Origin of the sequence: Stutzerimonas stutzeri, from assembly GCF_024448935.1 — a bacterium.
Lineage (GTDB): Bacteria > Pseudomonadota > Gammaproteobacteria > Pseudomonadales > Pseudomonadaceae > Stutzerimonas > Stutzerimonas stutzeri_AO.
In genome coordinates, this window is the sequence record NZ_JAMOIE010000022.1 from 1 (window position 1) to 57,404 (window position 57,404).

Sequence of the window (57,404 nt, forward strand, 5' to 3'; positions counted from 1 at the left end):
GGCGCGCGTGCACGAAGCGCTGGTGCGCCGTCAACTGGGCGACGCCTTGATCGGGCATGTGGCGCGCGATTCCACCGCCATCGAGGCGCGCGAAAAGCCGGTCAAGGCCGAACCGACCCCCGCGGCGGCACCCCGCAAGCGCGGTCGTCCGCGCAAGGGTGAAGTCCGTCCGCCCAAGACCACCCGCCTTGAACGCCAGGCACTCGGCATGAGCCTGGAGGCGCTCACCGCCGAGCAACTCTTGCGATGGGTCAATTGAACCGCAGCGACCCCCCCCGACACCACCCCACGCACAAGATCGCGCAGGATCCCTGTGCCTGCAGATCAGAAACCTGGATACTTCCTGACCACGTCCAGCCCCACAGGCAGGTTCCCAGCCTCCGGAATGGCAAGCATTGACCAGCGAGGCTGGCGGGACCTATCAGCACGATTGTCAGTTGGAATTTCGCAAGAGCCTCATTCGACCGAGCAAAGGGCCAACTCCAGAGCTGCAGCGGCAAAAGCGTAAACTTTCTGACCGGACTGGCATTGCTGGACAGTCGAACCGGGGCCACCCAGATTGACTGCATCGCTTTTACCGTTCACTTCCGGACGCTTGGTGATCAGCAGATCGAACGCTACCTGCGGGCCGAACAACCCTACGATTGCGCCGGCAGCTTCAAGGCAGAGGGCTTGGGAATCAGCCTGTTCCGCAGCACCGAAGGAGCAGACGTCACCAGCCTGATTGGGTTACCCATGATCCGACTGGTGGACATGCTCATAATGCCGGGATCGAAGTACCCTGACACTGCACTAACGCAGCTGGGGCCCCTGGAAACCCATCCACAGGGCAAGTTGCGAACCAATACTGACACCGAGCTGCTTGGCAAACCGCTCCAAAGGCGAATCCTTGACGGTGAAATCCACCAGTTCAGCTTCCCCAATCACCTCGCGTGCGACATAGCTGGCATTGCCAAGGCCATCAATCAAACCGAGTTCAAGCGCCTGCTCGCCAGCCCAGATGAGCCCGGAAAAAAGCTCAGGATGCCCTGCGACTTGCAATCGATCGCCCCGCCCCCGCTTCACGCTGTCGATGAACTGCCGGTGAGTGGTGGCAAGCACACTGCGCCAGAACTCGGTTTCCTCTGGCTTTTCCGGCTGAAAGGGGTCTAGAAACGCCTTGTGCTCCCCGGAGGTATAGACACGGCGCTCGACGCCCAGCTTGTCCATTGTCTCGACAAAGCCAAAGGTCGCAGCGGTGACCCCGATAGAGCCAACCAGGCTCGACTTGTCGGCATAAATTTCATCCGCAGCGCTTGCGATGTAATAAGCGCCAGACGCCCCTAGATCGGCAATCACTGCATAAACCTTGATGGCCGGGTACTCCCCACGCAACCGGCGAATCTCATCATAGATATAGCCGGACTGCACCGGACTGCCACCCGGACTGTTGATCCGCAACACCACACCCTTGGTATTTGAATCCTCAAAGGCCGCACGCAGCGCACCGACAATGTTGTCTGCACTCGCCGCCTCTTCGTCGGCAATCATCCCGCGGACATTGATGATCGCAGTATGGGTATCACCCCCAGCTTTCCCTTCCCCCCTGTGCAACAGAGGCGAAAATATCAGCAGCGCCCCAAAGAGATAGACGAATGTCAACAGCTTGAAAAAGATCCCCCAACGCCGAGCTCGCCGCTGCTCCTGCACGCCGGCTAGCAGCGTTTTCTCCAACAGCTTCAAGCTCGTACGGTCTTCCTTGGACTCATTCACGGGCTTCCCCCATTCATCCGACATATGCAACCACCTCAGCGTGACTCCCAGCAGAGCACAGCCAGTCACTGAGCTCCGAAAAATGATTAATAGCCATGCACGGCGAACACGACAACAGCACCTCAAGGGGTTGTGCGCCGTAGGAAACCGCAACACTGTCTACGCCTGCGCGCCTTGCCATCTCCAAATCGAACACCGAATCCCCGATCATCAGAGCCCGCTCAGGCCTGACCCCGCAGTGGGCGAGGATTTCGTGAATCATCAGCGGGTCAGGCTTGCTCGCAGCCTCATCAGCACACCGGGTCACATCGAAAAAATCAGTCCAACCCTGCCCTGCCAGGACCCCATCCAGCCCGCGCCGCCCCTTGCCAGTCGCCACAGCAAGCTGATGCCCCTGATCACGAAACTGTTGTAGCCCCTGCGCCACCCCCGGATACAGCGACGACGGCTCAGCCTCCAGCGACAAATAATGGTCGGCGTACGCACGACGGAACGCCTCAACCAACCTTCTGTCGGTGACGTTTGGATACAGCGCGGCTATCGCCTCGGGCAGACCCAGCCCAATGATCCCCTTGATGCTGTCCTCATCCAGCCGCGGCAGGTCACACCGGGCCGCAGCAACCAAAATGGATTCCACGATACGCCCGATGGAATCCACCAACGTCCCATCCCAATCGAAGATCAGCAGCTCGTACTTATTCACCAAGCCTCTCCAGCGTCCGGGCCCAGACATCATCGACCGGCGCCTCCAGACTCAGTTCGCCACCGTCAGGCAAAGGAACCTTCAGCGCGTAGGCATGCAGGAACAGGCGCTTACCACCCAGATCACGAATGAGTGTGGAAAATTCTTCATCACCGTATTTATTGTCGCCAGCAATGCTGTGACCGGCATGGCGGGCATGCACACGAATCTGATGCGTACGTCCGGTTACCGGCTTGGCCTCGACCAGCGTAGCGAAGTCGCCAAAACGGCGCAGCACGCGAAAAAGCGTCAGTGCGTCTTTGCCCTCGTCGGTGACCTCCACCATCCGCTCACCCGAACGCAGGGTATTTTTCAAAAGCGGCGCATTGATTTGCTTCTTGCCAGCGTCCCAGCGCCCCCGCACGAGCGCCATGTAGCGTTTGTCGACCCCATCGCCGCGCAATTGCAGGTGCAAATGACGCAGCATGCTGCGTTTCTTTGCGACCATCAGCAACCCGGAGGTGTCCCGATCCAGGCGATGCACCAGCTCCAACTCCTTTGCATCCGGACGCAACTGACGCAACGCCTCGATAACCCCGAAGCTGAGCCCGCTGCCACCATGCACCGCGATCCCTGCAGGCTTGTTCAACACGATCAACGCCTTGTCTTCGAAAACGATTGCCGCCTCGAGCCGCTGGAGAAGCCCTTGCGCGAGCGGGACTGGCTCGTCCCGCTCAGGCAACCGAAGCGGTGGAACCCGCACGATATCACCCGCCTGAAGCTTGTACTCGGGTTTGATACGGCCTTTGTTTACCCGCACCTCGCCTTTGCGCAATATGCGGTATATCAATGTCTTGGGTACGCCCTTGAGCTGGGTACGAAGAAAGTTGTCGATGCGCTGGCCGGCAAGCTCCGGCGCGACTTCGAGCATTTGCACGCCGGAGGTCTGAGAGGGGGTATTGGTCATCGGCGGATCATATCAATTTTCATGGATTTGAAGCACTTAAACATTGCTGTTATAGTCCCGAACGCCGCCAAAAGCGGCCAGGTCAACGAATGCCAGCGAAACCGCCATTCCTGACCCAGTAATGCTCGAGGACGTGAGGCCGTCCGACGGAGCTTCCCTCAAGCAGCGGTGAAGCCTCGAAACAAGCCTTGAAGACATGATGCGTGACCCCGCAGGGGAATCGCGACAATCGATAACCCGCCCGGATTCTGCGAGCGGCACCCGATTTTCAAAGTATGAGTGTTGGGTGGAGATGTACAGCCCTCGGATTGCGTAGCAAAGGCTTTCATAGACGCTTCATTCCGTCCGCTACCGCTGGCTGATTCCTCCTCCCGAACCATTGCTGCTGTTCCGACAGCAAGCAGGAGACGTCGTCGCGACGCCGGCCCAACTGGCCTTACATCGCTGGACACTGGAGTGCCTTACAACCATTCCTGACTCACCTGACACCGACCGCGAGAGTCGTGTGTGCCGAAACGCCGTTTCCGCTGCTTTGGAAACCGACGGTACTACATGAAAAGAATGCTAATTAACGCAACTCAGCCTGAAGAGTTGCGTGTCGCACTGGTCGACGGCCAGCGCCTGTTCGATCTCGATATCGAATCCGGCGCCCGCGAACAGAAGAAAGCGAATATCTACAAAGGCAAGATCACCCGCGTCGAGCCCAGCCTCGAAGCCGCGTTCGTGGACTTCGGCGCCGACCGCCACGGATTCCTCCCGCTCAAGGAAATCTCCCGCGAGTACTTCAAGAAGGCGCCCGAAGGCCGCGTCAACATCAAGGAAGTATTGAGCGAAGGCCAGGAGGTTATCGTCCAGGTCGAAAAAGAAGAGCGTGGCAACAAGGGTGCAGCCCTGACCACCTTCATCAGTCTCGCCGGCCGCTATCTGGTTCTGATGCCCAACAACCCACGCGCCGGCGGCATCTCCCGCCGCATCGAGGGTGAAGAGCGCAACGAACTACGCGAAGCATTGAACGGCCTCAACGTTCCCGCCGATATGGGCCTGATCGTCCGCACAGCCGGCCTCGGTCGCTCCAGCGAAGAAATGCAGTGGGATCTGGATTACCTGCTGCAGCTCTGGTCTGCCGTCAAGGAAGCCTCCCAGGATCGCGCCGCACCCTTCCTGATCTATCAGGAATCCAACGTCATCATCCGCGCCATTCGCGACTACCTGCGCCAGGACATCGGCGAAGTACTGATCGACAGCGTCGAGGCCCAGGACGAAGCGCTTTCCTTCATTCAGCAGGTCATGCCGCAGTACGCCAGCAAGATCAAGCTGTACGAGGACAGCGTGCCGCTGTTCAACCGCTTTCAGATCGAAAGCCAGATCGAGACGGCTTTCCAGCGTGAAGTGAAGCTGCCGTCGGGCGGCTCCATCGTCATCGACCCTACCGAAGCGCTGGTATCCATCGACATCAACTCGGCGCGTGCTACCAGGGGCGGGGACATCGAAGAAACCGCCCTGCAGACCAACCTGGAGGCGGCCGAGGAAATCGCCCGCCAGCTGCGCCTGCGCGATATCGGCGGCCTGATCGTCATCGACTTCATCGATATGACACCCGCAAAGCACCAGCGCGCCGTGGAAGAGAAGGTCCGCGAAGCACTCGAGGCCGATCGTGCACGCATCCAGGTCGGCCGCATTTCGCGCTTCGGCCTACTGGAAATGTCCCGCCAACGCCTGCGTCCATCGCTCGGCGAGACCAGCGGTATCGTCTGCCCGCGCTGTAATGGCCAAGGCATCATTCGCGATGTCGAATCATTGTCGCTGGCCATCTTGCGTCTGATCGAAGAAGAAGCGCTTAAGGATCGTACCGCCGAGGTCCGCGCCCGCGTTCCCTTCCAGGTTGCCGCCTTCCTGCTCAACGAGAAGCGCAACGCGATCACCAAGATCGAACTGCGCAGCCGCGCGCGCATCTTCATCCTGCCGGACGACCACCTGGAGACGCCGCAATTCGAAGTGCAGCGTCTGCGCGACGACAGTCCGGAAATTGTCGCCGGTCAGGCCAGCTATGAAATGAGCCCAACCGAGATCGAGGACGTTCAGCCGGTCAGCTCGACGCGCACCCTGGTTCGTCAGGAAGCAGCCGTCAAAACCGCACCACAGCGTACCGCGCCCGCGCCCGCGCCAGCCCCGATCGCTGCGCCCGCTGAGCTGCCTGCGCCCGCCATTCAGGAGCCAAGCCTGTTCAAGGGGTTGGTCAAGTCCCTGGTCGGCCTCTTCGCCGGCAAGCAGGAAGCGCCAGCCGCCGAAGTCGAGAAGAAACCCGCCGCTAGCAGCCGCCCACAACGCAACGATGAACGCCGTAGTGGGCGCCAGCAGAACCGTCGGCGTGATTCGCGCAGCAACCGCGACGAAGAGCGCAAGCCTCGTGAAGAACGCGCCCCTCGTGAAGACCGCCAGCCTCGCGAAGAGCGTCAGCCGCGCCCTCCACGCGAAGAGCGCAAGCCACGTGAAACCCGCGAACCGCGTGAGTCTCGTGAGCCAGTCGAAGCCAGCGAGAGCGCAGCACAGCCGCAACAGCAACCCCGTCGTGAGCGCACCCCGCGCGAAGATCGTCAGCCGCGAGAAGAGCGCAAGCGCGAACTGCGCGCACCGCTCGATGATGCCGCGCAGACCGAGCCAGTCACGGCGAACGGCGAAGAAAGTCCTGAGCGCAAGCCGCGCCCACCCCGCGAAGAGCGTAAACCTCGCGCGGAACAAGCCGAGAGTGCAGAGGAACAGCAGAACGAAACCGCGGAGACCGCTCAGCAAGAGCAGGACTCGGCAGAAGGTAGCGATGATCGCCCACGCCGCCGTTCTCGTGGTCAGCGTCGCCGCAGCAACCGTCGTGACCGTCAACGCGACGCCAATGGAAACGAGATCGACGACGAGGCCCAAAGCACCAACGCCGAGGTAAGCGAAAGCAATGCACCGGTGAAATCTGAGCAGGTCGCCATTGCCGCGACTGCCGCCGCTCTCGCGGCGAACACCGCGGACACCGACAGCGCACCCGCTGAGCAGATTAAAACAAGGGAAGCGGAAGCCTCAGCTCCAGCCGTGGCCGTTAATAAAACGGCTGAAGCACCCGAAATTGACGAGCTGGCCAATATTCCCGCCGCGCAGGATAGCGAAGCCGTGACAGCGGTTGTCGCAGAAGCGGAGCCAGCTCCGGCGGTGCAGAAAGCCAGCGAGCCCGAAGCGTCAGCAATGGAGTCCGAGACTTCGCAGCCTGTGGCCACACCTGCTGTCGAGGAGCCGGCCCAGACCGCGACCGAGACTACCGAGACTGAAGCGCCGGTTGTGACGGCTAGCGGTCGTGCACCTAACGACCCACGTGAGGTCCGTCGCCGCCGCCTGGAGCAAGAGCGTCTGGCCAAAGAAGCCGCCGAGGCCAGAGCGAAAGCGGCAACCGAAACCCAAGCTCCGGCAGAACCGGCCAGCCCTGAAATCGTTGTCAGCGAAGCGGACAGCGACGCAACAAATGAGCAGCCAGCCAGCACGCCGGATGACACTACAGAGCCAAGCGTCGCCCGGAAGCCGGCAACGCCAGCCGCCGAACCTGAAGCCGAACAGGCCGTGACCGAGCTACTCCAACCCGAAGCGGAGACGATCAGGCCCACCACTGAAGCTGACGCGGATGTGCCGGAGGAAGCCAAGCCGCAGGGCCTCGACAAGCGTCAAGACTGACAGGGCCAGCGATGTAAAAAGGGGATGCTTCGGCATCCCTTTTTTAGCAGTTGGCGGACAATCATTGAATGATCGCTGCGCCGCGCTTTGGGGAGCGCTCAGATGAGCAGAGGACGTGCCGGCTCGACCCTTGCTGTTTCCGGCTGTAGCCGCGGAGATCAGGGAGATCCGTCACCCTTATTAAAAGCTCAGAACGGGCACGGCAGAGCCGAAAGGGGCAGAGTCAGACGACGTTCGGCTCGATCTCCAACTGCACACCGAAACGCTCCAGGATATCAGCTTGGATCTTTTCGGACAGTTGCAGGATTTGCTGGCCGGTTGCCTGGCCGTAGTTGACGAGCACCAACGCTTGCAGCCTGTGGACGCCCACATCCCCCTGTCGATAACCCTTCCAGCCCGCACGCTCGATCAACCACCCAGCGGCAAGCTTGACCTGCCCGCCACCTTGCGCAAACGCCACCAGATCGGGGTATTGCTCAAGCAAGGCGTCCGCTGTCGACTGAGGAACCAAGGGGTTCTTGAAAAAACTGCCTGCATTGCCCAGCACTCGAGGGTCTGGCAGCTTCTCGCTGCGGATCGCACAGACCGCACGACTGACATCCATCGGCGTGGGGGACGGGACATTATGCTGCTGCAGCCACTGACGGATCGGGCCGTATTCAAGACTTAGCCCCGCAGTCCGGTGAAGCATGAAACGCACCCGCAGAATCACATAGCGTCCCGCCTGACGTTTGAACAGGCTGTCGCGGTAGGCAAATTCACAGGCCGCCAAATCGAACTCGACCAAATTGCCGGTTTGACGGTCCAGTGCAGTCAGCCCAGCGAAGACATCCTTTATCTCGACCCCGTACGCCCCGACATTCTGGATGGGTGCCGCGCCGACCGTACCGGGGATCAGGCTGAGGTTTTCCAACCCAGCCAAACCAAGCTCAAGGCTCCGCAATACGAATGGATGCCAGGGCTCGCCGGCCTCCGCTTCTATCACAACCTGCTGGCCGTTATCCTCGAGAACACGAATGCCCCGGCTGGCCATGTGCAGCACCAGTGCTTGTACATCGCCGGTCAGAACCAAATTACTGCCGCCGCCGAGGATCCATAGCGGAACGTCGAGACGGCAGGCCTCACTGACCGCTTCGGTTACTGCCTGATCGTCCCGGGCTTCAGCGAAATAGGCGGCGCGGGCTTCGACCGCAAAGGTGTTGAGCGCCTTGAGTGAATAACCCGGCTCGATGAGAAGGCTCATTGACGCCCTCTGATCTCATCGAGCAATCCAGCAGCACCACGCTCGATCAGGTCGAGCACCTGCTCGAAGCCGTCCTCCCCGCCGTAATACGGATCGGGTACAGCGCCCGTGCCCAATTGGTATCGGCGCAGAAATAGATCGAGCTCACCGTGTGCACCGGCTGGACGCCGGGCCTGTAGGCGCTTCAGGTTGTCGTGATCCATCGCCAGGATGAGATCGAAGCGCTGGAAATCGTCGGCGGTCACCTGACGCGCCCTAAGAGCGCTGAGGTCATAGCCTCGTCTGGCTGCAGCCTGGCAAGCGCGCTGATCGGGCCTCTTCCCGGCATGCCAGTCATCGGTTCCAGCCGAATCGATGGCGATTCGGCTGTCCAGCTGAGCATCCTGTACGTATTTGCGCAGTACAGCTTCGGCAGTGGGTGATCGGCAGATGTTGCCCATGCAAACGAACAGAACCTTCACGCTCAAGCTCCGAGCAGCTTGCGGACACGGTCAAGATCTTCGGCGGTGTCGACGCCAGCCGGAGGCGCCTCGAGCGCATCGGCGACATGAATGCGCTTGCCGTGCCAGAGCGCACGTAATTGCTCCAGGCATTCGGCATTCTCCAGCCAGCATGGGCCCCAGGCCACGAAGTCAGCCAGGAACCCGGCCCGATAGGCATAGATGCCGATATGCCGACGGTACGGAACATCACTCGGAAGCGCATCGGGATTACGCGCGAATTCGTCCCGCGCCCACGGCAGCGTCGCGCGACTGAACGTCAGCGCCAGGCCATTGATATCGCTCAGCACCTTTACCACGTTCGGGTTAAAGAGCGCGTGCGAATCGCTGATTGGCTCGGCAAGCGTGGCGATCGCGGCTTCGGGGTGAGCAGCCAGATTGAGTGCCACCTGGTCGATCACCGAAGGCGGAATCAAGGGTTCATCGCCCTGTACGTTGACGACTATCGCGTCAGCCGTTAAGCCCAGCCGGTCCGCCACCTCGGCAAGCCGATCGGTGCCGGAGTTGTGGTCGACCCGGGTTAGCAATACCTGTGCACCGAAGCCTTCGCAGGCTTGCAGGATGCGCTGATCGTCCGTGGCGATCACCACCCGCTGCGCCCTGCTCTTGCAGGCCTGCTCCCAGACATGGCGAATCATCGGCTTGCCGGCAATGTCCTGCAGAGGCTTGCCCGGAAGGCGCGTGGATGCGTAACGCGCCGGGATCACCACGGTATAAGCGTTAGTCATTTGTCCAGACGCTCATCCACGTCGAGGGTGCGGGCTTCGCTTTCGAGCATCACCGGGATGCCGTCCCGGACCGGAAAGGCCATGCCGTCGGCCTTGCAGATCAGTTCGGACTTGTCATCGGTCAGCTTCAGCGGCCCCTTACAGAGCGGGCAGGCAAGAATATCGAGCAGTTTGGTATCCATGGCGCAGTCCTTGGATGCAGCCGACCGCACCTGGCAGATCGAGCGGCTTAGGGATGAACGGGCAGCAAACGGTCCAGCTGGGAATCAAACCAGGTGACGAAAGCTGCGGAAGGCTCGGCCTGGACCTGGAGATAACACCAGCCCGGCAGCGCAAAAGCCCGGCATTTGACCGCATCCTTCTCGGTCATCACCAAGGGTAGCTCTGGACTGAAACACAGCTGCTCCAGGCTATACCGGGCGTGATCGGCGAAGGCATGCGGAATCGGCCGCCAGTGTAGCGCCTCGAGCGTGGTGAAGAAACGCTGTGGATGGCCGATTCCAGCGACTGCATGCATCCGTTGGCCTGCGGGAAAATGGTCAAGTGGCCAGACCTGCCCAGTGCTCAGCTCGATCAATTTCGATGGCTGCAGGGCGAACGCAAAACCCGAGGGACTGTCTGCTTGCGCGCCATTTATCAGCACCGCATCGACCGACTCCAGTCGCTCCAGTGGCTCACGTAGCGGGCCAGCGGGCAAACAGCGCTGATTGCCCAGTCCACGAGCAGCATCAATGAGGACCAGCTCCAGATCGCGCCCCAACCGGTAATGCTGCAGCCCATCGTCGGAAAGAATCAGGTCCAGCAGCTCGAGTTCGAGCAATTTACGAACCGCGCGGGAACGATCAGGATCAATCATCACCGGTACGTTTGTCCGTTGCACGATCAGCAACGGCTCATCGCCAACCTCGGCTGCAGAATGCTCGGGCTCCACCCGCCACGGGTATACGGGTGGTCTGGCACCGTAACCACGGCTGACTACACCTACTTTCAGGCCGCGTCGCTGACAGTGCTCGATGAGCCAGAGAATCAGGGGGGTCTTGCCGGTGCCGCCAACGGTGATATTCCCGACCACCACCACAGGCACTGGCGCCCGATAGCAATCGATCACGCCGCTGATGAACCGCTTTCGCCTAGCGGTCACCACGCGGCGGTAGAGCATTTCCAACGGCGCAAGCAGCGCCAAGGCAGGATGCCCTTCATACCAGGCCCGCTGGAGACGATCAGCAAAGGACATTAGGGCTCCGGCTGGGCCTCGATGGTGGTGATGCGCAGGTGCGCGAAGCCCAGTTTCCCGGCTGCGTCCATGGCGGTAATGACCGCCTGGTGCGGCGTTTTGCCGTCGGCACTGATGATCAGCGGCAGACTTGTATCGCCGCCAGACTCCTTGCTGAGCGCCGCCATCAATGTGTTCAGGTCATGCTTGATCAACGACTTGCCATTGAGACTGAAATGACCACTGACGTCGATCACAACCTCCAGCCGCCTCTGCTCACTTTCCTGCGGTGGCGACCCGCTCGCCGCCTCCGGCAGATCAACCTGCAGCTGGGTTTCGCGAGTAAAAGTGGTGGTCACCACGAAGAACAACAACAGGATGAACACCACGTCGATCAGCGGAGCCAAGCCGATGTCGACGTTTTCCCGCGCCTTGCGCCGAAACTTCACGCCCTGCCCTCACCCAGGTCGACGTCACGGTCCCCCTGCACAACTTCAACCAGCTTGATCGCCTCCTGCTCCATACCGACCACGAGCTCTTCGACTCGGCGCAGGAGGAAGCGATGGAAGAACAGTGCCGGTATGCCGACCATCAGACCCGCCGCGGTGGTTATCAGCGCTTTGGAAATACCCGCTGCGAGCAACGGCGCGTTGGCCATGCCGGAACCCATGAAGGCACTGAAAATTTCGATCATGCCCAGCACAGTACCGAGAAGCCCGAGCAAGGGAGCGATACCAGCAATCGTACCCAACGCATTGAGGTAGCGCTCGAGGTCATGGACGACGCGGGCAGCCGCTTCCTCGATGCATTCCTTCATGATCTCTCGACCATGCTTGGAGTTGACCAGACCAGCAGCCAGTATCTCCCCCAGCGGCGAATCCGCGCGCAGCTCCTTGAGCTTCTGGTTACTGAGCTTCTTGTCCTTGATCCATTTCCACACCTGGCCAAGCAGGTGTGGCGGGGTCACTCGACTGGGCCGAAGCGTCCATAGCCTTTCGGCAACGATACCGGCGGCCGCGATGGAACACAGGATGATTGGCAGCATTATCCAGCCGCCCGCTTTGACCAGCTCCCACACGAGATGAATCCCCCTCGAAAAAGTGGCGCCACTCTAGCATAGGGCCGCCAGCCAGCCGACGGCCCCGGTTCTCATTTTTCCCGCCAGAATCGACGCTCGGCACGTAATCCTCGAACAGGCTCGAAACGGCCGAGGCGAATCCGCAGCGCTCCCTGTTCTGCCGTGTCATGAAGCTGAGCACCGGCCGCTTGAAGCCGCCGCACCACTTCCGGATGAGGGTGACCGAATGCGTTATGCAAGCTGCGCGAGATGAGCGCACCTCCGGCGCCTGTTGCCCCGATGAATGCGGTTGACGACGAGCTGCGACTGCCATGATGTGGCACCAACAACCATTCGACCTCAAGCGGCATGTCGCTGGTCAGGAGCACTTGCTCGGTATCCACGTCGATGTCGCCGGTGAGCAGCAGCCGTTCGCCATTCGCCTCGATCAGCAGCACGCAGGAGGACTGGTTTCCATCTCTGGCCTGCGGTGATTGCCACAGCGTAAAGCGGACTCGATTCCATTCCCAGGCGTCTCCGGAGCGGCACATCTCGGCGCCCAGGGAAGCGGGCAGTCTTGCCGGCTCACCACTGACCACTCGCCCAGCGCGCATCTGTCGCTGGACCGCCGAAGCGCCACCCGCATGGTCGCTATCGGCATGGCTGAGAATCAGCAGATCGAGACCGTCCACCCCCAGCGTGCGCAACGACGGCAATACAACCCGCTCGCCGATATCGAAGTCACCATATCGCGGCCCTGTGTCATACAACAGCGCATGGTCATGCGTGCGGGCCAGCACAGCGAGTCCCTGACCGACGTCGAGCAGCCAGATTTCCGCCTGTCCTGCTGCCGGCTTGTCGGTGGGTGGAAACAGCAGCGGTAACAGAAACACCAGACCCAACGCCCGAAACGGTATTCCGGGCGGCAGCAGGATCAGCAGCGTTCCAAGCGCAACCAACAGCCAACTCCAAAGCGGCAATGACGCTGGTAGCCACGCCGGTTGCCAGCCGGCAAGCCATTGCAGCGCATCAAAGAGAATGGTCAATAACCCACCGGCCACCCATAGCACCGGCTCGCCAACGCCTGGCAACCACAACAAGGTCGTGCCTAACAAGGACAGCGGAACGATTACTGCGCTGACCAGCGGGACTGCAAAGAGGTTGGCGATCGGCCCGCTCAGGCTAACCGGCAAGCCCAGCGCCAGCAGAATCGGTAACAGCCCCAGGGCCATGCTCCACTGTGCACGACCCAATGCGCGCCACCAACTCCAGCTACCAAGCCGGCCGCGGAACACCAGAGCAAGAAGCGCCACCGCCAGAAAAGACAACCAGAAGCCCGACTGCAGCCCTACTAGCGGATCCAACAACAGGACAGCATCGAGGGCGATCAGCAGTGGCAGCCAAACACCCAGATGCCGATACCGCAAACGCCACAGGAGCACCAGAGCGACCATCACCAGCGCTCGCTGGACCGGGACTTCAAAACCCGCCAGCCAGCCGTACGCAAGCGCTCCAGCCAAGGCCAGGCTACAAGCACAGGGCAACCAGGCGACGCGCCGCGGCCAGATTCCCCAACGCGCCAACAACGCCACCAGGCCGTAAAGCAAGCCGGCCAGCATGCCCACGTGCTGCCCCGAGATAACCATCAAATGAACGGTTCCGGTGTCCTGGAGCGTGCGCCAATCAGCGGTGGACAGACCGCTGTCATCGCCCACTACCAGCGCCGCAATGGCGCCGGAGCGGCCCTGAGCATCGACCGCCAACAGGCGTTGCCGCAACTGATCGCGCCATCCCGGCCCTCCCTCCGCCAGCGACACGCGCTCTCCGGCTTTGATCGTGCCACTGGCACCGATCCGTCGGGCCAGGAGCCAGGCCTCGTAATCGAAAGCGTGCGGATTGACCAAGCCCCGTGGCTTTTTCAATTTGGCAGCGAGCCGCCATCGCTCACCCGCCTGCATCATGGGGCCGCCATACCATGCCAGGCGAAGCCTGGACGGGAGGTCGCTATGCCTGGAGGTTATATCGACCAGTTCGAAGCGCACTACACCACCGCGAACATCCGGCAGGCCGCTCACAGTGCCTTCGAGCCAGAACGTACGGCCATCGAGTTCTATTGGCAGGCGGTCGTCCAGCGCTTCATGGGCGCTGAGACACGCCCAGGCAAACCCGCAGATGAAGCAGCCGATCGCTCGCCAGCGGAACGGCAGCAAGACCAGGCCAGCCGTGAATATGAATGGCAACACCGAGACAGGCGGCAATTGCGGTAAAAAACGCAGCAGTAGAAGGCCTGCTGCCAGCGCCAGCATTGCAGTACGCATCGGATCTCCCGGATTCCTTTCCAGTGATAGGCCACTCCGGATAGGCTCAGCCGCCGAGTCACATAGCCTGACCGACGTCCTGTCGGCGCTCACAGTGTAGACTTTATGTCACAAACTCCTCTCAGCGCCGGGTCTCGTTTCAGGCATAATCGCACGCGCTTCGCCCCGCCAGAGAATCTTCATGCCGCGTCGTTTTTTTAAACGCTACATGCCTCACCCCGACCGCCTAAAGGCACACAAGTCTTTGCGGTTTCTCGGCACGCTGACTCACGACCCCAACCTGCTCCATCTCAACCGGCATTCAGTTTCCAGAGCGATGGCCATCGGCTTATTCTGGGCCATGATCCCGATGCCTTTGCAGATGCTGGCGGCCGCGCTATGCGCCGTGCCGGCACGGGCAAACCTGCCGATCGCCGTGGGCCTGGTCTGGCTGACTAACCCGTTGACGATGCCGCCCGTGTTCTATTGCAATTACAAGGTAGGCGCCTGGCTGCTGGACACGCCGGTTTCGCCGATGCCGATGGAGCTCAGCCTTGCCTGGGTGCGCCAGATGCTAGACAGCCACTGGCAGCCGCTTTTCCTAGGCTCATTGGTTGTCGGCGTTGTGGCGGCGATATTAGGCTATATCGCCACTCAGAGCTATTGGCGCTGGTGGGTCGGACGCAGTTGGCGCAAGCGGCAGAAGGACCGCCGCTAAGACTGTTCCTTACTCGTAGCGCAGCGCTTCAGCCGGCTGCGTCTGTGCGGCCCGCCAAGCGGGATAGACCGTCGCCAGGAAACTGAGCAGTAGCGCCGCCAGCGTCACCAGCAAGACATCTTGCAGCCGCAGTTCAGATGGCAGGGTGCTGATGAAGTACACATCCGAACTGAAGATCTGCTGTCCCGATACCTTTTCCAGCCAGGCCACCAGGGCACTGACGTTCAGCGCACCAAGCACGCCCAGCAGCGTCCCTATCAGGGTGCCCGTCAATCCGATGATGCTTCCCTGAACCATGAAAATCGCCATGATTTGCCCTGGCGTTGCGCCAAGGGTACGCAGGATCGCGATATCCGCTCGCTTGTCGGCGACTACCATGATCAGAGTGGCAATGATATTGAACGCCGCCACCGCCACGATCAGCAGAAGCAACAGGCCAATCATGGTCTTTTCCATCTTCATCGCACTGAACAAACTCCCCTGGGTAAGCGACCAGTCCTCACTGCGATAACCCTTGCCGAGCTCGGCGACAAGCTCGGTCGCGAGCTGCGGAGCCCGATAAAGATCAGCCAGCCTGACCCTCACGCCTTCGACCTGATCTGGTTGCCAACGAAGTATCTGGGCTGCATCGGCTCGGTGAATCATAGCCAAGCTACCGTCCAGCTCAGCCCCCACCTTGAACACCCCGACGACGTTCAGACGCTGCATCCGCGGTGTAATACCACCAGGCGCATCGCTGAGCTCAGGCACGATCAGCGTGAGCTTGTCACCCAGCTTCAGGCCAAATCGACGCGCAGTCATCAGCCCGACGATTACGCCGGATTCCCCGGCCTCGAGGTCGTCGAGACTGCCTGCGACCATCTTCGAGCCGAGGATAGACACTTCGCTTTCGGCCTTCGGATCGATGCCCTTGATTTCGATCGGCTGCATCGACCCCCTGTAGGAAAGCATGCCTTCAAGCTGGGTGATCGGTGCCGTGCCGAGCACCCCTGGATGCGCACGTAGCTGCTCGGCCAGCGATTGCCAGTCGTCCACCGGCCTTCCGTCACCGGCAATCACGGCGTGCGGCACCATGCCCAGGATGCGGTTGCTCATCTCGCGCTGAAAGCCATTCATGACGGACAGCACAATGATCATCGCCAGCACGCCCAGCGACAGCCCGATCATGGACGTCAGCGAGATGAATGAAATGAAATGATTGCGACGCTTGGCCCGCGTGTAACGGCTGCCAATGAAGATGCTGAGCGGCCTGAACATTAGCCAGCCACCAACCGGCCATCTTCCAGGCGCAAGATGTGATCCATCTGGCCGGCCAGTTGCGGATCATGGGTGACGACGAGGAAGGCCGTACGCAATGAACTGCTCAGTTCCAGCATCAGGTCTTGGATCCCCTGCGCAGTATGGTGGTCGAGGTTGCCGGTGGGCTCATCGAGCAACACCAGCGCCGGACGGTTCGCCAGCGCACGGGCGATCGCCACGCGCTGACGCTCTCCCCCGGACAGCTCCGAGGGTTTATGAGCGAGTCGGTGGCCAAGCCCCACCCGCTGCAACAGTTCGGTCGCCCGCGTACGTGCTTCCGCTATCGGCGTGCTGCCTATCAGCAGCGGCATGCAAACGTTTTCCAGGGCGCTGAATTCAGGCAGCAGATGATGGAACTGGTAGACGAAGCCCAGTGCGCGGTTACGCAACAGGCCGCGGTCCTTCTCGCTGAGCGTGGAAAGCGCTTCTCCAGCCAGCCAGACGCTCCCTTCGCTAGGGGTATCCAGCCCGCCGAGCAGATTGAGCAGTGTGCTCTTGCCAGAGCCGGAAGTACCGACAATGGCGACCCGCTGCCCGGGAAACAACTCCAACTGAAGCCCGGACAGCACACTGACCGACTCCGGACCCTGTTCGTAGCGCTTGCCAAGGTTGCGGCAGCTCAGTACCGCAGCCTCGTTCGCAGACCGTTCATGCATAAACAACTCACTCATATCGTAACGCCTCGGCCGGTTGTGTCCGGGCCGCACGCCACGCCGGATACAGGGTGGCGAAAAAGCTGAGAATCAGTGCCGCCACGCAGACCTGGACCACATCGGCGGTCATCAGTCGAGACGGCAGATAGTCGATGAAATACACCTCTGCACTGAGAAATTTATGCCCGATCAACCGCTCCAGCGCCGCAACCCAACTGCTTACATTGAGCGCCGCGAAGATACCGAGTAATGCTCCGACCAGCGTGCCGACGACCCCGATCACCGTCCCCTGGACCATAAAGATCGCCATGATCTGTCGTGGTGTCGCGCCAAGCGTTCGCAGAATTGCGATATCGCCACGCTTGTCAGTCACGACCATGACCAGCGTGGAGATGATATTGAAGGCAGCCACGGCGACGATCAGCAGCAACAGCAGCCCGATCATGGCCTTTTCCATGCGGATGGCCTGGTACAGATTGCCGTGGGTGCGGGTCCAGTCCCGGGAGTAGAACTCATCACCCAGCTGACCCGCCAGTTCCCAGGCAATACGCGGGGCCTGAAACAGATCGACGAACCGCAAGCGCAGCCCTTGGACCTGATTCGGCTGCCAGCGATGCAAGCGTGCCAGATCGGAGATGTTGGCCATCGCCACATAACCATCGATTTCACCGGCCCCCACGTGAAAAATACCGCGCACGGTGAACCGCTTCATGCGGGGAAATACACCGGCTGGCGTGACGGTAACCTCAGGGGCGACGAAGGTAACCTTGTCGCCGACCCCTACGCCCAAGGTGTTGGCCGCCTTGTCGCCGATCACAATGCCGAACTCGCCGGGGGCCAGATCGGCCAGCGTGCCTTCGCGGAAAAACTGCCCCACGATGGAGACTTCCGGCTCGATAACCGGGTCCACGGCGTTAATCAGAATTTTGCTGACCTGCCCGCGATGGGTGAGTAAACCCTGCATCTGTATGAAGGGCGCTACCGCAGCGACCTGAGGATGCTGCGCGAGCCGCTCTGCTAATGTCGGCCAGTCGTCGATGGGGGTCGAGCTTTCGATCGTAGCGTGCGGCACCATACCCAACACACGGCTGCGCATTTCGTGATCGAACCCATTCATCACAGACAACACGACGATCATTACCAGCACACCGAGCGCCAGCCCGATCATGGAGGTAAAGGAGATGAAGGAGACGAAGAGGCTGCGACGTCTGGCGCGTGTGTAGCGCGCCCCGATATACACGGACAGCGGTCTGAACATAAATCGTTGGGTTCACTTTCGCTGGCGGGAAATAACAAGCTGAATGACGATGCCAAGCGGCCTGATACACTCAGGTCATCACCGCAGCTCAGGGATCGACATGCCCACTGAAGACACCGAAGATCGCCGCGAATACTATCGTATCGAGGATATGATCGCACTTGAAATCCTGCCGCCGGAACACGCCGCAACAGTCTCAGGTAACGGTTCGACGCAACGGTTCGAACTGCTCGGGGAACTCCATCAGCTCGACTTCGAAGCGCAGCATCTGCTGCGTCAGATAGCCGAGGGCAACCGCACGCTGGCCAACTACCTGAAAGTGCAAAACAAGCGCATCGACCTGATTGGTCAGGCGCTCGCCCAGGACCTGTTGCAAGACCTCGGACCAGCTCGGGCGACCGTGCTGTCGGAAGGTGGTATCAGTTTCACCAATGACCAGCCGCTTGACGAAGGCTCAACCTGGACGCTCAAGCTGGCATTGATGCCGCAAGGCCTGGGCATGTGGCTGACTGCACGCGTGGCGAGCTGCCAGCCGCTGGAGAGCGGGCAGTTTGCAATCGGTACATCCTTTGAAGCGCTGACTGATGCACAACGGCAACTGCTCGCGCGGCATATCCTGCAGAAACAGGCAACGGAACGACGCCTGGCTCGTGAAAGCCCGCAAGGAACCTGATGGATGCGCCCTTTTCTGCTCTTACTGCTGATGTTCAGCCTGAACACGTCGGCTCGCGCCGAAGACATCAAAATTCCGGTCGGCGAGCAAGGCCCGGCCGACCTCCCTATGCCCAGCCGCGGCAATGCGAAGATCGACGTACTTGATCGTTTTGGCTTAGCCGATGAGGAGCACGCCGCCGTCGGTCGGCCCCCTATCACTCGCTGGGATTACCGTGATTTTTCCGTCTATTTCGAGGGGAACCGGGTCATCAACAGCGTTATTCATCACCGACGCTCCATATCCTTGCAATCAGAGAGACAACCGTGACGCTTATCTATGGCCACCGCGGCGCAAAGGGCGAAGCGCCTGAAAACACCCTGGCCGGCTTCAAGCAGTGCCTCGCCCATGGCGTGCGCCGCTGCGAACTCGACCTGCATCTGTCCAAAGATGGCGAGCTGATGGTCATCCATGACCCGACGCTCAAACGCACCACGGGGCGACGCGGCAAGGTGGTCGAGCGTGATGCAGACGAGTTGATCCAGTACGACGCGCGCCACGGCGGCCCCCACTGGAAACACCCCTGCCCCATCCCCCGCCTGGCGGAGCTATTTGAGCAGTGCGACTTCGAGCATTGGCAATTGGAGGTGAAAAGCGCTTCGAGGGTGCGCGCCGCACGGACTGTCCTGGCGATCAAGGCACTGGCTGAGCACCATGGACTGGCCGAGCGGATTACCGTCACATCCGGCTCGAGGGAGGTGCTCAGGGCCTTGAAAAGGCTGACACCGGAATTGTCGTGCGGCCTGGTGGCCGAGTACGCCTGGCTCGACCCGCTGAAAGTAGCCAAGCAGTACGACTGCTCGCTACTGGCATTGAAATGGACCCTATGCACGCCCGAACGGATCGCCAAAGCCCGCCAGCAAGGCCTGCACGTATCGGTCTGGACGGTAAACGAACCGGCATTGATGCGCCGGCTCGCGGATTTCGGCGTCGACAGCCTGATCACTGATTATCCCGGTCTTGCCGTCACCACGCTGCGCAACGCATAAGGTAACGCGTGACCGCCGTGCCTGGCGGCCGCATTTCGCTTGCCCTCAAAAGCTCTCCCGATTAGGCCAGCGCCAGCCTCGGGTATCTTCTCCGACCGGCTCAGGCCACCGGTCGGAGCCGCTCAAAAAAGCCGGTTTAGCCCGTCGAAAGCGGCCACGCGGTAGGCTTCGGCCATGGTCGGGTAGTTGAAGGTGGTATTGATGAAATACTTGATCGTGTTCGCCTCGCCCGGCTGGTTCATGATTGCCTGACCGATGTGCACGATTTCCGATGCCTGATAGCCGAAGCAATGCACGCCTAGTACCGCCAGCGTCTCGCGATGGAAGAGGATCTTCAGCATGCCGACCGGCTCGGCTGAAATCTGCGCGCGCGCCATGCCTTTGAAGAACGCCTTGCCCACTTCGTATGGCACCTTTGCCTCGGTCAGTTCACGCTCGTTCTTACCGATCGAACTGATCTCCGGAATGGTGTAAATGCCGGTAGGCACATCATCGACAAAACGCCAGCTGTCGTTCTCCACGATGCTACCTGCCGCCGACCGCCCTTGATCGTAAGCGGCGCTCGCCAGCGATGGCCAACCGATTACATCGCCCGCCGCGTATATATTTCCGACGTCGGTGCGATAGTGCTCGTCGACCTTGATCTGGCCGCGGCTGTTGACCTTGAGACTGATGTTTTCCAGGGCGAGCTTGTCGGTATTGCCGGTTCGGCCATTACACCAGAGGAAGGCATCGGCCTTGATCTTCTTGCCCGATTTAAGGTGCAGGATCACGCCGTTATCCACACCTTCCACACGCTCGTACTCCTCGTTATGACGGATGAGTACGTTGTTGTTACGCAGGTGATAGCTCAGCGCGTCGGAGATTTCGTCGTCAAGGAAGCTGAGTAGCTGGTCGCGGTTGTCGATCAAGTCAACCAAGACGCCGAGACCGCTAAAGATCGACGCGTACTCTGAGCCGATCACACCGGCTCCGTAGATGATCAGACGACGCGGTGTATGACTCAGGGTAAGAATGGTGTCACTGTCATAGACACGGGGATGGGTAAAGTCGACATCATCGGGGCGATAGGGCCGTGAGCCCGTCGCGATGATGAACTGGTTGGCCACCAGGGTTTCAACCATGCCATTGGCACTGACCACTTCCACGGTCTGCTCGTCGGCAAAACTAGCGGTACCGAAGAAGATATCGATGCGGTTACGCGCGTAATACCCCGTGCGGGAAGTCACCTGCTTGCCGATGACGCTTTCGGCACTTTTCAGGACGTCGGGAAACGAAAACCAACGGGGCTCCCCGATCTGACGGAACAATGGATTGGTGTTGTACTGCATGATCTGCCGCACCGAGTGGCGCAGCGCTTTTGACGGGATAGTCCCCAGATGGGTCGAGTTGCCACCCACATGTGGCCTGCTGTCAACCACGGCGACCTTGCGCCCGGCTTTGACCGCGTTCATCGCCGCGCCTTCGCCGGCAGGGCCCGAGCCCAGTATCACCACATCGTAATTGTAGACAGCCATATTCACCCCAGACCACGCAGCAGGCAGCCCTGCCGCTGTTAACGAATTCGGTAAAACCGGGTGGCGGAAGTTGCCATCGACGCACCGCCGCCTGGATCGTCGCGCCGATGCAGGGTCGCGCCGGCACTGCATGCAAAGACCAACGCCCGGAGCGCCAGCTATCCCCGGCCTTTCGATCAAAACGGCTATCAGCGTCTGGTCGCGTCGTATGCGAGATCTGCTTTGTCGCCGTGGCTCGCCTCTTGATTCACCTCGTCACACTTCTCACGGCTGCCGCCGCAAATCGAGCATTCCTTCTCGATGCCAAGATTGGCGATGCCCCCGCAGGAGCCTGCAATGGGCTTGCGGCCCATGATTACGCCGATGGACATACCGAAGACCACCAGCAACATGACCAGAAACACGATCAACCAAGTCATTTGCTTACTCCCGCACCGAACAGCTCATCAAAGGCCTCAGTGCTCTTGCTAATGAATTCCTGCCCTTCACGAATCACGAAGAACGCTGCAATGTTTCGTTCCCCCGCGTATGCCAAACCCCGTTCGGGCCCAAGCACCATCAACACAGTAGACAATCCATCTGCCCTCAATGTCGAGGGATCGATAACCGTCACGGCGGCCAAGTGATGATCGATCGGCGCACCGGTCAGTGGATCGAGCGTGTGCGAATATCGCTTGCCGTCACGCTCGAAATAGTTGCGATAGTCACCTGACGTGGAGACACCAAATCCGTCGAGTTCGACAATCCGCTGCGCTACCCGCTCGTTGTCGTGCGGTGCCTCGATTGCGATACGCCAGGGCTCCCCGTCGGGTTTACGGCCGCGAGCCTTGAGCTCGCCGGTGATTTCCACAAGGTAACGGCGGACGCCGGAAGCCTCCAGATGTGCGCTCACCCGGTCCACCGCATAACCCGCAGCGATACTGTTGAAATCAACCTGTACGGCTGCGTCTTTACAGAGCTGCTCGCCATCAATCCGAAGATGCTCATGCCCCATGTCGCTGCGGGCCGTGGCTATCTCTTCGACGGAGGGCACACGCTCGCCGGTTCCGTGAGGACCGAAGCCCCAGAGATTGAGCAACGGCTCAACCGTCAGATCGAAAGCCCCGTCGCTCTCCTCCGCCAGTTGCTGACCGGCCCGAAGGAGCTCGAGGATCCCCTCGGGCATGGCCATGCAGGCGCCGGCAGGAAGCGCGTTGAAAGTCTCGATATCCGAATCGGCACGGTAGGTAGACATCTGGCTGTCGATCTCGGCCAGAATTGCATCCGTCTCGTTTCGCAGCTGCTCTTTGGAGACAGGGGCATCACCGGCCACGTACTTCACCGAGTAGGTGCTGCCCATGGTGGGACCGCCGAAACCTTCTACCTTGTCCTGAAACAGACAGCCCGTCAGGGCTGCCGCCAGGGCGGCAACGATGACGGGCTGAAGTAACGCATGGGTCATACTAGCCGCCGAAGTCGTCGAGCAGGATGTTCTCCGGTTCGACGCCCAGGTCGGTGAGCATCTTGATCACCGAGGCGTTCATCATGGGCGGACCGCACATGTAGAACTCGCAATCCTCGGGCGCCGGATGGTCCTTCAGGTAGTTCTCGTACAGCACGTTGTGAATGAAGCCGGTAGGGCCGTTCCAGTTGTCTTCCGGCTGCGGATCAGACAGTGCCAAATGCCATTGGAAGTTGTCGTTCTCGGCCTGCAGCTGATCGTACTCCTCAACGTAGAAGGCCTCACGCATGGAGCGGGCGCCGTACCAGAAGCTCATCTTGCGCTTGGACTTCAAACGCTTGAGCTGATCGAAGATGTGCGACCGCATTGGCGCCATGCCGGCACCACCACCGATGAAAACCATTTCCGCATCGGTGTCCTTGGCGAAGAACTCACCGAAGGGTCCGTAGACGGTGATCTTGTCGCCTGGTTTCAGGCTGAACACGTAGGACGACATCTTGCCCGGCGGCACATCGTCACGACCCGGCGGCGGCGAGGCGATGCGGATGTTGAACTTCACCAGACCGCGCTCTTCCGGATAGTTGGCCATGGAGTAGGCGCGAATCACGGTCTCGTCGCACTTCGACACGTACTTCCACAGGTCAAACTTGTCCCAGTCGCCGCGATACTCTTCCTGAATGTCGAAGTCGCGGTAACGCACTTCATGCGGCGGGCACTCGAGTTGCACATAACCACCGGCGCGGAAGTCGACGTTCTCGCCTTCCGGCAGCTTCAGCGTCAGCTCCTTGATGAAGGTCGCCACGTTCGGGTTGGACAGCACGGTGCATTCCCACTTCTTCACACCGAACACTTCTTCGGGCACTTTGATCTTCATGTCCGCCTTGACCGGGGTCTGGCAGGACAGCCGCCAGCCTTCGCCTGCCTCACGACGGGTGAAATGCGACTCTTCGGTGGGCAGCATCTCACCACCACCGCTCTCGACGATGCACTTGCACTGAGCGCAGGTACCGCCGCCGCCACAGGCGGACGAGAGGAAGATATTGTTCGCGGCCAGGGTTTGCAGCAGCTTGCCACCTGCCGGAACGGTAATGGTGCGTTCGCCGTTGATCTCGATACTCACGTCGCCGCTGGAAACCAGCTTGGCACGGGCCGCGAGAATGATCACCACCAGCGCGAGCACGATGGCGGTGAACATGCCGATGGCGAGGAAAATTTCGTAACTCATCAGTTCATCCCGTCCTTACAGCTGTACGCCAGAGAAAGACATGAAGCCCAGCGACATCAGTCCGATGGTGATGAAGGTGATACCCAGGCCCTGCAAGCCGTCTGGCACGTCGCTGTACTTGAGCTTCTCGCGAATACCAGCCAACAGCATGATCGCCAGCGCCCAGGACGCACCGGAACCAAAGCCGTAAACGGTACTTTCCGCCAGGTTGTAGTCTCGCTCGACCATGAACAGGGTGCCGCCCAGGATGGCGCAGTTCACCGTGATCAGCGGCAAGAACACACCCAGCGCGTTGTAGAGGCTGGGCACGTACTTGTCGAGGGTCATCTCGAGAATCTGAACGATCGCCGCGATCACGCCGATGTAGCTGAGCAGCCCCAGAAAGCTGAGATCCACTTCCGGCAAACCGGCCCAGGACAACGCACCTGCCTTGAGCAGGTAGGTGTAGATCAGGTTGTTGGCCGGCACCGTAATGGCCTGCACCACGATCACCGCGATGCCGAGACCAATAGCGGTTTCCACCTTCTTCGAGATCGCGATGAAGGTACACATGCCAAGGAAGAACGCCAGCGCCATGTTCTCGATGAATACGGCACGGACGAACAGGCTGAGGTAATGCTCCATTAATAAGCCTCCTTGTTCGAGACTTGCGGCGCCATTTTAAACGACGGCTTCTCGACCTGCTCTTTCTTCCAGCTGCGGATACCCCAGATGAACAGGCCGATCAGGAAGAACGCCGAGGGGGGAAGCAGCAGCAGCCCGTTCGGCTGGTACCAGCCGCCATCGTTGACCGCCGGAAGGATGGTGTAGCCCATCAGCTTGCCGGCGCCGAACAGCTCGCGAACGATGCCGAGCGCGATCAGCATGGCGCTGTAGCCGAGCCCATTACCGAGCCCATCGAAGAACGACAGCATCGGTGGGTTCTGCATGGCGAACGCTTCGGCCCGGCCCATCACGATGCAGTTGGTGATGATCAGACCGACGAACACCGACAGCTGTTTGGACAGCGAGAAGGCGTAGGCCTTGAGCACCTGATCAACCACGATCACCAGCGACGCAATGATCACCATCTGCACGATCATGCGAATCGAGCCTGGAATCTGGCTGCGGATCATCGAGATGAACAGGTTCGAAAACGCCACCACCAACGTCAGCGCGACGGACATGACCAGCGCCGTCTTGAGGTTGGAGGTAACCGCCAGCGCCGAACAGATTCCGAGGATCTGCAGACCGATGGGGTTGTTGTTGAAGACCGGATTGAACAGGACTTCCTTGATGGTAGGTTGCGACATGATCAAGCCTCCCTAGCGCGCAGGTTAGCGATAAATGGACCGAAGCCGTCTTCGCCCAGCCAGAAGTGCAACAGGTTATTCACCCCGTTACTGGTCAGGGTTGCACCGGCCAGCGCATCGACCTGATGGTCGGCTCGCGGGCTTTGCGGATCGACGCCACCCTTGACCACCTGGACGGCCAATTCGCCGTTTTCGTTGAATAATTCTTTACCTTGCCACTGGCTGCGCCACTTCGGGTTGTCGACTTCGCCACCGAGACCCGGGGTCTCGCCGTGCTGATAGAAGCCCAGCCCCTCGACCGTGTTGAGATCGCCCTTGACGGCGATGAAGCCGTACAGCGTCGACCACAGCCCGTAGCCACGGACCGGCATGATCAGCGTAGCGACCTCACCATTTTCCTCGACGGTATAGACGACGCTGTAGCGCTCGCGACGTTTGATCGAAGCGATATCCTCATCACCCGACAGCGCTTGCGAAAGCTCCGGGTCCTTGGCTGCAACCAGCGGATCGAAAGTGTTCGGATCGAATTCATCGCTGTACTCGCCCGTTTCCAGGTTGACCAGCTTGGCGACGATACGCTCGTTATAGAGCGCCTTCACCTGGCTGCCGGACATGCCTGGCTCACCCAGACCGGCAATCGCCAGGATGCTGCGTTGCTTGTCCAGCTGACGGTTTTCCAGCTGCGTCGGGCGAAGCGCCACGGCCGCACCCGCAACGAACACCGAGCACACCAGGCAGACCAGCAAGGCCACGACCAGCGTGCGAACGGTGGATTCTTTTTGACTAGACATTACGTGCCAGCCTCCGCTTGATGTTGGCCCGAACGACAAAGTGGTCAATCAACGGTGCGCACAGGTTGGCCAACAGAATCGCCAGCATCATGCCCTCCGGAAATGCCGGGTTTACCACCCGGATCAAGACCACCATCAGCCCAATAAGAATGCCGAAGACCCACTTCCCCGTATTGGTCATCGACGCAGAAACCGGGTCGGTCGCCATGAAAATCAGGCCAAAGGCAAAACCACCCACCACCATATGCCAGTACCAAGGCATGGCGAACATCGGATTGCTGTCCGAGCCGATCAGGTTGAACAGATAGCTCAGCGCAATCATGCCGACCATCACGCCGGTGACGATCCGCCAGGACGCGATCTTGGTCATCAGCAGCACAGCTCCACCAATGAAGATGGCCAGCGTACTGGTTTCGCCGATCGAGCCGTGAATGGTACCGATGAAAGCATCCATCCAGGTGATACCGCTACCGATCACGTTGTCCATACCGCCGGCAAAGCTCAGGCTGAGCGCCGTTGCGCTGGAGAATCCGTCCACTGCTGTCCATACCGCATCACCAGACATCTGCGCCGGATAGGCGAAGAACAGGAAGGCACGACCGGTGAGCGCAGGGTTGAGGAAGTTCTTGCCGGTACCGCCGAAGATTTCCTTGCCGATCACGGTACCGAAGCTGATACCCAACGCGACCTGCCACAGCGGAATGCTGGGCGGCAGAATCAGGGCGAACAGCACCGATGTGACGAAGAACCCTTCGTTGACCTCGTGCTTGCGGATCGAGGCGAACAATACTTCCCAGAAACCGCCGACGATGAAGGTCACCGCGTAGACCGGGATGAAGTAGGCCGCGCCCTGAATGAAGTTGTCCCACAGGCTGCCCGGATCGAAGCCGGCCAGCGCACTGACCAACGCCAATCGCCAACCTTCTTGCGAAGCAAGCAGATCAGGGCTCTGTGCATAGATCAGGTTGGCCTGGTAGCCGGTGTTCCACATGCCGAAAAACATCGCCGGGAAGGTGCACAGCCAGACCGTGATCATCATCCGCTTGAGGTCGATGCCGTCACGCACGTGAGCGGTGGTCTTGGTCACGCTACCGGGACGATAGAGAAAGGTGTCTGCGGCTTCGTAGAGTGCATACCACTTCTCGTACCTGCCGCCCTTCTCGAAATGGTGCTCGATCTTGTCGAGGAATTCGCGAATGCCCATTCCTTACCCCTCCTTCTCAATGCGAGTCAGGTTGTCCCGCAGGATCGGGCCGTATTCGTATTTGCCGGCACAGACGTAGGTGCACAGCGCCAGATCTTCCTCGTCCAGCTCGAGGCAGCCAAGCTTCTGCGCAACTTCGGTGTCGCCAATGATCAAGGAACGCAGCAGTTGAGTCGGCAACACGTCAAGCGGCATGACCTCCTCGTAGTTACCGACTGGCACCATGGCGCGGGGACTGCCGTTGGTGGACGTAGAGAAGGCGAACTTCTTGCCGCCCATCAGCTTGGAGATGTAGATATTGAGGATCGAGTGCTTGTCGCTACCGGCACGCAGGTAGTGCAGCATCTCGCGCTCCTTACCCTCGCGCAGGCAGGAAACCTGCTGGTGATAACGGCCCAGATAAGCGAACGCACCATGCGCCGTACGACCACCCAATACCGAACCGGACACGACGCGGTTGGCGCCGGGCTGCAATTCACCGGCGGTCAGCTCATCGAGACTGGCGCCCAGACGGGTACGTACCAGACGTGGATTTTCCACTACAGGACCGGCAAGCGACACCACGCGTTCGATTGACAGGCGGCCACTGGTGAACAGCGCGCCTATGGCGATCACGTCCTGATAGCCGATGGTCCAGACACTCTTGCTGGCGCTGACCGGATCGAGGAAGTGGATGTGGGTGCCAGGCAAACCGGCAGGATGGGGGCCGGAGAAACTTTCGGTGGTTACCTTGGCCAGCTGCTCGCCCGGCAACGAGGCACCCTCGGCCTTGCACAGGAACAGCTTGCCGAGATTACCGAGCACCTTGAGGCCCGCTTCGAAGTCAGCGGTACGCTCGGCAATCACGATGACCGGATCGGCGGCTAGCGGATGGGTATCGATTGCCGTGACAAAAATGGAGCTGGGCACGGCATCGATGGCCGGCACTTTGCTGTAAGGGCGCGTGCGCAGTGCAGTCCAGAGGCCCGACTGCTGCAAGTTCTCGCGAACCTGGGCATCGCTCAGCCCTTCGAGTTCGGCGGCATCGTACTGACTGAAAGTCACCTCATCGGTGCCGTCGAGGTCAACGACTACCGATTGCAGGACGCGCTTCTCACCGCGATGGACGGCGCTGACGACGCCGGCGCCGGGTGCGGTGAAAACCACCCCTGGCGTCTTCTTATCGGAGAACAGTACCTGTCCCAACTTGACCCGATCACCGACCTGAACATCCATGGTCGGCTTCATGCCGGGGTAGTCAAACCCCAATACGGCGACGCTTCGCACGGGCCTTCCAGCCTCGACACGCTGCGCCGGCGCACCTGCAATGGGCAAATCAAGCCCACGTTTTATATTGATCATCGGTTCGCTAACCACTGATTTAAAGGCTTTTTACGAGCCACACGGCTTGGCTAAAGTCGAACTGCACAACGCGCACTGAAGCGTTATCAGCGCGACGCTATGCCGCGGGCCCAGGTAGAAATCCGCCCGATTATAGAGGTCGCGACCCATGACTGACCACCCAAGGTCTTTCAATCTTTTGACTAGAGACAAGCGTTTCGCTGTAACTCACTATTGACGCGGCCGACTCGAAGGCCCTGCACGGTGGATTTTTCCGATCAAATGCAAAACGGGAGCCGAAGCTCCCGTTTTGCATACGACCGATGCGTCAGCGTGGGAAAGCGGGCGGATTGACTCCGGCCATGTCTTCCATCACCCGAACGACCTGGCAGCTATAGCCGAACTCGTTGTCGTACCAGACATACAGAACGACGCGGTTATCGCTGCAGATGGTGGCTTCGGCATCGACCACGCCGGCATGACGCGAACCCACGAAATCGCTTGAAACAACCTCCTGCGAGTTGACGAAGTCGATCTGCTTCTGCAGGTCCGAATGCATGGCCATCTGGCGCAGGTACTCGTTGATCTCTTCGCGGCTCGTGGCCTTCTCCAGGTTCAGGTTGAGAATCGCCATCGAGACGTTCGGCGTCGGCACGCGAATGGCATTACCTGTCAGCTTGCCTTTGAGCACCGGCAGCGCCTTGGCGGCAGCCGTAGCAGCACCCGTCTCGGTGATGACCATGTTCAGCGCAGCACTACGGCCACGACGACTGCCTTTATGGAAGTTGTCGATCAGGTTCTGGTCGTTGGTGTACGAATGCACAGTCTCGACATGACCGTTGACGATGCCGTACTGATCATTGACCGCCTTGAGTACCGGCACGATCGCGTTGGTGGTGCAGGAGGCAGCGGAGACGATCTTGTCGTCGGCGGTGATTTCGCCATGGTTGATGCCGTGAACGATGTTCTTCAGCTCGCCCTTGCCTGGCGCCGTCAGTACAACACGGTCTATGCCAGGGCATTTCAGATGCTGACTAAGGCCTTCGGCGTCGCGCCACTTGCCGGTGTTGTCAACCAGCAGCGCGTTTTCGATTCCGTACTGGGTGTAATCCACCGAGGCCGGATCGTTCGAATAGATCACCTGGATCAGATTGCCGTTGGCCGTGATGGTGTTGTTTTCCGCATCGATATGAATGGTGCCATCGAAAGGACCATGCACCGAGTCGCGACGCAGCAGACTGGCACGCTTGACCAGATCGTTCTCGGCGCCCTTGCGCACGACGATCGCCCGCAGACGGAGGCCATCACCGCCGCCTGTCTTCTCGATCAGAATGCGGGCGAGCAAGCGACCAATCCGACCGAAGCCGTAGAGCACGACGTCGATGCCCTTATGGACGCCCGCGGTGTTGCGCTTGCCTGCGACTTCGGCCAGTTCGTCACGCACGAACTGATCAAGGCTGCGGCCATTGCCCTCGGCCTTGAACTTCGCCACGACTTTACCCAGATCCACCGAAGCGGCGCCAAGCTCCATCTGGCTCATGGTCGTGAGGATCTGATGGGTTTCGTTGACGGACAGCTCGGCTTCGTCAGCCTGACGGTGGCGAGCGAAACGATGCGCCTTGAGCAGCGCGATGACCGAACGGTTGATCAGGCCGCGGCCATAGATGGAAGTCACCACGTTGTTGTTACGATACAGCTGACCAATCAGCGGAATCATCGCTTCGGCGAGGGCTTCTCGATCAATCCATTCACCAAGACACTGGTCGGGCTTCTGAGTCACGGGCAGTTCCTTCCAATATGTAGGGGCTGAGAAAAAGGGCTACATTATGCCGCCGCACCCTAGCGCCGGCAATCTCTGCAGCCGAAACACTGACAGCGTCCCGCGCGGATAGTTACAATCCGGGCGGTCCATTCTTATCGACCGGAGCCACGCCCACTCGTGTCCGTATTGCGCCTTCCGCCCATGCCTGCTGCCAGCGGCAAGCAAACCTGGGGCAACCTTCCTGGTGCCGCGCTGAGCCTGGCCATTGCCGAGGCAGCCAGCAACGCAGATCGATTCACTCTCCTTCTTACCGCCGACAGCCAGAGCGCCGAACGCCTGCAGGAAGAGCTTGGCTTCTTTGCGCCTGATCTGCCGGTTCTGCACTTCCCCGACTGGGAGACGCTGCCCTATGACGTGTTTTCGCCGCATCAGGACATCATCTCCCAGCGCATCGCCGCGCTCTATCAGCTTCCCGATCTGACCCACGGCGTTCTGGTAGTCCCTATCACCACAGCGCTACACAAGCTGGCGCCCAAACGCTTTCTGCTCGGTTCCAGCTTGGTACTAGACATCGGCCAGAAGCTCGATGTCGAGCAGATGCGGGCGCGCCTTGAAGCGGCCGGCTATCGCTGCGTCGATACGGTCTACGAACATGGTGAGTTCGCCGTCCGCGGCGCGCTGATCGACCTGTTCCCGATGGGCAGCCCCCTGCCCTACCGCATCGACCTGTTCGACGACGAAATCGAAACGCTGCGTACCTTCGATCCAGAAAACCAGCGTTCCATAGATAAGGTCGAGTCGATCCGTTTGCTGCCGGCACGCGAGTTCCCGCTGAAGAAGGAGTCGGTCACCGGCTTCCGCGCACGCTTCCGTGAGCGTTTCGACGTGGATTTCCGCCGTTGCCCGGTTTACCAGGATCTATCCACCGGGATCACGCCGGCCGGTATCGAGTACTACCTGCCGCTGTTCTTCGACGAGACCTCGACGCTGTTCGATTATCTGCCAGGAGACACCCAGGTGTTCTCGCTGCCGGGTATCGAGCAGGCTGCGGAGCACTTCTGGAAAGACGTCCGTACTCGCTACGAAGAGCGTCGCGTCGACCCTGAACGCCCATTGCTACCGCCCGCCGAACTGTTCATGGCGGTCGAAGACTGCTTTGCGCATCTGAAACTCTGGCCGCGCATCGTGGCCAGCCAGGATGATGTAGATACCGGCATCGGCCGCGAGCGCTTTCCAGCCAGCCGTTTCCCTGAGCTTGCGATCGACGCCAAGGCACCTGAACCCTTGGGTGCATTGCGACGCTTTCTCGACGAATTTCCAGGCCGCGTACTGTTCACCGCCGAATCGGCCGGCCGCCGCGAGGTTCTGCTCGAGCTGCTCGCTCGGCTGAAGCTGCGCCCGCAGGAAGTGGCTGGCTGGCCGCAGTTCGTTGAAAGCGGCGAGCGCCTGGCGATTGCCATCGCCCCACTGGATGACGGCTTGCTGCTGCAAGACCCGGCCCTGGCGCTGATCGCCGAAAGCCCGCTGTTCGGCCAGCGCATCATGCAGCGCCGCCGGCGTGAAAAAGGTCGTGATACCGGCGAGAACGCCATCAAGAACCTCACCGAACTGCGCGAAGGCGCGCCGGTGGTGCACATCGACCACGGTGTCGGCCGTTATCACGGCCTGGTCACCTTGGAGATCGAAGGTCAGGCCGCCGAGTTCCTGATGCTGCAGTACGCCGAAGAGGCCAAGCTCTACGTACCGGTCTCCAGCCTGCACCTGATTGCGCGCTACACCGGCAGCGACGATGCACTGGCGCCGCTGCACCGGCTGGGCTCGGAAACCTGGCAGAAGGCCAAGCGCAAAGCCGCCGAACAGGTGCGCGACGTCGCCGCCGAGTTGCTCGACATCTATGCCCGCCGCGCCGCGCGCGAAGGCCATGCCTTCGAAGATCCCCAACTCGATTACGAAACCTTCAGCGCCGGCTTCCCGTTCGAGGAAACGCCGGACCAGCAGGCCGCCATCGAAGCCGTGCGTAGCGACATGCTCGCACCCCGCCCCATGGATCGCCTGATCTGCGGTGATGTCGGCTTCGGCAAGACCGAGGTGGCCATGCGTGCCGCCTTCATCGCGGTGCATAGCGGTCGCCAAGTGGCGGTGCTGGTGCCAACCACGCTGCTTGCCCAGCAGCACTACAACAGCTTCCGCGACCGTTTCGCCGATTGGCCGGTTCGCGTCGAGGTGATGAGCCGCTTCAAGTCCGCCAAGGAGATCCAGGGCGCGGTGCAGGAGCTGGCCGAAGGCAAGGTCGACATTCTCATCGGTACGCACAGACTGCTGCAGGCCGACGTCAAGTTCACCAATCTCGGCCTGGTGATCATCGACGAAGAACACCGCTTCGGGGTGCGCCAGAAGGAACAGCTCAAGGCGCTGCGCAGCGAGGTCGACATCCTCACCCTGACCGCCACACCGATTCCTCGGACTTTGAACATGGCCGTCGCCGGCATGCGTGACCTCTCCATCATCGCCACGCCGCCTGCGCGCCGGCTGTCGGTGCGCACCTTCGTCATGGAGCAGCAGAACTCGGTGATCAAGGAAGCGCTGCTGCGTGAGCTGTTGCGCGGCGGCCAGGTCTATTACCTGCACAACGACGTCAAGACCATCGAGAAATGCGCCGCCGATCTAGCCGAACTGGTGCCGGAAGCCCGCATTGGCATAGGCCACGGCCAGATGCGCGAACGCGAACTCGAACAGGTGATGGGCGACTTCTACCACAAACGCTTCAACGTGCTGATCGCCTCGACCATCATCGAGACCGGCATCGACGTACCCAGCGCCAACACCATCATCATCGAACGTGCCGACAAGTTCGGCCTGGCCCAGCTGCATCAACTGCGCGGACGCGTCGGCCGCAGCCATCACCAGGCCTATGCCTATCTGCTGACGCCGCCACGCAAGGCCATGACTCCGGACGCCGAAAAGCGCCTGGAAGCCATCGCCAACGCCCAGGATCTGGGTGCCGGGTTCGTGCTCGCCACCCATGATCTGGAGATTCGCGGCGCCGGCGAGCTGCTCGGCGATGGTCAGAGCGGGCAGATTCAGGCCGTCGGCTTCACCCTCTATATGGAAATGCTCGAGCGTGCGGTCAAATCCATTCAGAAAGGCGAGCAGCCGAACCTCGATCAACCGCTGGGCGGCGGACCGGAGATCAATCTGCGCGTACCGGCGTTGATTCCGGAAGACTACCTGCCAGATGTGCATGCGCGGCTGATCCTCTACAAGCGCATCGCCAACGCCGCTGACGAGAACGGTCTGCGCGAACTGCAGGTGGAGATGATCGACCGCTTCGGTCTGCTGCCTGAACCTGCCAAGCATCTGGTCAGGCTGACCCTGCTCAAGCTGCAGGCCGCCAGCCTCGGCATCACCAGGATCGACGCCGGGCCTCAAGGGGGACGTATCGAGTTCGCTGCGGATACCCGCGTCGACCCGATGGTGCTGATCAAACTGATCCAGAGCCAACCCAACCGCTACAAGTTCGAAGGCGCCACGATGTTCAAGTTTCAGGTGCCGATGGAGCGTGCCGAAGATCGCTTCAACACGCTTGAGGCATTGCTCGAACGATTGTCCGTGGAAAAGCCGTAACGATGTCGAAGACGCCTGTACTCACCACCCGATCCACCGATGCAGGGTGACTTTCTCCCCAACCTGCCCGCCGCCTGGCGATTACCGTTTTCCGAAAACGCTATCGCCAGGGGCCAGCAGTACGCAGCGGAGGACCGCATCAGGGTCGTGCGGGAGGATTCGCGGTACGTCGAAGCGACGTGTCGCGGTTCAGCTGGCAGCGTCTATCGTCAGTCGCTGGAGCTGTCCCGCGACGGCCGGCTCAGCTGCATCTGCAACTGCCCGGTTGGCCGCAACTGCAAGCATTGCGTAGCCCTGATAGCGTCCCTCGAAGCGCAAGCCGAGCGCCTGCCCGCCAAGCAGAGCGAGCAGTCCGGTGAGCGCCTCCCTGACCGGCTGGAACAATGGCTATCGCAGCTCCCGCAGGTGCTGGGTGACAACCTGCAAACCGGCCAAGGCTGGTGTCTGCACTATCTGCTATGCCCTGACTTCTCCGTGGAGGTCCACAAGGTGCGTCAATACAAAGACGGCACCTGGGGCGAGCGGCAGCCCTACTATGGATTGCGTGAAGCCAGCTTTCGCAAGCCGACCTTCATGCAGCCGCTGGATTTGCGCATTGCCGCACTGGTAACGCTGGGCCGCACATCAGGCAATGGTTTCAAGCCCAACGGCGAGAACGGCGGCGAAATCCTGCGCCTGATTCTCGAGAGCGGTCGCGCCTTTCTCGGCTGGGCTCAGCCCGCACTGCAACCCGGCCGGCCCCGACAGGCACGCTTCAACTGGAACGAGCGAACCGACGGGGGTTTCCAGCCTGGACTGGACATGGCCGAACCCCACGGCGAACTGCTTACGGCTGTGGACCCGCTGTACTACCTCGACAGGGTCCGGAACGAAATGGGCATGGTCGATCACGGTCTGCCCATGCCACTGGCTCGGCACTTCCTCGACGCACCCGCGGTTCCATCCGCCCAGGCCGCCCTGTTCAGCCTGACGCTGCATGAAATCGCCCCGCAGCTGCCGGCCCCCGCCAAGCCTGAAGAACATCAGGTCGATGACCTGCGTCCACTGCCCCACCTGAGCCTCGGCAGCCATCAGTCGGTCAACTACCAGCTCAGCAGCGGTCGCATGGTGAGCGAGCACCAGCATCGTGCCGGGCTGACTTTCCTCTACGGCCACACCCGGGTTCACGGCAAAGCCAAGCCCGGCCAACGCGTACGCCAGACCGAAGGGGCTCGCGTGTTGAGCATCGCCCGCCAGCCGGACGCGGAACAGGCGCTGCGTCAGCAGTTGCAGCAACTGGGTTTTCGCCCGGCGCTGCGCCAGAGTCAGGCGTTGCCGAAGGATTCGGCCGAGATGTTCGAGCTGCCGAGCGAGGCAGCCTGGCTCAATTTCACCCAGACCCAACTGGCCCCGCTGCGCGAGCAAGGCTGGCAGATCGTCATGCAGCCCGGCTTCGCCTACGATCTGGCGTCGATCGATGCCTGGTACGTCGACGTCGAGGAGTCGCCCGAGCACAGCTGGTTCGACCTGGAACTCGGCATCATCGTCGAAGGTGAGCGAATCAGCCTGTTGCCGGTCCTGCTCGGGCTGATCCGACGCAATCCGGCCCTACTCTCTGCGCACGCCCTGGCACAACGCGGCGACGACGAAACCCTGCGGGTGCAGATCGGCCGGCGCCGCGAAGAAGATGACCAGCCGCTGCAAGTGCTGCTGCCCTTCGGTCGCCTGAAACCCATCTTGGCCACCCTCTCGGAGCTTTATCTTCAAAAGCAACCAAACGGTGAGAACCTACGACTGGAGCGAACCGATGCGGCCCGGCTGGCCGGGCTCGATTCGCTGCCGCTGCAATGGCATGGCGGCGAGCATTTACGGGATTTCGCCCAGCGACTGCGCGACTACCGCAAACAAGACATCAGCCCACCGCGGGACCTGAATGCAACACTGCGCCCCTATCAGCTGGACGGCCTGCGCTGGATGCAAACGCTACGGGCCCTCGAGGTCGGCGGCATTCTGGGCGACGATATGGGCCTGGGTAAAACGTTGCAGACCCTCGCTCATCTTTTAGTGGAGAAGCAAGCGGGCAAGCTGGACCGACCCTCTCTTGTGGTGATGCCCACGACGCTCATTCCCAATTGGCAGGATGAAGCGGCCCGCTTCGCGCCATCGCTGAACGTGGCGACCCTGCACGGAACGACGCGTCGGCAGCTCTACCAGCACCTGACCGACTACGATCTGCTGCTCACCACCTATGCGCTGCTGCCCAGAGACATCGACCTGCTCGCAGACGTCCCGCTGCATGTGCTGGTGCTCGACGAAGCGCAGAACATCAAGAACGCCAGCAGCAAGGCGGCGCAAGCCGCCGGACGTCTGGACGCCCGCCAGCGCCTCTGCCTCACCGGCACGCCGCTGGAAAATCACCTGGGCGAGCTCTGGTCGCTGTTTCATTTCCTCATGCCCGGCTGGCTCGGCGATACCAAGCAATTCAACCGGGACTACCGCACCCCTATCGAGAAACACGGTGACGCTGATCGGCTGGAGCATCTCACCAAACGGATAAAACCTTTCCTGCTCAGGCGACGCAAGGAACAGGTCGCGCAGGAGTTACCGCCCAAAAACGAAATCTTGCACTGGGTCGAGCTCAGCCCGGCTCAGCGCGACCTGTACGAAACCGTGCGACTGGCCATGGACAGTAAGATTCGCGAGGAGATCGACCGCAAAGGCCTGGCGCGCAGTCAGATCGTCATCCTCGATGCGCTGCTCAAGCTGCGTCAGGTGTGTTGCGATCTGCGCCTGGTCAAGGGCGACGTCGCCCGGCCGGTCCGGGGCGGCACCTCCGGCAAACTCGACAGCCTGATGCAGATGCTGACCGAGCTACTCGCCGAAGGCCGACGAATCCTGCTGTTTTCACAGTTCACCTCGATGCTCTCGCTGATTGAAGAAGAGCTGCAGAGCCGCACCATCGACTACGTCCAGATCACCGGCGAAACCAAGGATCGGCGCACACCCGTCACGCGGTTCCAGAATGGGGAGGTCCCGCTGTTTCTGATCAGCCTCAAGGCTGGCGGCACCGGTCTGAACCTGACGGCTGCCGACACCGTGATCCATTACGACCCCTGGTGGAACCCGGCCGCGGAGAACCAGGCCACCGACCGCGCGCACCGCATCGGCCAGAGCAAGCCGGTATTCGTCTACAAGCTGATCGCTCGCGCTACCGTCGAAGAAAAGATCCAGCACCTGCAGCAACGCAAAGCCGAACTGGCCGCAGGTGTGCTGGATGCCGGCGATCACGGCGGCTGGCAACTGGAGCCGAGTGATATCGAGGCGCTGTTCGCGCCGCTGCCCTAGGAGGATGGGATATGCGCCGACTGGTCGCCCCTGGCGATTTCGATCGCGTCTACGACATCTACATGCACGAGTCAGTGGTGCCCTTCCTCGGCTTCGATCCGATGCCGCGCCAGGCGTTCGGCAAGGTGTTCGACCCGTTGTTCGAGAGTGGCTGTTTCTACGTATACGAAGTCGATGGCGAAGTAATGGGCTTCTACAAGGCGCAGCGGCACGTCGGTCGTGCTGCCCATGTCGCCTACCTTGGAACCTTGGCCGTGGCGCCGGAAGCCCAAGGCCGAGGTATCGCCATGGGAATGATGCAGGACGCCCTTGCGCGGCTGCTGCGAGCGGGCATCACCCGTGTCGAGCTGACAGTCGAAGCGGACAATCCCCGTGCCATCACCTTTTACGAACGCCTGGGCTTCGTGCAGGAAGGCACTCAGCGGGCGGCCTACAAACGTGCCAGCGACGCCGGCCATGTCGATGAGCTGATGTACGGGTTGCTGCATGACGGCTGATCGGGCCGGGACGCCGGGCGAGCCAAGCCACCCGGCACCTTCGCGGCCAATCAGCCTTTCAGCTTGACCGTGGTCTGTGCCACCAGCTCGCCCTGGTAACGGGCAATGGTCAGCTCTTTATCGGACGGTTGACGCGAGCCGTCACCGCCAGCGATGGTCGAGGCGCCGTACGGCGTGCCGCCATTCATTTCCGAAATATCGAAGAACTCGCCGATACCGTAGCCGGTGGGCACGATGATCATTCCGTGGTGCGCCAGAGTGGTCCAGGTCGAGGTAATGGTCATCTCCTGACCGCCGCCGGTGCCGGTCGAAGCAAACACGCTGGCCACCTTGCCGTGCAGCGCGCCCTTGGCCCAGAGCCCACCGGTCTGATCGAGGAAGGCACGCATCTGCCCGGACATGTTGCCGAAGCGAGTCGGCGTACCAAAGATGATCGCATCGTAATCGGCCAGCTCCGCCGGATCGGCAACGGGCGCCTGCTGGTCGACCTTGCCGCCGGCATTCTTGAAAGCCTCTTGCGGCATGGTTTCCGGCACGCGCTTGATGGTCACTTCAGCGCCTTCGACACGACGCGCACCTTCGGCCACTGCATTGGCCATGGTTTCGATGTGGCCATACATTGAGTGGTACACCACGAGAATCTTCGCCATTTTCAGTTTCCTCTTCCTGGGTTGTGTTCCGGTTTGAGTAGTGGCAGTCGATACGTTCAGCGAACGTCGACCAGCACGATTTCACTGTCTTCCAACGCCCTGATGCTGACCCGCGTCTCATCTCGCACTGCCACCCCGTCACCTGCCGCCGCGATCCGCTCCCCGACTTCGATACGCCCGCTGGCCGCAACCATGTAGACCTTCCGCTCCGGGCCAACCTGGTATTCGGCAACCTGACCGGCAAAAAGTGTCGCCGCAGCCAGGCGGGCATCGGCTCGTATGGGCAAGGCATCGCCATCCTCTGCCATCCCGCTGGCCAGGGTGACGAGGCTGCCGGCGCGCTCACCGGCCGGGAACGGGCGGGTGCCCCAGGCCGGCGGCAAGCCGGACTGGTCCGGGTAGATCCAGATCTGGAAAATCTCGGTGGTCTCGTCTTCCAGGTTGTATTCGCTGTGGCTGATACCGGTGCCGGCGCTCATCACCTGGATGTCACCCGCCACGGTCCGGCCGCGGTTGCCGAGGCTGTCCTCATGGGTGATCGCCCCCTTGCGCACGTAGGTGATGATTTCCATGTCGCGATGCGGGTGGCTCGGGAAGCCGGAATGCGGTGCGATGCTGTCGTCATTCCAGACCCGCAAGTGCCCCCAGTGCATGCGGGCCGGGTCGTGGTATTCGGCGAAGGAAAAGTGATGACGGGTATCCAGCCAACCATGCTGGGCGCCGCCGAGCTCGGCACGGGGACGAATGTCGATCATTTGAGAGACCTCTGAACGGTGGCCGACTTGGCGCCAGGCGTGCCGAGTGACGGAATCTGGTGATCTTCTATTGAATCGCCAGGTTCATGGTTGCATTTTTCCGTACGAACCTATCGCAATGCCTGATAGATGCGCCGGGTGATGGCCAATCTCAGGCGAGAAATGCCAGCACTCGTTCCAGTAGCAGTTCGGGCACCTCTTCCGGCAGGTAGTGCCCCGCCGGCAGGGCCTCGCCCTGCACGTCTGACGCAACCGCGCGCCATTCCTCGAGCGGATCGAAACAACGCTCGATCACACCCGTGGTACCCCACAGCACCAGCAACGGCGCGTCGATCATCCGTTTGGCGGCACGGTCTTCGCGGTCATGGTCGAGATCGATGCCAGCACTGGCCCGATAGTCCTCGCAGAACGCATGAACAGTGCCGGGCAGCTTCATGCATCGCAAGTACTCGGCGAACGCGACCTCGCTGAACGGATGCACATGATCGGCGCGGGTGGCCACGGCGGTGCGCAGGATAAGTTCGGGGGCGGCCTCGAGCAGCGTTTCCGGCAGCGGCGCCGGACGAATCAGGAAGAACCAGTGCCAGTAGGCGCGAGCAAAGGTTTCGTCGGTCTGGCTGTACATCGCCAGGGTCGGCGCGATATCCAGGAGGATAAGCCGCCGCACTGCCTGCGGGTGATCCATGGCCAGCCGATGACTGACCCGCGCCCCGCGGTCGTGGGCGAGCAGGTCGAAGCGCTCGAAGCCCAACACGCGCATCAGTTCCACCTGGTCGCGCGCCATCTCGCGCTTGCTGTAGGCGATATGGTCCTCGCCGCCTTCGGGCTTGCTGCTATCGCCGTAACCGCGCAGGTCGGCTGCCACCACGGTGAAGCGTTCAGCCAGCTGATCGGCCACCTTGTACCAGATTACGTGCGTCTGCGGGTATCCGTGCAGCAAGAGCAGAGGCGGACCGGAGCCGCCCTTGCGATAGTTGATCCGAACGCCGTTGACCTTGCACTCGTTACGCTGAAACTGCTCGAACATGGGACCGCTCCTGAGGGAAGAGTTCTAAGCCTAGGCGTAGCCGGGCCAATCGCAATAACGCGCAGCGAAGCGGCAATGGCTTTGCTGGGCCAAATGCTGCGCTCCCTCCAAGACGTTCGCCGCGCCAGGCGATCCGGCGACTGGAACATGCGGCGCCCACTGACGGTCAGCATTTAGCAATGGCTCGCGGGCCGCGCCCGGCCCGGTTGCGCGCGCCCTGTCGATCAACCGCCCAGGAGGCGCCCGGATGCCCAGGCACACACCCAACATGCAGGCTGCTACCGTATCGCCCATCCACCGTCAGCCGATGCTCCGCGCATGGCGGTGAGCGGCGAGACGCTGCAGCCGCCGGTCGATCTGCAGCATGACCACATCGACGGGCCACCCGACGCCAGCGTGACGCTGCTGGAGTACGGCGATTACCAGTGCCGCTACTGCCGTCGCGCCCATGAAGGCATCCGGCGCATGCGCGACGAGCGCCTCGGCAGCCAGATGCGCTACGTGTTTCGCCATTTCCCCAACGCCAAACCGCACCCCGACGCCCGGCTCGCGGCCCAGGCCGCCGAAGCGGCGGCGCTGCAGGGCGCGTTCTGGCCCATGCATAACTACCTGTTCGAACACCAGGACCGGCTCGACCGGGCGGGGCTGCTGGAGGCAGCGGAGACGCTGGGGCTTGCGCGCGACCGGTTCGAACGCGACCTCGACAGCCAGAGCGTTAGTGATCGCGTAGACGCTGACATCAAGGCCGCCCAGGACAGCGCCGCCGATGCGACCCCGACCTTCTACGTCAATGGCCGCCGCTACGACGGCCCCTGGGATAACGATTCGGTCCTGGAAGCGGTAGAGCGCCCGCTGGGGCTCAAGCTGCATCTGCTGGCGCGCGCCTTTGCCGGGCTGTCGATTTCTACCGGGCTGATGATGCTGGCCGCGGTCGTCGTGGCGATGCTCTGGGCCAATGTGTTCGGCGGCTACGAAGCCTTCTGGTCGACCGAACTGGGCATCAGCCTGGGCGAGCAACGCTTCGCCCTGAGCTTGCATGAGTGGATCAACGACGGCCTGATCGTGATCTTCTTTTTCGTGGTCGGCCTGGAAATCAAGCGCGAGGTGTTGTTCGGCGACCTGGCCGAGCCACGGCGCGCCGCCCTGCCCGTGGCCGCGGCGATTGGTGGCATGGCCGTGCCGGCGGCGATCTATTTCGCGCTCAATTCGTCAGGTTCGGCCAGCAGCGGCTGGGGCATTCCAGTGGCGACCGACACGGCCTTCGCGCTGGCGCTGCTGACGATGCTCGGCCGCAAGGCGCCCATCGCCCTGACCGTGTTCGTCGCCGCGCTGGCCATTGCCGACGACATTGGCGCCATCCTTGTGCTGGCGCTGTTCTATACCGAGCACGTCTCCCCGCCTGCCCTGGCCGCGGCGGCCGGGCTATTCGCGCTGCTGGTGATCTTCAACCGCGTGCGCATCTATCGCCCGTTGCCCTACGCGCTGGTGGGCGTGGCGATGTGGGTGGCGATCCTGGTGTCCGGCCTGCACACGACCACCGCCGGCGTGTTGCTGGCTCTGGCGATCCCGTCCCGGCCATTGCCAAGCACCTCAGGCCTGTTCGGCCAGACCGTAAGCGCCTTCTCCAATCTGGAGGCTCCGGCCAGCGGCAACGAAGCAAGAAACCAGCACTACGAGCGCACCGTAAGCACGCTGGAAACCGTCCTCGAACGCCTGCTCTCGCCGGCACAGCGGCTCGAGCGCGGGATGCAGCCCTGGAGTACGTACCTGATCCTGCCGCTGTTCGCTTTGGCCAATTCCGGCGTCGAGCTGTCGGGCGAAGCGCTGCGCGTCTACCACCCATTGGGGCTCGGCATCATTCTTGGGCTGGTCGTGGGCAAGCCGCTGGGCATCACCCTGGGTGCCTGGCTGGCGACGAAGGTGAAGCTCGCCAGTCCACCGAAAGGCTTCAGCTGGCGTCAGCTGGCTGGCGGTTCGGCGCTGTGCGGGATCGGTTTCACCATGTCGATCTTCGTGGCCACCGCAGCCTTCAATGACGAAGGCGATCTGGCCCTGGCCAAGGCCAGCGCCATTGTGGCTTCGGTGCTGGCAGGCTGCATCGGCTGGTTCATGCTGCGCCGCGCGCCGGCAGCGGATGCGGCGGAGCGTGACGACGAGGATGGCGAGGGGCGTACGCCGCACGAAGAGCACGGCGAGGCGCAGGGCTGAAACAAGACGCCAGCAGTCGAGCGTGCCCTGCAGATACAACACCGCGTGCCCGGCTACGAATACCCGCTCGCCCTCGACCCGGCAATGCAACAGGCCGCTGCGGCGTGACGCCTGCAATGCCCGCAGTCGCGTCTTGCCCGGTCGTTCGCTCCAGTACGGCGCCAGCCCGGCATGGATGGAGCCGGTGACCGGGTCCTCGTCGCCGCCATTGGCCGGCCAGAAATAGCGCGAGACGAAATCCTGCTGACGTCCCGGCGCGGTCGCCACGACATCCAGTGGCGCCAGTGACTTGAGCAGCGCGAGATCGGGTGATAGCTGTCGCACCTGATCTTCGTCGTCGTACACGGCAAACCAGGCCTGGCGGCTTTTCAACACCGTCTGCAGCAAGGTGCGAAGGCCATTGAACAGCGCGACCGGCGGGTTTTCGACGGGTTCCGGGGCACGGTTGGGAAAGCTCATCTCCAGCAAGCCATCGTCCAACTGAGCGACGCTGATATCGCCTGCTGCGGCCGCACGGAAGACCAGCGGAGCCGTCGCCAGCTTCTGCTCCAACAGGACGAAAGCACTGGCCAAGGTGGCGTGCCCGCAGAAAACGATTTCGGTGATCGGTGAGAACCAACGAATGTGAAAAGCCCCATCAGGCTCACGCAGCAGAAAGGCGGTTTCGGACAGGTTGTGTTCCACGGCAATGGCCTGCATCTGCACGTCACTCGGCCATTGCCGAAGCGGCACGACCGCCGCGGGGTTGCCTTTGAACAGCTCATGGGTAAATGCATCGACCTGATAGATCGGCAGTTTCATCGTCGCCCCTCAATCCCATGCAAGGCCCCGATTGGGCCCGCGAAAAAAGGGTGAGTGTCGCCGAGCGCGGAGTCTCCGGCAAAGGCCAACTGCGAGAAGAGATCAGAGCGCTCAGGTACCCCGACCGCTCGACCCGCTATCGTCAGGACTTCTTCTCTGTGCTCGCCGTCAGCGTCGGCTCCAGCGGCGCACCGACCGGCCGGCATTGCGTCTGCGCGCCGGGTTGCAGGTACGGCTGCAGGATCGGCGCCATGCCTTTGAGCACCTGCACCGGCAGCGCCGAGGTAAAGCGGAAGCTGTCCGCGCCGCGTCCCGGAACATAGGCGATCAGCGTGCCGAAGTGGTTCGGCCCGAGGTAGAACACGAAGGTGGCGGTACGATTCAGCGCCAGCGAGCTGATCAGCCGGCCGCCGGCCCCGACGGTCTGGATCCGGTTGTCGCCCGTTCCGGTCTTGCCGCCGACACGCAGTGCGTCACCGTCAGCCTGCACAAAGCTGCCACGCAGGCGCCGCGCGGTGCCCCCCTCGACCACAGATGCAAGCGCTTCGCGCAGGGCCGTCGCAACCTCGCTCGGCAGCACCCGCACACCTACATCCGGCTGGATGCCGAGGCGAGTCTCGTACGGCGTGCCGCTGGCGAAATGCAGGCTGTCGATGCGCACGCTCGGCAGCCGCACGCCGTCGTTGACGATGATGCCCATCAACTCGGCCAGCGCCGCCGGACGATCACCCGAACTGCCCAGCGCGGTGGCCAGCGAAGGCACCAGATGGTCGAACGGATAGCCAAGGCGCTGCCAACGGCGATGGATATCGGTGAACGCCTCGACCTCCAGCATGATGCGGATGCGGCTGTCCCGTGCGCTCTTGTGGCGACTGCGGAACAGCCAGCCATACACTTCCTGGCGCTCGACGCTACTGGCCGCGATCACTTCCGTGATACCCGCCTCGGGATGCTTGATCAGATAACCCAGCAGCCACAGATCCAGCGGGTGGACCCGGGCTATGTAGCCTTGATCCGGCAAGCTGTACGACCCCGGCACATAGCGCTCGTACAGCGAGTCGAGCGCCTTGTCGGTGAGGTCCGCAGTCGGCAGACGCGCCTTGAGAAAGCGCTCGAACGCTGCGCGATCCGCCTCGGGCATCAGATAACGATGTACCGCAGCCAGCCTCGATGGCGTTGGCCGCATGCCGTCCAGCAGTGCTTCGATGCGCTCGTCCGCGCTATTGTCGCGGTACTTGCGCCAGAAGCGCTGGAGAAAAACCGACCCTTCACGATCGGCAAAGCGCTGCAGGTATTCGCGCCGCTCGGGATTGTCGTCGCTTCTGAGCAGCTCGGCGCCATTGGACGCCTGATAGGTGCTGTAGCTCACCAGATCACGCATCAACCGAACGAATGGCAGGTTGATCGACTCCTGAAGTGCTTCGCGCATGCTGGGCAGGCGACCATCGTCTTCACGGCGGAAGTTGCCGAACCGGTGCATGCCGGCGCCCGTGAAGAAGCGCTCGGTCGGGCTGGCCGAGTAGCGCCGTTCCAGCGCGGCATCGAGCATCGCCGGCAAATTGCGATCCTCATGCTGAATCAGATAAGCCAGGGCCCAGCGGGTCAGCGGATCCAGCGCCTCGGCCTTGCGCAAGGTGGCGGCATCGCTCGTCGCGTAACGCTCGTGCAGCTCGGCAATGACCTCGAGATAGGTGGTCAGTACCCGCAGCTTCGCGGTCGAGCCCAGCTCCAGCTTGCTGCCCTCGTTGATATCGAATGGCTGGTTGATGTTATCGGTCTGCACCCGTACGCGAAAGCCCTGCTCGCCGCGCTCGAACAGCGTGAAGCTGTAGCGCACGTCGCCGGTACGCTCGGGTGACAGCATGCGTTCGCCGAACAAACCAGCCTCGCCCGCGAACGCCGGATCGGCCAGCCGATGCAGGTAGTTGCTGATCTGTCCCTGCAGTTCACCATGCAGCGGCGTGGTCGCGGCCAGATCGAGACGATCGAGCTCATACAACGAAACACCCAGCAGGTGGCTCAGGCGCATCCGGGCCGCCGTGATGCCTTTGCTGGAAGGCACTGCGCGGATACCCGGCTCGAGGCGCAGGTCGCGGAACGCAACCTTCTGCTGCAAGGCGGCATTACGCAGCCGTGTATTGATCACGCCGCCGTTGGCCAGCAGGCGGATATGACTGTCGGTGAGTTCCGCCATGTCGTCGCGTCCTGCCCCGAGGTAATACGACGGGCGCCGCTGAGCGATCAGCAGCGAGAGCACCTGACGCAGCGCCAGCCCCTGCGTTTCATAGCTGACGCCCGCGTTACGGCGAGCATCGAGTACCCGGTTGACCTCGGCAAAGTCGGCGCCATACCAGAGGCGCAAACCGTCGGCGATGCCGTGCACCTCGCCGTGACCGTAGGCGGCCGAAAGCGGCACGCTGTTGAGGTAGTCGCGCACGATGCGCTGCCGGGTGACCATGGTCTGCTGGCCTTCGCGGTAGGTACGGACGCTGGCAGAAATCATCTGCCGGATCTTTTCCTCGGCATCACCCGTGCGCCCTTCCGGCGAATGACGGTATTTCTCGACCTGTGTCGCCAAGGTACTGCCGCCAGCCGCCTGGACCGGCAGGCCGAACTGCTTCTCGACCTGGCTCACCGCCGCCATGGTGAAACGTGGCCAATCCACTGCGGGGTTGGCTCGTGGGCGGCCGGCGTCGAGCAGTCCGCGATCCTCGATGAACAACAGGCTCATCGCGATGACCGGTGGTACGTCGTCGAAGGTCTCGTAGTATTGGTGCGGATAACTGTTGGCATACAGGGGCTCGCCTCGACAATCGTCGATGATCAGTCCTGCCTGGGATTTTTCCGGATAGGGTACGAAGAAGCCACGGTTGACATAGCGCAGCAACGCGGGCGAAAAACTCACCTGCTGCTGCACACTGAATCCCCGTTGGGTCAGCCGTTCCAGGAATGTCGGCAAGGCCGCATAGCCCAGACGGCGGTCGAATGGTCCTGCCTCGGGAAATTTGATGCGGCGGCTCGCACCGGGCTCGAGCTGGTAGTCCAGATTCTCGGCGTAACGGTTAAGCCAAAGCGCCTGCAACTTTGACGTATGCATCTCATGCCAGGCGGCATAACCGCCCCCGGCCAGCAACGAAACGCCCAGAAAAACACCCATGCGACGCGCCAGACGGCTAGGGCTGCCCATGTCCCGCAAATCCCGCTGGACAAGTTCGCGGCGACGCGCTACGTTGTGTCGCCATGGATATCCAGAGTCAGATCAAGCGCAGTTTGAGCGTGCCGGAGGCACTTGAGCAGGTGCGTGCGCTGGTGGCTGGCGGCGAGGTTGGGCACCGCATGGGTCTGGCGCAGGCGGTGTGCGAGCGCTTTGGCTTTGTCGATGCGTGCGGTCGGGCGCAGGTTGCGGGGTGTCTGAAGGCGCTGCGGGAGCTGGAGCGCCGCGGGGCGATGGTGCTGCCGGCGGCGCGCTCGTGCCCGGCGGCGGGGATGCCGCGGCGTCTGGAAGCGCCGGTGCCGTGGCCGGTGGGCTTGCCGGAGCAGGTGCAGGCGGTGCGGGGACTGGAGCTGGTGTTGGTGGCATCCGAGGTGCAGCGGCGGACCTGGAACGAGCTGATGCTCCGGGAGCACCCGCGGGGTGCGGGGCCCTTGGTCGGTTGTCAGCTGCGGTATTTGATCGTCTCGGAGCACGGCTATCTGGGCGGTTTTGGGTTCTCGGCGGCGGCGCTGGCGCTGGCCGACCGGGATGCCTGGATCGGTTGGGATGCGGAGACGCGGCGGGCGCAGTTGCACCGCGTGGTGAGCTTGAGCCGTTTTCTGATCCGCGCACCGGGGTGTCGCCATCTGGCCTCGCAGGTGATGGGCGCGGTGCTGCGCCGGCTGGCGGATGATTTCGAGCAAGGCTTCGGCTACCGTCCGTCTCTGGTCGAAAGTTTTGTCGACACCGCAGCGTTTGAAGGCACCTGTTATCGCGCGTCGAACTGGATCGCGGTGGGCTGCACGCGGGGCCGGGGCCGTCAGGATCGGGCGCATGCCGGTGCGGCGGGGATCAAGGCGATTTATGTGTATCCACTGGTGGCGGATTTTCGGCAGCGGCTGGGCGTGGTGTTGCCGGCGCCGCCGGGCCCGCTGGGGCTGGGCGAAGGTCTGGATTCGGCCCACTGGGCCGAGCAGGAGTTTGGCGGCGCCCCGCTGGGGGATGCGCGCTTGAGCCGGCGCCTGGTGAGGAGTGCGCAGCGTCAGGCCGAGCAGCCCGGCCGCGCCTTTCCCGGCGCCGCGCAGGGCGATCGCGCGGCGACCAAGGGCTACTACCGGCTGATCGATCATCCCGATGTCGAGGCGGTGACGATGGCGGCGATCATCGAGCCCCATCGCCAGAGCACGCTGCGGCGGATGCAAGGGGAGCCGCGCGTGCTGTGCGTGGCCGACGGCACGGATCTGGATTACACGAACCTGGTCAACTGTGAAGGTCTGGGGTCCAGCACCTGCAACCAGACGGGGGCGCAGGCGCGCAGTCTGCATCTGCATTCGACGCTGGCCATCAACGCGCAGGGCATTCCGCTGGGCCTGGTGGATGTGCGCTGCCGCACGCCGCAGCAAGACCCCGCGCCCGCAGCGTCCGCCAAGTCCACGCCGATCGAAGAGAAGAAGACCTTCGAGTGGATCCAGTCCCTGCGGGCCTGCATGGCGCTGGCCCGGCAGATGCCCGATACCCGGATCAGCTGTGTGATGGATCGGGAAGCGGACTTCTACGAGCTGTTTGGCGCCTGGCGCGAAGACCCGTGCGTGGACCTGCTGGTGCGCGCGCAGTGGAACCGCCAGACCGCAGCGCCGGCGCCGCTGTTCGAGCAGCTGCGCGGGGCCGAAAAGCGCGGCGAAATCAGCTTGACGATCAAACGCCAAAGCGCCCGGCCCAAGCGCAGCAAGCAACAAGCCAAGGCCGGCCGCCAAGCCCGCCGCGCGACACTGACGCTGCATTACGAGTGCATCGATCTGCAAGCGCCCAAGCATCTCAAAGGGCTCGAACCGCTCAAGCTGTGGGCCGTGCATGGGGTCGAGAACAACCCCCCTGAAGGCGTCAAGCCCGTCGAATGGTTCCTTCTGACCAGCCGCCAGATCACCTGCGCCGCCGATGCGCAGCAGTGCCTGGCCGATTATGCGCTGCGCTGGCGCATCGAAGATTGGCACCGGGTGATCAAATCGGGCTGCCAGATCGAAGAGCTGAGCTACGACACCATGGAGCGGCTGCAGCGCGCCATCGCCATCAAGCTGGTGATCGGCTGGCGGATCATGGTGATGACCCTGCTCGGCCGGGAAGTGCCCGAGCTGCCGGCCGAGATCCTGTTCACGGACCTGGAGATCGAGGTCATGAGCGCCTGGGCCAAGGCCAACGGGGCCCGCGCGCCCACCGAGCTCGGCGACGCCGTCCGCCTGGTGGCCAAGTTTGGGGGCTATCTGGCCCATACCCGCGATCCGCCCGGCCACCAGCTCATGTGGTATGGCTACCAGTATCTGTACAACTTGTGTATCGGCTATGAGCTCAGAGCAATGCAGTAAGTCACAACGCCACCCCGCAACTGGCCCGGCCAGAAATGTGGGGCACGGGCAGGGCTAGCGTGCGTACGTGTTCGCCCGGGCATGTCGGCAGATGGCGCGCGCTTGCTGCGCCCCGCCCGAGATATGTCGTTTCGCCATCCTGCGCCCATTGTTTCCGGCCTGGCTTCTGACTGAAAAATACAGGCCTGAGCTTAGCTGTCGGCGCTTCGCTCGACGTGCCCGAACAGACGAACGGAAGGGCAGCTTTGAGGCGCTTCCTTGACCCGGAACCAGGCGGCGTAAAGCGCGGGCAAAAACAGCAATGTCAGCGCGGTCGCGACGATCAACCCGCCCATGATCGCCACCGCCATCGGTCCGAAGAACACACTGCGTGACAGCGGTATCATCGCCAGCACCGACGCCAGCGCTGTCAGCACGATGGGCCGGAAGCGCCGCACCAACACCGAGGAAGGGCAAGGCATGTCGGAACACGTCGAATCTCTCTGTCGCGAGGCAGGTTCTAATACTTATACTGCGCTGGTCGACCTCGAGCAGATGCTCGCCCAGGCTCACCGGCGCCAGCTACTGGACGTGCCCGAGCCGATGCGCGCGGCGGAACACTTCTGCTCCTTGATCAAGGGCACCGCGCATTTTCGCCTGCTGATCAGTTATGTCGAGCAACTCGATGCAGAAGACGTGAGGGACCACGTAGAGGATTGCGTCGCCCTGTTCATGCGCGCCTATGCCGGCGAGATCAACCCAGGCGACTGAAGTGGCAATCGAGGGATCACACAGCAGCAATCAACCGACTCAGCAAAAACCGGCCGCATCGTGCGGCCGGCGTCCTCAACTCAGTCATGGCTCAACGCACCGATGCGGTGGATCGACAGGTCAGCACCATTGAATTCCTCTTCCTGGCTCAGGCGAATGCCAACAGTGGATCTGAGCACGCCGTAGACCAGGAAGCCGCCCGCGAGCGCAACCAGCACCCCGAGGCCCGTGCCTATCACCTGACTGATAAGGCTGATGCCGCCGAGTCCCCCGAGGGCATGCTGACCAAAGATTCCGCACGCCAGCCCGCCCCAAACGCCGCAGAGGCCATGCAAGGGCCAGACGCCGAGCACATCGTCGATTTTCCATTTGACCTGGGCCGTGGTGAATGCCCAGACGAACAAGGCACCCGCTACCACGCCTGTCGCCAATGCACCGATGGGATGCACCAGGTCTGAACCTGCACAGACCGCTACCAGCCCGGCCAACGGCCCGTTATGGAGAAAGCCTGGGTCGTTGCGGCCAACCGCCCATGCGGCCGCTGTTCCGCCAACCATGGCCATCAGCGAGTTGATAGCCAACAGCCCGCTGACCCCTTCGAGTGTCTGGGCACTCATCACGTTGAAGCCGAACCAGCCTACGATGAGAATCCACGACCCCAATGCCAGGAAAGGGATGTTCGACGGAGCGAAGGCCACCAGACGGCCATCACGGTATCGACCGTTGCGTCGACCAAGCAGAATCACCGCGCCGAAAGCGAGCCAACCGCCCATAGCGTGCACCACTACCGAGCCGGCGAAATCATGGAACGGGGCACCAAACTGCGCTTCCAACCAGGCCTGAACGCCGAAATTGCCGTTCCACATCATACCTTCGAAGAACGGGTAGACGAACGCAACGAGCAGCAAGGTTGCGCACAGCTGCGGCCCGAATTTGGCGCGCTCGGCAATGCCACCGGAAATGATCGCCGGTATCGCAGCAGCGAACGTCAGCAAGAAGAAAAACTTGACCAGTGAATAGCCGTTTTCGGCAATAAGCTGATCCGCTGGCTGGAGAAAGGTCACGCCGTATGCGACCCAATAGCCGATAAAGAAATACGCCAATGTCGAGACGGCAAAGTCGGCGATGATTTTCGACAGGGCATTGACCTGGTTTTTCAGGCGTACGGTCCCTACCTCGAGAAAGGCGAAACCGGCATGCATCGCCAGGACCATCACGGCGCCCATCAGGATGAACAGGGTATTGGCACCGTGAATCAGAACTGCTACCGCACTGCTTGGATTATCCATCTACTACGTCCCATGGTAAGCGCACCAAAACAGCAATCCACACCAATCAAACGCACCAACGTGCATCACGATTGGTTGAGGGCTTGCCACCTACTGTTGCGGCGGACTTTCGAGATGGCCGTTTCGCAAAAACCGAAGCGTTATTTTTCAGACACTTACAATCAGTTCCGTCTGACTTCACAGTCGATTGTTGCGCCATTACAGGGCTATGCTCGATCCGCACGCACCAGACAAATGCAAGCGCTATACCAACGAAACGGCAACGCGAGCGCTTTTGGCGCATCGGAGGTGGGCTACCGGCAAAGCGGCCGATGATGCCTGCCAGCACAGCAGACCTAGACGCAAGTCATAAAGCCGAGAGCGTGCGGTATTCATCCTGCGCCAGTTGGTCGGTCATTGCGCTGACGAAGTCCTGCAACATCCGGCAGCGGTAGTAGAACTCCCACAATGGCTGCCCTTCACCGCTTTCAGGGTGCGCTTTCAGCGACTCGTGGTAGGCCTTGATCAGTTGGCTGGGCAGGCGCCGGGCGAGCATCTGCAAGTGCGGCTCGCTGCGACAACGGCCTTCCGTCAATGCCCGGAAGGTCTCCGGTGCGACAACCAGCAGCGGCGAATAGGCGTCCAGCAGCCCCTGCAGAATCCGGTAGCCCTGCAGTTGCAAGGTTTCGACTTCTCGGTGACAGAACACCCGGTCCATCGCGACATCCTTGAAGGTCTGCACGATGGCGTTGGCAAGACTTGCATCCTCCAGCAGTGCCCGATCGAGCGTGCCGTCGTAAATCGCCTCGATATGCTCGATGAACTGCTGGGCGGCATGCTGCACCAGCGGGTGCACCAGATTCACCCGCAGCCAGATGAAAAATTCGCCAACCTTGTTGATCGGTTCCTTTGCAGCGCGGGTCTGGGCGTATTCGACCATGCTGCGAAAACTGCGGCCGGTACTCGCGACCGGCTCGTCGGGCGCGCCGTGCTCGGTGAATTTGGCGATTAGCAGCAGTGCTAGCTGCTCGATGGTGAAGATGCCCTTCTCTACCGAGTCTTCAATATCTGCAAGGCAATAGGCAATGTCATCGGCGGCCTCCATGATGTACGCAACCGGGTGCCGCGTGCCTGGCTGCAACCCCAGCGCAGCCTGCAGTTCCGCGACGAAAGGCTCCTCCGACAGGTAGAAGCCTGGCTTCTTCAGCAGATAGGCACCAGGTGTCCCCTTGGCCGGCTTAGGCGCGTAAGCGGCGCGCACATATTTGAGCAGGCCCGCCGTCTGTGTGTAGGTCAGATTGAGCCGCAGCAGGCTCACCACCAGCCGGATCGCTTGTGCATTGCCTTCGAATTGCTTGAGATCGATCAGCATGCGGCTGCGCAATGCGTTGTTGCCCTGCTCGTCCGGCACCGCCGCGTCGAACAGCTTTTCCAGGTGCCGCTTGAACCACTCGCCAATGGCGAACTCGCCAAAGTGCCCGAACGGTGGATTGCCGATGTCGTGCATCAGACAGGTCATTTCCACCAGGCTTTCCAGCGCGCCTTCCAGCCCATCCAGACCGTAATGCGCTGCTCGCTCACCAAGCTGCTTGTACAAGGTGCGCACGATGAAACGGCCCGCCTGCTGGACCTCGAGTGAATGCGTCAAACGACTGCGCACCGCCGCATTGCGCTCCAGCGGGAAGACTTGAGTCTTCTGCTGCAACCGGCGCACCGCAGCGGAGTTGATGATACGGCCGCGATCGCTTTCAAACTGATCAATGATCAGTGACAGCTCCCCCTCTGAGGCTTTGAGACCCGATTCGACGCGTCCATAAGGTCGCTGGCGGGAAATCTTGTCCTTGAAGTTGACGGACCGCGGCATGATTCGAACTCGATTGACGACAGAACCGCGAGCCTAGCGCGGCGCGGAGGCTTTACCAAGCGATCGGCCTAGATGTCGCTATCCATTCCTGCATGGCAGGCGTAGGCTTTGTCAGACTAATCCGATCTTCACGCTCACGCCGAGGTGCACTGGCCACAGAGCAGACCCACGCAAGGATGCATCACCAAGCCACCCATCAGCGAGGCGACATCATGAGCAAAGGTATGGATACAAAGAAGAATGCGAAAAAGAAACCCCTCAAGACCGCGCAGGAAAAGCGCGCGGCCAAACGGGATAAAGCCAGCGGACCTGCACCTTTATTAGGCAGTCACGCTGCCCGCTAGATCACGACGCTGGTAGAGCGCCCCGCCCGGACACCGTCGCGGGGCGTTTTGCTGTCAGGCCGCTGGACTGCCGAAAGCCGTGCGCAGTCGGCCAACCACCCACCCCCCGCCTACGTTGACCACCAGACCCAGCATGACCAGCAGCGCGCCAACCGCCTGGAGCAGGCCCAGGTGCTCGTCCAGCAGTACCGCGGCAGAGGTCAGCCCAACGACGGGCACCAGCAGCGAGAACGGCGCAACGGTATTGGCCGGATAGCGCGACAACAGACGACTCCAGAGCCCGTAGCCAAGAATGGTCGCGCCAAACGCCAAGTAGATCAGCACCAGCGCTGAATCCATCCCGAAGCCACGCAATGCACCCCCGATCGCTTCCGGCCCCTCCAGCACCCACGACAGCGCGAAGAACGGAAGCGGTGGAATCAGGCTGCCCCACACGACCAGCCCGACCAGATTCACCTTGCCCACCTTGCGGGTAACGATATTGCCCAGTGCCCACATCGATGCCGCGCAGAGGGTCAGCAGGAAGCCTGCCAGCGTCATGCTGCGGTCGCCTTGCATGCCGATCAGCAGCAAACCGCCAGCGGCAATCATCAGCCCGACCAGATTGCTTGCACGGAGCCGTTCGCCAAGAAACAGCACGGCGAAGAACAGCGTGAAGAATGCCTGCGACTGCAGCACCAACGAGGCCAGGCCAGCCGGCATGCCGACCTGCATCGCGGAAAAGAGAAAGGCGAACTGACCGAGCGAGATGGTCCCGCCATAAGCCAACAACCAGCGCAGCGGCATCTGTGGCCGCTTGATAAACAACACCGCCGGAAATGCCGCGAGCAGAAAGCGCAGTGACCCCAGCAGCATCGGCGGAATGTCATCCAGGCCGACCTTGATCACGACGAAATTCATACCCCAGACGACAATCACAACCAGGGCCAGCATCAGGTCCTTCGGTACCATGGCACAGTTTCCCAGACAAAAACGCATTAAAGCCGGCTGTGGCGACCCGATACTCATACAGCAGGCAGGCATTCGAGCATTACAGTCGACAGCCTTACGCGCCATATGTCCTGCCGCGGCCCTCGAGTTACGCACAGCCCGTGCCTGCTGTCGCAGCAACGGCTAGAATCGCGGTCAGTCGATCTCCAACAACCTCAGCCATCAGGAGAACATTCTTGGGCGCACAGTGGAAAGCCAAACATAAGGAAGCGGCAGCCAACGCCAAAGGTCGTACCTTCGGCAAACTGTCGAAAGAAATCATGATCGCGGCGCGTAGCGGCGCCGACCCGGACATGAATCCTCGCTTGCGCCTGGTGGTAGAGCAGGCCAAGAAGGCCTCGATGCCCCGCGAGACCCTCGAGCGCGCCATCAAGAAAGGTGCGGGGCTGCTAGGCGAGAGCGTCAACTACGAGCGCACCACCTATGAAGGCTTCGCGCCGCATCAGGTCCCGGTGATCGTCGAGTGCCTGACCGACAACGTCAACCGCACCGTGGCTGAGATCCGCGTGCTGTTTCGCAAGGGCCAGCTCGGCGCCTCCGGCTCGGTCGCCTGGGATTTCGATCACTGCGGGATGATCGAAGCCGCGCCGGCGATTGCCGATGCCGATCCCGAACTGGCCGCCATCGAAGCCGGCGCGCAGGATTTCGAAGCTGCCGAGGATGGTGCCACGCTGTTCATCAGTGACGCCACGGACATGGACGTGGTCTGCCGCGCCCTGCCGGAGCAAGGCTTCACCGTACAGTCCGCACAGCTCGGCTACCGCCCGAAGAATCCCGTGACGACGCTGCCCGAAGCCGAGCTCGAGGAAGTCGAAGCCTTCCTCAGCGCCATCGACGCCCATGACGATGTGCAACATGTCTACGTCGGCCTGGCCGGCTAACGCATATCAACCGTTGAGCTGGAGGCACAGCGATGAGTACGAACAAACCCAACACCCCCTATGCCCAGCGCGAACAGGGTTATCGTGAGAAGGCCCTGAAGATGTACCCGTGGGTCTGTGGGCGCTGTGCACGGGAGTTTTCCGGCAAGCGCCTGAGCGAGTTGACGGTCCATCACAAGGACCACAACCACGACAACAACCCGGAGGACGGTTCCAACTGGGAGTTGCTCTGCCTGTACTGCCACGACAACGAGCACTCGCGCTATACCGACAACCAGTATCACGCCGAAGCCCGGCCGGGGAGCGACCTGGGGCCGAAAGAGACGTTCAAGGCCTTTGCCAATCTGGCCGACTTGCTCAAGCGCAAGCCGGACTGAGGATGACAAAACAGGTGTCGGTCACTTCACCAGAAGGACCGGCACCGAGACCTCATGAACCACACGATTGGCGACCGAGCCCATCAGCATGCCAGTAAAGCTGCCCAGGCCGCGGGTGCCCATCACTACGGTGTCGCAACCAAACCGTTGCACGGCATCATTCACCTGCTCCGCCACGTTGCCCAGAATGGCGTGAGTCTGATGCGCAATTCCTGCCGTCTTGAGTGCCGCGGCGGCTTCTGCAAGGGTTCGGTTCGACTTGTCGATAAAACTCTTGTTCAGGTCATCGATCGTACCCGCAGTGACGAACTCGCCGTAGAGCACCGGCTCCTGCTGCACGTTCAGCACATGCACCTCGGGCGGCTTAGGCGCATCGGTGGCGTAATCGATGATGTATTGCAAGGCCCGTTTGGCGTTGTCCGAACCGTCGTAAGCGAGAAGAATGTTGCGCATAGCGAGTCTCCAACCAGTTTTGTCAACAGCATAGACCATCATCCAGGCGCGCCCGACGGCCAAGATCGCAGCCGTTGCTCTGGATCAATCTCCACGACGTCGCCATTTCGAGGCCTTACCATGAGTACAACCTTCAGCGTTCCGTTTGGCGTAGCCGATGCTTCGTTCCAGGCAGCGGGTGGCGAGTCCGGGCTGACCCGCCTGGTCGAAGCGTTCTACCAGATCATGGACGAGCGCCAAGACGCGATCTGCGTCCGCCGCCTGTATCCACGCGACCTGATCGAATCGCGCAAGCGGCTCGCAGCCTTCCTTTGCGGCTGGTTGGGCGGCCCACCTCGCTACGCGGAACACTACGGCAGCATCCACATTCCGCAATTTCACACCCGCTGGAAGGTCGGCGAAGCCGAGCGCGATGCCTGGCTCGAATGCATGGCTCTGGCGATCGCCAAGCAGGGATACTCCGAAGAATTTGCCGATTACCTGCTGGCCCAGTTGCGCATTCCTGCAGAGCGTATTCTCCAGGCAGGCCGGCACGCCGACCCCGTACAGTCGGCCTCGCTGTAACTCGGATCGAGTAGCCTGACGTCTGCACGCCGCCGAACCCCTTGCGCCTGGCTGCGTCATACCCTCTGAAGGCCGTTGCAAACACGGCGACACTGAACCACGCAGCCAGGGGATTCCATGAAGATCCGCTTTGCCTCGGTGAACGAGCAGAAGATTCGCGATGCAGAAGAATTTCTAGGCAAAAGCGGTATCGAGATCGTCAAGTTCCCGGTGCGCATCGTTGAAACACCGACCGAGGACCTGAACCAACTGGTCAGTGACAAGCTGCTGGACGCATTCAAGCTAATCGGCAAGCCCGTGTTCGTCGAGCATTCCGGCCTGTTCATCAACAGCCTGAACGGTTTTCCTGGCGGCCTTACCCAGACCTTTTGGGATCGTCTGCACGCCGTACGTTTCTCCGACCTGATCGGCAGCCTCCACGACCCATCGGCCGTGGCACGTACGTTGATCGGCTATTGCGACGGCCGCAAGCGGCACTTCTTCAAGGGCGAGGTCACTGGCCGGATCTCCCGCACCCCTGCCGGCGACCAGGGTTTCGAATGGGATAACGTATTCGTGCCAGACGGCTATTCGTGCACCTTCGCGGAACTGGGCGGTGTGCATAACGACCTTTCGATGCGCAGGCGGGCTCTGGATGCCTTCATCACGCACTTGCGAAGGGGCTGAGGTAGTTGATGCAAAAGCTTCTGGAGGCATACAGAAACAACCGTCTGATTCTCTTTGTCGGCTCGGGGGTGTCCGCCAATATCGGGCTGCCGCCATGGCGCGCGCTTATCGATGAGATCGCCGCTCAACTCGAGTACGATCCCGACGTATTCGATACCTACGGAAACTTCCTTTCGCTTGCCGAGTACTACCGCATCAAGAAGGGCAACATCGGGCCGCTGCGCAGCTGGATGGACCGTGAATGGCACAAGAACATCGATATTCGCGACTCGGAAATACACCGGTTGATTGTTCAGGGCCGGTTTCCTGCCATTTACACCACCAACTATGATCGCTGGCTGGAGAATGCGCACGACGCTCACGGCGTCAGCTATCTGAAAATTGCCAGTGCAAGCGATCTGGTCAAGGCGCGAGACGGCGTGCGACAGATCGTCAAGTTCCATGGCGACTTCGACGACGATAATTCCATCGTACTCGACGAGA

At 61.5% G+C, this 57,404-nt stretch carries 49 protein-coding genes and 4 pseudogenes; 19 read left to right on the forward strand and 34 right to left on the reverse strand.

Features of this window, described 5'->3' with window-relative positions:
* Both NA637_RS08735 and NA637_RS08740 read left to right on the forward strand, forming a co-directional pair.
* Positions 1-199: pseudogene (locus NA637_RS08735) on the forward strand (IS5/IS1182 family transposase); the annotation flags it as partial.
* A gap of 257 nt (positions 200-456) precedes the next feature.
* A pseudogene (locus NA637_RS08740) lies at positions 457-783 on the forward strand (Maf family protein); the annotation flags it as partial.
* A 9-nt stretch (positions 784-792) separates the two neighbouring features.
* Here NA637_RS08740 and NA637_RS08745 read toward each other — a convergent pair.
* From NA637_RS08745 to rluC, 3 genes are read right to left on the reverse strand one after another with little or no spacing between them, the layout of a single operon-like run.
* Complete coding sequence (locus NA637_RS08745) at positions 793-1,776, reverse strand: S49 family peptidase (protein WP_256071898.1); 984 nt, start codon at positions 1,774-1,776, stop codon at positions 793-795.
* Entirely contained in the window at positions 1,766-2,485 is a 720-nt protein-coding gene (locus tag NA637_RS08750; RefSeq protein WP_272888964.1) for an HAD-IA family hydrolase, read from the reverse strand. Before NA637_RS08750 ends, NA637_RS08745 begins: the two co-directional genes overlap by 11 nt.
* Positions 2,448-3,401 (reverse strand): 23S rRNA pseudouridine(955/2504/2580) synthase RluC, encoded by a 954-nt coding sequence (rluC, locus tag NA637_RS08755; protein WP_256071900.1) that lies wholly within the window; start codon positions 3,399-3,401, stop codon positions 2,448-2,450. Before rluC ends, NA637_RS08750 begins: the two co-directional genes overlap by 38 nt.
* 552 nt (positions 3,402-3,953) lie before the next feature.
* Here rluC and rne point away from each other — a divergent pair.
* Positions 3,954-7,106 (forward strand): ribonuclease E, encoded by a 3,153-nt coding sequence (rne, locus tag NA637_RS08760; protein WP_256071901.1) that lies wholly within the window; start codon positions 3,954-3,956, stop codon positions 7,104-7,106.
* A gap of 223 nt (positions 7,107-7,329) precedes the next feature.
* On the opposite strand, the gene murB is transcribed toward rne, so the two are convergent.
* The 8 genes from murB to NA637_RS08800 form a co-directional block, all read right to left on the reverse strand.
* On the reverse strand, positions 7,330-8,349 hold the full coding sequence (gene murB / locus NA637_RS08765) for a UDP-N-acetylmuramate dehydrogenase (protein ID WP_256071902.1): 1,020 nt from the start codon (positions 8,347-8,349) through the stop codon (positions 7,330-7,332).
* Positions 8,346-8,810: a low molecular weight protein-tyrosine-phosphatase gene (locus NA637_RS08770; RefSeq protein WP_256071903.1), complete on the reverse strand. Its 465-nt coding sequence runs from the start codon at positions 8,808-8,810 to the stop codon at positions 8,346-8,348. The genes murB and NA637_RS08770 overlap by 4 nt, the downstream gene beginning before the upstream one ends.
* A gap of 2 nt (positions 8,811-8,812) precedes the next feature.
* Positions 8,813-9,577, reverse strand: a complete 765-nt coding sequence (gene kdsB / locus NA637_RS08775; RefSeq protein ID WP_256071904.1) for a 3-deoxy-manno-octulosonate cytidylyltransferase — start codon at positions 9,575-9,577, stop codon at positions 8,813-8,815.
* Entirely contained in the window at positions 9,574-9,759 is a 186-nt protein-coding gene (locus tag NA637_RS08780; protein WP_019342470.1) for a Trm112 family protein, read from the reverse strand. The genes kdsB and NA637_RS08780 overlap by 4 nt, the downstream gene beginning before the upstream one ends.
* A 47-nt stretch (positions 9,760-9,806) precedes the next feature.
* Positions 9,807-10,811, reverse strand: a complete 1,005-nt coding sequence (gene lpxK, locus NA637_RS08785) for a tetraacyldisaccharide 4'-kinase (RefSeq protein ID WP_256071905.1) — start codon at positions 10,809-10,811, stop codon at positions 9,807-9,809.
* Complete coding sequence (locus tag NA637_RS08790; protein WP_256071906.1) at positions 10,811-11,239, reverse strand: ExbD/TolR family protein; 429 nt, start codon at positions 11,237-11,239, stop codon at positions 10,811-10,813. Before NA637_RS08790 ends, lpxK begins: the two co-directional genes overlap by 1 nt.
* A complete protein-coding gene (locus NA637_RS08795) occupies positions 11,236-11,868 on the reverse strand; it encodes a MotA/TolQ/ExbB proton channel family protein (RefSeq protein ID WP_256071907.1) in 633 nt (210 codons plus the stop codon). Before NA637_RS08795 ends, NA637_RS08790 begins: the two co-directional genes overlap by 4 nt.
* A gap of 71 nt (positions 11,869-11,939) precedes the next feature.
* Positions 11,940-14,165, reverse strand: coding sequence for a DNA internalization-related competence protein ComEC/Rec2 (locus NA637_RS08800; protein WP_256071908.1), 2,226 nt, complete (start codon positions 14,163-14,165; stop codon positions 11,940-11,942).
* A 181-nt stretch (positions 14,166-14,346) separates the two neighbouring features.
* Between NA637_RS08800 and NA637_RS08805 the strand changes: the two genes are divergently transcribed.
* Complete coding sequence (locus NA637_RS08805; protein WP_256071909.1) at positions 14,347-14,862, forward strand: DUF2062 domain-containing protein; 516 nt, start codon at positions 14,347-14,349, stop codon at positions 14,860-14,862.
* Between the two features lie 9 nt (positions 14,863-14,871).
* Here NA637_RS08805 and NA637_RS08810 read toward each other — a convergent pair whose 3' ends face one another.
* From NA637_RS08810 to NA637_RS08820, 3 genes are read right to left on the reverse strand one after another with little or no spacing between them, the layout of a single operon-like run.
* Positions 14,872-16,119, reverse strand: a complete 1,248-nt coding sequence (locus NA637_RS08810; RefSeq protein WP_256071910.1) for a lipoprotein-releasing ABC transporter permease subunit — start codon at positions 16,117-16,119, stop codon at positions 14,872-14,874.
* Positions 16,119-16,832 carry a lipoprotein-releasing ABC transporter ATP-binding protein LolD gene (gene lolD, locus NA637_RS08815; RefSeq protein ID WP_423836711.1) on the reverse strand — a complete coding sequence of 238 codons (714 nt, stop codon included), beginning with the start codon at positions 16,830-16,832 and terminating at the stop codon, positions 16,119-16,121. The genes NA637_RS08810 and lolD overlap by 1 nt, the downstream gene beginning before the upstream one ends.
* Entirely contained in the window at positions 16,825-18,072 is a 1,248-nt protein-coding gene (locus NA637_RS08820; RefSeq protein ID WP_256071911.1) for a lipoprotein-releasing ABC transporter permease subunit, read from the reverse strand. Before NA637_RS08820 ends, lolD begins: the two co-directional genes overlap by 8 nt.
* 100 nt (positions 18,073-18,172) lie before the next feature.
* Between NA637_RS08820 and NA637_RS08825 the strand changes: the two genes are divergently transcribed.
* Genes NA637_RS08825 through NA637_RS08835 form a run of 3 tightly spaced genes read left to right on the forward strand, consistent with a single transcriptional unit; the run spans position 18,173 to position 19,773 of the window.
* Complete coding sequence (locus NA637_RS08825; RefSeq protein WP_256071912.1) at positions 18,173-18,745, forward strand: PilZ domain-containing protein; 573 nt, start codon at positions 18,173-18,175, stop codon at positions 18,743-18,745.
* A 3-nt stretch (positions 18,746-18,748) separates the two neighbouring features.
* A complete protein-coding gene (locus NA637_RS08830) occupies positions 18,749-19,054 on the forward strand; it encodes a phosphodiesterase (protein WP_256071913.1) in 306 nt (101 codons plus the stop codon).
* Complete coding sequence (locus tag NA637_RS08835) at positions 19,051-19,773, forward strand: glycerophosphodiester phosphodiesterase (protein WP_256071914.1); 723 nt, start codon at positions 19,051-19,053, stop codon at positions 19,771-19,773. The genes NA637_RS08830 and NA637_RS08835 overlap by 4 nt, the downstream gene beginning before the upstream one ends.
* A gap of 122 nt (positions 19,774-19,895) precedes the next feature.
* Here NA637_RS08835 and sthA read toward each other — a convergent pair whose 3' ends face one another.
* From sthA to NA637_RS08885, 10 genes are all read right to left on the reverse strand, one after another.
* Positions 19,896-21,290 carry a Si-specific NAD(P)(+) transhydrogenase gene (gene sthA, locus NA637_RS08840; protein ID WP_256071915.1) on the reverse strand — a complete coding sequence of 465 codons (1,395 nt, stop codon included), beginning with the start codon at positions 21,288-21,290 and terminating at the stop codon, positions 19,896-19,898.
* A gap of 188 nt (positions 21,291-21,478) precedes the next feature.
* The gene (gene nqrM, locus NA637_RS08845) at positions 21,479-21,709 is read right to left on the reverse strand and encodes a (Na+)-NQR maturation NqrM (RefSeq protein WP_256071916.1); all 231 of its coding nucleotides are present in this window, start codon (positions 21,707-21,709) and stop codon (positions 21,479-21,481) included.
* The gene (locus tag NA637_RS08850; protein WP_256071917.1) at positions 21,706-22,731 is read right to left on the reverse strand and encodes an FAD:protein FMN transferase; all 1,026 of its coding nucleotides are present in this window, start codon (positions 22,729-22,731) and stop codon (positions 21,706-21,708) included. The genes nqrM and NA637_RS08850 overlap by 4 nt, the downstream gene beginning before the upstream one ends.
* Position 22,732: 1 nt before the next feature.
* Positions 22,733-23,959: an NADH:ubiquinone reductase (Na(+)-transporting) subunit F gene (gene nqrF, locus NA637_RS08855; protein ID WP_256071944.1), complete on the reverse strand. Its 1,227-nt coding sequence runs from the start codon at positions 23,957-23,959 to the stop codon at positions 22,733-22,735.
* Between the two features lie 12 nt (positions 23,960-23,971).
* The gene (nqrE, locus tag NA637_RS08860; protein ID WP_256071918.1) at positions 23,972-24,580 is read right to left on the reverse strand and encodes an NADH:ubiquinone reductase (Na(+)-transporting) subunit E; all 609 of its coding nucleotides are present in this window, start codon (positions 24,578-24,580) and stop codon (positions 23,972-23,974) included.
* Entirely contained in the window at positions 24,580-25,254 is a 675-nt protein-coding gene (locus NA637_RS08865) for an NADH:ubiquinone reductase (Na(+)-transporting) subunit D (RefSeq protein WP_256071919.1), read from the reverse strand. Before NA637_RS08865 ends, nqrE begins: the two co-directional genes overlap by 1 nt.
* On the reverse strand, positions 25,251-26,039 hold the full coding sequence (locus tag NA637_RS08870) for a Na(+)-translocating NADH-quinone reductase subunit C (RefSeq protein ID WP_256071920.1): 789 nt from the start codon (positions 26,037-26,039) through the stop codon (positions 25,251-25,253). Before NA637_RS08870 ends, NA637_RS08865 begins: the two co-directional genes overlap by 4 nt.
* The gene (locus NA637_RS08875) at positions 26,032-27,243 is read right to left on the reverse strand and encodes an NADH:ubiquinone reductase (Na(+)-transporting) subunit B (protein ID WP_256071921.1); all 1,212 of its coding nucleotides are present in this window, start codon (positions 27,241-27,243) and stop codon (positions 26,032-26,034) included. Before NA637_RS08875 ends, NA637_RS08870 begins: the two co-directional genes overlap by 8 nt.
* A 3-nt stretch (positions 27,244-27,246) precedes the next feature.
* A complete protein-coding gene (locus NA637_RS08880) occupies positions 27,247-28,584 on the reverse strand; it encodes a Na(+)-translocating NADH-quinone reductase subunit A (protein WP_256071922.1) in 1,338 nt (445 codons plus the stop codon).
* Between the two features lie 307 nt (positions 28,585-28,891).
* Entirely contained in the window at positions 28,892-30,343 is a 1,452-nt protein-coding gene (locus tag NA637_RS08885) for a glyceraldehyde-3-phosphate dehydrogenase (protein ID WP_256071923.1), read from the reverse strand.
* Positions 30,344-30,502: 159 nt separating this feature from the next.
* Here NA637_RS08885 and mfd point away from each other — a divergent pair, with 159 nt between their 5' ends.
* From mfd to NA637_RS08900, 3 genes are read left to right on the forward strand one after another with little or no spacing between them, the layout of a single operon-like run.
* Complete coding sequence (gene mfd, locus NA637_RS08890) at positions 30,503-33,949, forward strand: transcription-repair coupling factor (protein ID WP_256071924.1); 3,447 nt, start codon at positions 30,503-30,505, stop codon at positions 33,947-33,949.
* Positions 33,950-33,988: 39 nt separating this feature from the next.
* A complete protein-coding gene (locus NA637_RS08895; RefSeq protein WP_256071925.1) occupies positions 33,989-37,273 on the forward strand; it encodes a DEAD/DEAH box helicase in 3,285 nt (1,094 codons plus the stop codon).
* 11 nt (positions 37,274-37,284) lie between these two features.
* Positions 37,285-37,770, forward strand: a complete 486-nt coding sequence (locus NA637_RS08900; protein ID WP_256071926.1) for a GNAT family N-acetyltransferase — start codon at positions 37,285-37,287, stop codon at positions 37,768-37,770.
* 50 nt (positions 37,771-37,820) lie between these two features.
* On the opposite strand, the gene wrbA is transcribed toward NA637_RS08900, so the two are convergent.
* The 3 genes from wrbA to NA637_RS08915 form a co-directional block, all read right to left on the reverse strand.
* The gene (gene wrbA / locus NA637_RS08905; RefSeq protein ID WP_256071927.1) at positions 37,821-38,420 is read right to left on the reverse strand and encodes an NAD(P)H:quinone oxidoreductase; all 600 of its coding nucleotides are present in this window, start codon (positions 38,418-38,420) and stop codon (positions 37,821-37,823) included.
* A 56-nt stretch (positions 38,421-38,476) separates the two neighbouring features.
* Positions 38,477-39,175, reverse strand: a complete 699-nt coding sequence (locus NA637_RS08910) for a pirin family protein (RefSeq protein WP_256071928.1) — start codon at positions 39,173-39,175, stop codon at positions 38,477-38,479.
* A gap of 151 nt (positions 39,176-39,326) precedes the next feature.
* Positions 39,327-40,202 carry an alpha/beta fold hydrolase gene (locus NA637_RS08915; RefSeq protein ID WP_256071929.1) on the reverse strand — a complete coding sequence of 292 codons (876 nt, stop codon included), beginning with the start codon at positions 40,200-40,202 and terminating at the stop codon, positions 39,327-39,329.
* A 318-nt stretch (positions 40,203-40,520) separates the two neighbouring features.
* Here NA637_RS08915 and nhaA point away from each other — a divergent pair, with 318 nt between their 5' ends.
* Positions 40,521-42,410 (forward strand): Na+/H+ antiporter NhaA, encoded by a 1,890-nt coding sequence (nhaA, locus tag NA637_RS08920; protein WP_256071930.1) that lies wholly within the window; start codon positions 40,521-40,523, stop codon positions 42,408-42,410.
* A 15-nt stretch (positions 42,411-42,425) separates the two neighbouring features.
* Here the strand turns inward: nhaA and NA637_RS08925 are convergent.
* Both NA637_RS08925 and NA637_RS08930 read right to left on the reverse strand, forming a co-directional pair.
* A pseudogene (locus NA637_RS08925) lies at positions 42,426-43,199 on the reverse strand (PhzF family phenazine biosynthesis protein); the annotation flags it as partial.
* Between the two features lie 154 nt (positions 43,200-43,353).
* Positions 43,354-46,398 (reverse strand): transglycosylase domain-containing protein, encoded by a 3,045-nt coding sequence (locus NA637_RS08930; RefSeq protein WP_423836712.1) that lies wholly within the window; start codon positions 46,396-46,398, stop codon positions 43,354-43,356.
* A 53-nt stretch (positions 46,399-46,451) separates the two neighbouring features.
* On the opposite strand from NA637_RS08930, the gene NA637_RS08935 reads away from it, so the two are divergent.
* Positions 46,452-48,764 (forward strand): IS4 family transposase, encoded by a 2,313-nt coding sequence (locus NA637_RS08935; protein WP_256071931.1) that lies wholly within the window; start codon positions 46,452-46,454, stop codon positions 48,762-48,764.
* Between the two features lie 191 nt (positions 48,765-48,955).
* On the opposite strand, the pseudogene NA637_RS08940 reads toward NA637_RS08935, so the two are convergent.
* Positions 48,956-49,201: pseudogene (locus tag NA637_RS08940) on the reverse strand (efflux RND transporter permease subunit); the annotation flags it as partial.
* 22 nt (positions 49,202-49,223) lie between these two features.
* Here NA637_RS08940 and NA637_RS08945 point away from each other — a divergent pair.
* The gene (locus NA637_RS08945; protein WP_256071932.1) at positions 49,224-49,514 is read left to right on the forward strand and encodes a TetR/AcrR family transcriptional regulator C-terminal domain-containing protein; all 291 of its coding nucleotides are present in this window, start codon (positions 49,224-49,226) and stop codon (positions 49,512-49,514) included.
* An 80-nt stretch (positions 49,515-49,594) separates the two neighbouring features.
* On the opposite strand, the gene NA637_RS08950 is transcribed toward NA637_RS08945, so the two are convergent.
* Together NA637_RS08950 and dgt are read right to left on the reverse strand one after the other, a co-directional pair.
* The gene (locus tag NA637_RS08950) at positions 49,595-50,803 is read right to left on the reverse strand and encodes an ammonium transporter (protein ID WP_256071933.1); all 1,209 of its coding nucleotides are present in this window, start codon (positions 50,801-50,803) and stop codon (positions 49,595-49,597) included.
* A 346-nt stretch (positions 50,804-51,149) separates the two neighbouring features.
* A complete protein-coding gene (gene dgt, locus NA637_RS08955) occupies positions 51,150-52,646 on the reverse strand; it encodes a dGTPase (RefSeq protein ID WP_256071935.1) in 1,497 nt (498 codons plus the stop codon).
* Between the two features lie 212 nt (positions 52,647-52,858).
* On the opposite strand from dgt, the gene NA637_RS08960 reads away from it, so the two are divergent.
* On the forward strand, positions 52,859-52,990 hold the full coding sequence (locus tag NA637_RS08960) for a hypothetical protein (protein ID WP_254980187.1): 132 nt from the start codon (positions 52,859-52,861) through the stop codon (positions 52,988-52,990).
* 54 nt (positions 52,991-53,044) lie between these two features.
* Here the strand turns inward: NA637_RS08960 and NA637_RS08965 are convergent, their stop codons facing one another.
* Entirely contained in the window at positions 53,045-53,941 is an 897-nt protein-coding gene (locus NA637_RS08965; RefSeq protein ID WP_256071936.1) for an EamA family transporter, read from the reverse strand.
* 215 nt (positions 53,942-54,156) lie between these two features.
* On the opposite strand from NA637_RS08965, the gene NA637_RS08970 reads away from it, so the two are divergent.
* Both NA637_RS08970 and NA637_RS08975 read left to right on the forward strand, forming a co-directional pair.
* Entirely contained in the window at positions 54,157-54,861 is a 705-nt protein-coding gene (locus NA637_RS08970; protein ID WP_256071937.1) for a YebC/PmpR family DNA-binding transcriptional regulator, read from the forward strand.
* Between the two features lie 32 nt (positions 54,862-54,893).
* Complete coding sequence (locus NA637_RS08975) at positions 54,894-55,238, forward strand: YajD family HNH nuclease (RefSeq protein ID WP_064481893.1); 345 nt, start codon at positions 54,894-54,896, stop codon at positions 55,236-55,238.
* A gap of 21 nt (positions 55,239-55,259) precedes the next feature.
* Here NA637_RS08975 and NA637_RS08980 read toward each other — a convergent pair whose 3' ends face one another.
* The gene (locus NA637_RS08980; protein WP_256071938.1) at positions 55,260-55,691 is read right to left on the reverse strand and encodes a universal stress protein; all 432 of its coding nucleotides are present in this window, start codon (positions 55,689-55,691) and stop codon (positions 55,260-55,262) included.
* A 120-nt stretch (positions 55,692-55,811) separates the two neighbouring features.
* Here NA637_RS08980 and NA637_RS08985 point away from each other — a divergent pair, with 120 nt between their 5' ends.
* The 3 genes from NA637_RS08985 to NA637_RS08995 all read left to right on the forward strand — a co-directional run.
* The gene (locus NA637_RS08985) at positions 55,812-56,255 is read left to right on the forward strand and encodes a group II truncated hemoglobin (RefSeq protein ID WP_256071940.1); all 444 of its coding nucleotides are present in this window, start codon (positions 55,812-55,814) and stop codon (positions 56,253-56,255) included.
* Positions 56,256-56,372: 117 nt separating this feature from the next.
* Positions 56,373-56,921, forward strand: coding sequence for a non-canonical purine NTP pyrophosphatase (locus tag NA637_RS08990; RefSeq protein ID WP_256071941.1), 549 nt, complete (start codon positions 56,373-56,375; stop codon positions 56,919-56,921).
* Positions 56,922-56,929: 8 nt separating this feature from the next.
* Positions 56,930-57,404: SIR2 family protein (locus tag NA637_RS08995; protein ID WP_256071942.1), on the forward strand; the 475-nt coding region annotated here is incomplete at its 3' end.

Coding starts and splice junctions, on each gene's coding strand:
- NA637_RS08800 (WP_256071908.1), bottom strand. CDS start 14,165: ATGCGTACTGCAATGCTGGCGCTGGCAGCAGGCCTTCTACTGCTGCGT.
- sthA (WP_256071915.1), bottom strand. CDS start 21,290: ATGGCTGTCTACAATTACGATGTGGTGATACTGGGCTCGGGCCCTGCC.
- rluC (WP_256071900.1), bottom strand. CDS start 3,401: ATGACCAATACCCCCTCTCAGACCTCCGGCGTGCAAATGCTCGAAGTC.
- NA637_RS08900 (WP_256071926.1), top strand. CDS start 37,285: ATGCGCCGACTGGTCGCCCCTGGCGATTTCGATCGCGTCTACGACATC.
- NA637_RS08780 (WP_019342470.1), bottom strand. CDS start 9,759: ATGGATACCAAACTGCTCGATATTCTTGCCTGCCCGCTCTGTAAGGGG.
- NA637_RS08830 (WP_256071913.1), top strand. CDS start 18,749: ATGCGCCCTTTTCTGCTCTTACTGCTGATGTTCAGCCTGAACACGTCG.
- NA637_RS08945 (WP_256071932.1), top strand. CDS start 49,224: ATGTCGGAACACGTCGAATCTCTCTGTCGCGAGGCAGGTTCTAATACT.
- NA637_RS08975 (WP_064481893.1), top strand. CDS start 54,894: ATGAGTACGAACAAACCCAACACCCCCTATGCCCAGCGCGAACAGGGT.
- NA637_RS08950 (WP_256071933.1), bottom strand. CDS start 50,803: ATGGATAATCCAAGCAGTGCGGTAGCAGTTCTGATTCACGGTGCCAAT.
- NA637_RS08990 (WP_256071941.1), top strand. CDS start 56,373: ATGAAGATCCGCTTTGCCTCGGTGAACGAGCAGAAGATTCGCGATGCA.
- nqrM (WP_256071916.1), bottom strand. CDS start 21,709: ATGACTTGGTTGATCGTGTTTCTGGTCATGTTGCTGGTGGTCTTCGGT.
- NA637_RS08965 (WP_256071936.1), bottom strand. CDS start 53,941: ATGGTACCGAAGGACCTGATGCTGGCCCTGGTTGTGATTGTCGTCTGG.
- NA637_RS08850 (WP_256071917.1), bottom strand. CDS start 22,731: ATGACCCATGCGTTACTTCAGCCCGTCATCGTTGCCGCCCTGGCGGCA.
- NA637_RS08810 (WP_256071910.1), bottom strand. CDS start 16,119: ATGTTCAGGCCGCTCAGCATCTTCATTGGCAGCCGTTACACGCGGGCC.
- NA637_RS08910 (WP_256071928.1), bottom strand. CDS start 39,175: ATGATCGACATTCGTCCCCGTGCCGAGCTCGGCGGCGCCCAGCATGGT.
- NA637_RS08895 (WP_256071925.1), top strand. CDS start 33,989: ATGCAGGGTGACTTTCTCCCCAACCTGCCCGCCGCCTGGCGATTACCG.
- wrbA (WP_256071927.1), bottom strand. CDS start 38,420: ATGGCGAAGATTCTCGTGGTGTACCACTCAATGTATGGCCACATCGAA.
- NA637_RS08915 (WP_256071929.1), bottom strand. CDS start 40,202: ATGTTCGAGCAGTTTCAGCGTAACGAGTGCAAGGTCAACGGCGTTCGG.
- NA637_RS08930 (WP_423836712.1), bottom strand. CDS start 46,398: ATGGGCAGCCCTAGCCGTCTGGCGCGTCGCATGGGTGTTTTTCTGGGC.
- murB (WP_256071902.1), bottom strand. CDS start 8,349: ATGAGCCTTCTCATCGAGCCGGGTTATTCACTCAAGGCGCTCAACACC.
- NA637_RS08745 (WP_256071898.1), bottom strand. CDS start 1,776: ATGTCGGATGAATGGGGGAAGCCCGTGAATGAGTCCAAGGAAGACCGT.
- NA637_RS08805 (WP_256071909.1), top strand. CDS start 14,347: ATGCCGCGTCGTTTTTTTAAACGCTACATGCCTCACCCCGACCGCCTA.
- NA637_RS08880 (WP_256071922.1), bottom strand. CDS start 28,584: ATGATCAATATAAAACGTGGGCTTGATTTGCCCATTGCAGGTGCGCCG.
- dgt (WP_256071935.1), bottom strand. CDS start 52,646: ATGCCGCGGTCCGTCAACTTCAAGGACAAGATTTCCCGCCAGCGACCT.
- NA637_RS08750 (WP_272888964.1), bottom strand. CDS start 2,485: ATGTCTGGGCCCGGACGCTGGAGAGGCTTGGTGAATAAGTACGAGCTG.
- NA637_RS08935 (WP_256071931.1), top strand. CDS start 46,452: ATGGATATCCAGAGTCAGATCAAGCGCAGTTTGAGCGTGCCGGAGGCA.
- NA637_RS08960 (WP_254980187.1), top strand. CDS start 52,859: ATGAGCAAAGGTATGGATACAAAGAAGAATGCGAAAAAGAAACCCCTC.
- NA637_RS08875 (WP_256071921.1), bottom strand. CDS start 27,243: ATGGGCATTCGCGAATTCCTCGACAAGATCGAGCACCATTTCGAGAAG.
- kdsB (WP_256071904.1), bottom strand. CDS start 9,577: ATGACTAACGCTTATACCGTGGTGATCCCGGCGCGTTACGCATCCACG.
- NA637_RS08820 (WP_256071911.1), bottom strand. CDS start 18,072: ATGTTCAGACCGCTGTCCGTGTATATCGGGGCGCGCTACACACGCGCC.
- NA637_RS08870 (WP_256071920.1), bottom strand. CDS start 26,039: ATGTCTAGTCAAAAAGAATCCACCGTTCGCACGCTGGTCGTGGCCTTG.
- lolD (WP_423836711.1), bottom strand. CDS start 16,832: ATGAGTGAGTTGTTTATGCATGAACGGTCTGCGAACGAGGCTGCGGTA.
- lpxK (WP_256071905.1), bottom strand. CDS start 10,811: ATGTCCTTTGCTGATCGTCTCCAGCGGGCCTGGTATGAAGGGCATCCT.
- nqrE (WP_256071918.1), bottom strand. CDS start 24,580: ATGGAGCATTACCTCAGCCTGTTCGTCCGTGCCGTATTCATCGAGAAC.
- NA637_RS08980 (WP_256071938.1), bottom strand. CDS start 55,691: ATGCGCAACATTCTTCTCGCTTACGACGGTTCGGACAACGCCAAACGG.
- NA637_RS08825 (WP_256071912.1), top strand. CDS start 18,173: ATGCCCACTGAAGACACCGAAGATCGCCGCGAATACTATCGTATCGAG.
- NA637_RS08985 (WP_256071940.1), top strand. CDS start 55,812: ATGAGTACAACCTTCAGCGTTCCGTTTGGCGTAGCCGATGCTTCGTTC.
- rne (WP_256071901.1), top strand. CDS start 3,954: ATGAAAAGAATGCTAATTAACGCAACTCAGCCTGAAGAGTTGCGTGTC.
- nhaA (WP_256071930.1), top strand. CDS start 40,521: ATGGCGGTGAGCGGCGAGACGCTGCAGCCGCCGGTCGATCTGCAGCAT.